At 41.6% G+C, this 57,671-nt stretch carries 49 protein-coding genes and 1 pseudogene (2 of these 50 only partly in view); 21 read left to right on the forward strand and 29 right to left on the reverse strand.

Features of this window, described 5'->3' with window-relative positions:
• Together glgX and dxs are read right to left on the reverse strand one after the other, a co-directional pair.
• Positions 1 to 176, reverse strand: partial view of a glycogen debranching protein GlgX gene (gene glgX, locus TAO_RS05945; RefSeq protein ID WP_096527058.1) — the 5' end (the start) only. Its footprint begins 1,960 nt before the window's first position; only the first 176 of its 2,136 coding nucleotides appear in the window; the start codon lies at positions 174 to 176; its stop codon lies beyond the left edge, outside the window.
• A gap of 324 nt (positions 177 to 500) precedes the next feature.
• Complete coding sequence (gene dxs / locus TAO_RS05950; protein WP_096527059.1) at positions 501 to 2,423, reverse strand: 1-deoxy-D-xylulose-5-phosphate synthase; 1,923 nt, start codon at positions 2,421 to 2,423, stop codon at positions 501 to 503.
• Positions 2,424 to 2,749: 326 nt separating this feature from the next.
• Here dxs and ispH point away from each other — a divergent pair, with 326 nt between their 5' ends.
• The 8 genes from ispH to lpxA all read left to right on the forward strand — a co-directional run bounded on the left by ispH (position 2,750) and on the right by lpxA (position 12,062).
• A complete protein-coding gene (gene ispH / locus TAO_RS05955; RefSeq protein ID WP_096527060.1) occupies positions 2,750 to 3,712 on the forward strand; it encodes a 4-hydroxy-3-methylbut-2-enyl diphosphate reductase in 963 nt (320 codons plus the stop codon).
• A gap of 33 nt (positions 3,713 to 3,745) precedes the next feature.
• On the forward strand, positions 3,746 to 4,870 hold the full coding sequence (gene hpnH, locus TAO_RS05960; RefSeq protein ID WP_231910604.1) for an adenosyl-hopene transferase HpnH: 1,125 nt from the start codon (positions 3,746 to 3,748) through the stop codon (positions 4,868 to 4,870).
• A 297-nt stretch (positions 4,871 to 5,167) separates the two neighbouring features.
• Positions 5,168 to 5,809, forward strand: coding sequence for an HpnM family protein (locus tag TAO_RS05965; RefSeq protein ID WP_096527061.1), 642 nt, complete (start codon positions 5,168 to 5,170; stop codon positions 5,807 to 5,809).
• 43 nt (positions 5,810 to 5,852) lie between these two features.
• Entirely contained in the window at positions 5,853 to 8,507 is a 2,655-nt protein-coding gene (locus tag TAO_RS05970) for an MMPL family transporter (protein ID WP_096527062.1), read from the forward strand.
• 62 nt (positions 8,508 to 8,569) lie between these two features.
• Complete coding sequence (gene ispG / locus TAO_RS05975) at positions 8,570 to 9,718, forward strand: (E)-4-hydroxy-3-methylbut-2-enyl-diphosphate synthase (RefSeq protein ID WP_096527063.1); 1,149 nt, start codon at positions 8,570 to 8,572, stop codon at positions 9,716 to 9,718.
• A gap of 20 nt (positions 9,719 to 9,738) precedes the next feature.
• Positions 9,739 to 10,530 carry a hydroxyacylglutathione hydrolase gene (locus tag TAO_RS05980; RefSeq protein WP_096527064.1) on the forward strand — a complete coding sequence of 264 codons (792 nt, stop codon included), beginning with the start codon at positions 9,739 to 9,741 and terminating at the stop codon, positions 10,528 to 10,530.
• A gap of 321 nt (positions 10,531 to 10,851) precedes the next feature.
• Positions 10,852 to 11,202 carry a small metal-binding protein SmbP gene (smbP, locus tag TAO_RS05985; RefSeq protein ID WP_096527065.1) on the forward strand — a complete coding sequence of 117 codons (351 nt, stop codon included), beginning with the start codon at positions 10,852 to 10,854 and terminating at the stop codon, positions 11,200 to 11,202.
• Positions 11,203 to 11,291: 89 nt separating this feature from the next.
• Positions 11,292 to 12,062 carry an acyl-ACP--UDP-N-acetylglucosamine O-acyltransferase gene (lpxA, locus tag TAO_RS05990; RefSeq protein ID WP_096527066.1) on the forward strand — a complete coding sequence of 257 codons (771 nt, stop codon included), beginning with the start codon at positions 11,292 to 11,294 and terminating at the stop codon, positions 12,060 to 12,062.
• 15 nt (positions 12,063 to 12,077) lie between these two features.
• Here the strand turns inward: lpxA and lpxB are convergent, their stop codons facing one another.
• The 7 genes from lpxB to prpB form a co-directional block, all read right to left on the reverse strand.
• On the reverse strand, positions 12,078 to 13,223 hold the full coding sequence (lpxB, locus tag TAO_RS05995; protein ID WP_096527067.1) for a lipid-A-disaccharide synthase: 1,146 nt from the start codon (positions 13,221 to 13,223) through the stop codon (positions 12,078 to 12,080).
• A complete protein-coding gene (locus TAO_RS06000) occupies positions 13,210 to 14,316 on the reverse strand; it encodes a DegT/DnrJ/EryC1/StrS family aminotransferase (RefSeq protein WP_096527068.1) in 1,107 nt (368 codons plus the stop codon). Before TAO_RS06000 ends, lpxB begins: the two co-directional genes overlap by 14 nt.
• 9 nt (positions 14,317 to 14,325) lie before the next feature.
• Positions 14,326 to 15,288 (reverse strand): Gfo/Idh/MocA family protein, encoded by a 963-nt coding sequence (locus tag TAO_RS06005; protein ID WP_096527069.1) that lies wholly within the window; start codon positions 15,286 to 15,288, stop codon positions 14,326 to 14,328.
• A gap of 89 nt (positions 15,289 to 15,377) precedes the next feature.
• Positions 15,378 to 16,139 (reverse strand): alpha/beta fold hydrolase, encoded by a 762-nt coding sequence (locus tag TAO_RS06010; RefSeq protein WP_096527070.1) that lies wholly within the window; start codon positions 16,137 to 16,139, stop codon positions 15,378 to 15,380.
• 19 nt (positions 16,140 to 16,158) lie between these two features.
• Positions 16,159 to 17,604: a bifunctional 2-methylcitrate dehydratase/aconitate hydratase gene (locus TAO_RS06015; RefSeq protein WP_096527071.1), complete on the reverse strand. Its 1,446-nt coding sequence runs from the start codon at positions 17,602 to 17,604 to the stop codon at positions 16,159 to 16,161.
• A gap of 11 nt (positions 17,605 to 17,615) precedes the next feature.
• Positions 17,616 to 18,737: a bifunctional 2-methylcitrate synthase/citrate synthase gene (gene prpC / locus TAO_RS06020; RefSeq protein WP_096527072.1), complete on the reverse strand. Its 1,122-nt coding sequence runs from the start codon at positions 18,735 to 18,737 to the stop codon at positions 17,616 to 17,618.
• Positions 18,734 to 19,624, reverse strand: coding sequence for a methylisocitrate lyase (gene prpB / locus TAO_RS06025; RefSeq protein WP_096527073.1), 891 nt, complete (start codon positions 19,622 to 19,624; stop codon positions 18,734 to 18,736). The genes prpC and prpB overlap by 4 nt, the downstream gene beginning before the upstream one ends.
• A 346-nt stretch (positions 19,625 to 19,970) precedes the next feature.
• On the opposite strand from prpB, the gene TAO_RS06030 reads away from it, so the two are divergent.
• From TAO_RS06030 to TAO_RS06045, 4 genes are read left to right on the forward strand one after another with little or no spacing between them, the layout of a single operon-like run.
• Complete coding sequence (locus TAO_RS06030; protein ID WP_096527074.1) at positions 19,971 to 21,197, forward strand: efflux RND transporter periplasmic adaptor subunit; 1,227 nt, start codon at positions 19,971 to 19,973, stop codon at positions 21,195 to 21,197.
• Positions 21,198 to 21,212: 15 nt separating this feature from the next.
• Positions 21,213 to 21,890: an ABC transporter ATP-binding protein gene (locus tag TAO_RS06035; RefSeq protein WP_096527075.1), complete on the forward strand. Its 678-nt coding sequence runs from the start codon at positions 21,213 to 21,215 to the stop codon at positions 21,888 to 21,890.
• Between the two features lie 6 nt (positions 21,891 to 21,896).
• The gene (locus tag TAO_RS06040) at positions 21,897 to 23,057 is read left to right on the forward strand and encodes an ABC transporter permease (RefSeq protein ID WP_096527076.1); all 1,161 of its coding nucleotides are present in this window, start codon (positions 21,897 to 21,899) and stop codon (positions 23,055 to 23,057) included.
• 1 nt (position 23,058) lies between these two features.
• Complete coding sequence (locus TAO_RS06045) at positions 23,059 to 24,225, forward strand: ABC transporter permease (RefSeq protein WP_096527077.1); 1,167 nt, start codon at positions 23,059 to 23,061, stop codon at positions 24,223 to 24,225.
• Positions 24,226 to 24,238: 13 nt separating this feature from the next.
• Here the strand turns inward: TAO_RS06045 and TAO_RS06050 are convergent, their stop codons facing one another.
• On the reverse strand, positions 24,239 to 24,772 hold the full coding sequence (locus TAO_RS06050; RefSeq protein ID WP_096527078.1) for a hypothetical protein: 534 nt from the start codon (positions 24,770 to 24,772) through the stop codon (positions 24,239 to 24,241).
• Positions 24,773 to 24,810: 38 nt separating this feature from the next.
• Here TAO_RS06050 and TAO_RS06055 point away from each other — a divergent pair, with 38 nt between their 5' ends.
• Positions 24,811 to 29,838: a DEAD/DEAH box helicase gene (locus TAO_RS06055; protein ID WP_197702526.1), complete on the forward strand. Its 5,028-nt coding sequence runs from the start codon at positions 24,811 to 24,813 to the stop codon at positions 29,836 to 29,838.
• A 19-nt stretch (positions 29,839 to 29,857) separates the two neighbouring features.
• Here the strand turns inward: TAO_RS06055 and TAO_RS06060 are convergent, their stop codons facing one another.
• Positions 29,858 to 30,709, reverse strand: a complete 852-nt coding sequence (locus tag TAO_RS06060) for a DUF4743 domain-containing protein (protein ID WP_096527079.1) — start codon at positions 30,707 to 30,709, stop codon at positions 29,858 to 29,860.
• A 34-nt stretch (positions 30,710 to 30,743) separates the two neighbouring features.
• Entirely contained in the window at positions 30,744 to 30,950 is a 207-nt protein-coding gene (locus tag TAO_RS06065; protein ID WP_096527080.1) for a hypothetical protein, read from the reverse strand.
• A gap of 63 nt (positions 30,951 to 31,013) precedes the next feature.
• Here TAO_RS06065 and TAO_RS06070 point away from each other — a divergent pair, with 63 nt between their 5' ends.
• On the forward strand, positions 31,014 to 31,862 hold the full coding sequence (locus TAO_RS06070; RefSeq protein WP_096527081.1) for a RibD family protein: 849 nt from the start codon (positions 31,014 to 31,016) through the stop codon (positions 31,860 to 31,862).
• Between the two features lie 31 nt (positions 31,863 to 31,893).
• Here TAO_RS06070 and TAO_RS06075 read toward each other — a convergent pair whose 3' ends face one another.
• The 3 genes from TAO_RS06075 to TAO_RS06085 form a co-directional block, all read right to left on the reverse strand.
• Complete coding sequence (locus TAO_RS06075) at positions 31,894 to 32,544, reverse strand: hypothetical protein (RefSeq protein WP_096527082.1); 651 nt, start codon at positions 32,542 to 32,544, stop codon at positions 31,894 to 31,896.
• 33 nt (positions 32,545 to 32,577) lie between these two features.
• Positions 32,578 to 34,497, reverse strand: coding sequence for a DCC1-like thiol-disulfide oxidoreductase family protein (locus TAO_RS06080; RefSeq protein WP_096527083.1), 1,920 nt, complete (start codon positions 34,495 to 34,497; stop codon positions 32,578 to 32,580).
• A gap of 99 nt (positions 34,498 to 34,596) precedes the next feature.
• On the reverse strand, positions 34,597 to 34,971 hold the full coding sequence (locus tag TAO_RS06085) for a hypothetical protein (RefSeq protein ID WP_197702527.1): 375 nt from the start codon (positions 34,969 to 34,971) through the stop codon (positions 34,597 to 34,599).
• 206 nt (positions 34,972 to 35,177) lie between these two features.
• On the opposite strand from TAO_RS06085, the gene TAO_RS06090 reads away from it, so the two are divergent.
• Positions 35,178 to 38,054, forward strand: coding sequence for a valine--tRNA ligase (locus tag TAO_RS06090; protein WP_096527084.1), 2,877 nt, complete (start codon positions 35,178 to 35,180; stop codon positions 38,052 to 38,054).
• A gap of 53 nt (positions 38,055 to 38,107) precedes the next feature.
• On the opposite strand, the gene TAO_RS06095 is transcribed toward TAO_RS06090, so the two are convergent.
• A complete protein-coding gene (locus TAO_RS06095) occupies positions 38,108 to 38,524 on the reverse strand; it encodes a nitrosocyanin (protein WP_096527085.1) in 417 nt (138 codons plus the stop codon).
• A gap of 291 nt (positions 38,525 to 38,815) precedes the next feature.
• On the opposite strand from TAO_RS06095, the gene TAO_RS06100 reads away from it, so the two are divergent.
• Positions 38,816 to 39,421, forward strand: coding sequence for a MarR family winged helix-turn-helix transcriptional regulator (locus tag TAO_RS06100; RefSeq protein WP_096527086.1), 606 nt, complete (start codon positions 38,816 to 38,818; stop codon positions 39,419 to 39,421).
• Between the two features lie 255 nt (positions 39,422 to 39,676).
• Here TAO_RS06100 and TAO_RS06105 read toward each other — a convergent pair whose 3' ends face one another.
• From TAO_RS06105 to TAO_RS06120, 4 genes are all read right to left on the reverse strand, one after another.
• Positions 39,677 to 40,138, reverse strand: a complete 462-nt coding sequence (locus TAO_RS06105) for a hypothetical protein (RefSeq protein ID WP_096527087.1) — start codon at positions 40,136 to 40,138, stop codon at positions 39,677 to 39,679.
• 437 nt (positions 40,139 to 40,575) lie between these two features.
• Positions 40,576 to 41,421: an S-formylglutathione hydrolase gene (fghA, locus tag TAO_RS06110; protein WP_096527088.1), complete on the reverse strand. Its 846-nt coding sequence runs from the start codon at positions 41,419 to 41,421 to the stop codon at positions 40,576 to 40,578.
• A 14-nt stretch (positions 41,422 to 41,435) separates the two neighbouring features.
• Positions 41,436 to 42,542, reverse strand: a complete 1,107-nt coding sequence (locus TAO_RS06115; protein WP_096527089.1) for an S-(hydroxymethyl)glutathione dehydrogenase/class III alcohol dehydrogenase — start codon at positions 42,540 to 42,542, stop codon at positions 41,436 to 41,438.
• Between the two features lie 562 nt (positions 42,543 to 43,104).
• A complete protein-coding gene (locus tag TAO_RS06120) occupies positions 43,105 to 45,501 on the reverse strand; it encodes a hypothetical protein (RefSeq protein WP_096527090.1) in 2,397 nt (798 codons plus the stop codon).
• Positions 45,502 to 45,980: 479 nt separating this feature from the next.
• Here TAO_RS06120 and TAO_RS06125 point away from each other — a divergent pair, with 479 nt between their 5' ends.
• Together TAO_RS06125 and metA are read left to right on the forward strand one after the other, a co-directional pair.
• Complete coding sequence (locus tag TAO_RS06125) at positions 45,981 to 46,826, forward strand: ATPase (protein WP_096527091.1); 846 nt, start codon at positions 45,981 to 45,983, stop codon at positions 46,824 to 46,826.
• A 26-nt stretch (positions 46,827 to 46,852) separates the two neighbouring features.
• Positions 46,853 to 47,923, forward strand: coding sequence for a homoserine O-succinyltransferase MetA (metA, locus tag TAO_RS06130; RefSeq protein ID WP_096527092.1), 1,071 nt, complete (start codon positions 46,853 to 46,855; stop codon positions 47,921 to 47,923).
• Positions 47,924 to 47,968: 45 nt separating this feature from the next.
• Here metA and TAO_RS06135 read toward each other — a convergent pair whose 3' ends face one another.
• The gene (locus TAO_RS06135) at positions 47,969 to 48,760 is read right to left on the reverse strand and encodes a tetratricopeptide repeat protein (protein ID WP_231910606.1); all 792 of its coding nucleotides are present in this window, start codon (positions 48,758 to 48,760) and stop codon (positions 47,969 to 47,971) included.
• Between the two features lie 378 nt (positions 48,761 to 49,138).
• Here TAO_RS06135 and TAO_RS06140 point away from each other — a divergent pair, with 378 nt between their 5' ends.
• A complete protein-coding gene (locus tag TAO_RS06140) occupies positions 49,139 to 49,558 on the forward strand; it encodes a hypothetical protein (protein ID WP_096527093.1) in 420 nt (139 codons plus the stop codon).
• 229 nt (positions 49,559 to 49,787) lie between these two features.
• Here the strand turns inward: TAO_RS06140 and TAO_RS06145 are convergent, their stop codons facing one another.
• Positions 49,788 to 50,009, reverse strand: coding sequence for a hypothetical protein (locus TAO_RS06145; protein ID WP_096527094.1), 222 nt, complete (start codon positions 50,007 to 50,009; stop codon positions 49,788 to 49,790).
• Between the two features lie 781 nt (positions 50,010 to 50,790).
• Between TAO_RS06145 and TAO_RS06150 the strand changes: the two genes are divergently transcribed.
• A complete protein-coding gene (locus tag TAO_RS06150) occupies positions 50,791 to 51,168 on the forward strand; it encodes a DUF1523 family protein (protein ID WP_096527095.1) in 378 nt (125 codons plus the stop codon).
• 64 nt (positions 51,169 to 51,232) lie between these two features.
• Here the strand turns inward: TAO_RS06150 and TAO_RS10150 are convergent.
• The 5 genes and pseudogenes from TAO_RS10150 to TAO_RS06175 form a co-directional block, all read right to left on the reverse strand.
• A pseudogene (locus TAO_RS10150) lies at positions 51,233 to 51,726 on the reverse strand (class I SAM-dependent methyltransferase); the annotation flags it as partial.
• 197 nt (positions 51,727 to 51,923) lie between these two features.
• On the reverse strand, positions 51,924 to 52,895 hold the full coding sequence (locus TAO_RS06160) for a ChuX/HutX family heme-like substrate-binding protein (protein ID WP_096527096.1): 972 nt from the start codon (positions 52,893 to 52,895) through the stop codon (positions 51,924 to 51,926).
• Between the two features lie 114 nt (positions 52,896 to 53,009).
• Positions 53,010 to 53,816: an ABC transporter permease gene (locus TAO_RS06165; protein WP_172419068.1), complete on the reverse strand. Its 807-nt coding sequence runs from the start codon at positions 53,814 to 53,816 to the stop codon at positions 53,010 to 53,012.
• Positions 53,813 to 54,412, reverse strand: a complete 600-nt coding sequence (locus TAO_RS06170) for an ABC transporter ATP-binding protein (RefSeq protein ID WP_096527097.1) — start codon at positions 54,410 to 54,412, stop codon at positions 53,813 to 53,815. Before TAO_RS06170 ends, TAO_RS06165 begins: the two co-directional genes overlap by 4 nt.
• Positions 54,413 to 54,415: 3 nt before the next feature.
• Positions 54,416 to 55,423 carry a PepSY-associated TM helix domain-containing protein gene (locus TAO_RS06175; RefSeq protein WP_096527098.1) on the reverse strand — a complete coding sequence of 336 codons (1,008 nt, stop codon included), beginning with the start codon at positions 55,421 to 55,423 and terminating at the stop codon, positions 54,416 to 54,418.
• Positions 55,424 to 55,667: 244 nt separating this feature from the next.
• Between TAO_RS06175 and rpoH the strand changes: the two genes are divergently transcribed.
• On the forward strand, positions 55,668 to 56,537 hold the full coding sequence (gene rpoH / locus TAO_RS06180; RefSeq protein WP_096527099.1) for an RNA polymerase sigma factor RpoH: 870 nt from the start codon (positions 55,668 to 55,670) through the stop codon (positions 56,535 to 56,537).
• Positions 56,538 to 56,596: 59 nt separating this feature from the next.
• Here rpoH and TAO_RS06185 read toward each other — a convergent pair whose 3' ends face one another.
• Positions 56,597 to 57,397, reverse strand: a complete 801-nt coding sequence (locus TAO_RS06185; RefSeq protein ID WP_231910607.1) for a S1 family peptidase — start codon at positions 57,395 to 57,397, stop codon at positions 56,597 to 56,599.
• Between the two features lie 82 nt (positions 57,398 to 57,479).
• Positions 57,480 to 57,671 carry the 3' end of a VanZ family protein gene (locus TAO_RS06190; protein WP_096527783.1) on the reverse strand. 1,029 nt of this gene lie beyond the right edge of the window, so 192 of the gene's 1,221 nt are visible here — the last part of the coding sequence; the start codon falls outside the window, past its right edge — the gene reads right to left on this strand; the stop codon is at positions 57,480 to 57,482.

Below are 57,671 nucleotides of genomic sequence, written 5' to 3' on the forward strand. Positions count from 1 at the left end.
AAATACCCATGCCATGAAAAATCAGAGACTTCGGGTAATTTAATCCGTGTCTCTTCTAAACCATTGAAAAGACAGAGCTCAACTTCAGTGGCATTTTCCGAGAACAAAGCAAAATTAGTTCCTGCTCCATCCCAATTTGCTCCTAACGGATACGCTTTTCCAGGCCATATTTTCATAAATTTATGCTTACCTTTCTTAAATGCTTAAAAATTACTTAATAAAACAAAAAGTAGCCTAAATTAAAACTAACACTACCCACCGCTCCAATTTCATATCTCATATGGAAATGGGGTAATAGTACTATCGACCGTAAAAATTAAATAATGAAGAAATTACCAAATAAAGGCGGTGTTAGTCGGAAGAAAAATCATGCTAAAAGCCAAAAAAGCTAAAATTATGATTAAGGATCACTCTAGAGGAGATAGTTTGCAATTTATGTGTTGTAATTATATCGTGATAAAAATAACCGTCATCCGTTAAGAACGCTTAGCCGATAAATCCTAACCATGCGAGCCTATTGTAGAAGAAATTACTCCAGATCTAGATTGAATTAATTGCCATCGGTATCTTTCTATGCTTCGAAAAATACCTTCGCTATCTAAATGACAATAAGCCAGTAACTCTTCTCGGGATCCATGCTCTAAGAAGTAATCGGGTAGCCCATGTAAAAATAACGGTACTAAAATTCTATGCTTTGCTAGGCACTCACTCACCGCGCTACCTGCCCCACCTGCTATGGTATTATCCTCCACAGTCACCAATAATTCATGATTTTTGGCTATCGCTAAAACCATTTCTTCATCTAAAGGTTTAACAAAACGCATATTAACTACAGTAGCATTCATTTTCTCTGCAGCATCCAAAGCGGGGGACAACATAGCTCCAAAAGCAAAGATAGCAACGCCCTGTCCAGATCGTTTAAGCTCCGCCTTACCTAGTGGTAGTGCTGTCATTTTAGACTGAATTGCTACCCCAATCCCCTTACCGCGTGGATAGCGAACTGCCGCAGGTCGACCCAGCATAAATCCCGTATAGAGCATCTGTCGGCACTCATTTTCATCTGCTGGAGTCATCACTACCATATTGGGAATACAACGAAGGTAAGATAAATCAAAGCTACCGGTATGAGTTGGGCCATCTGGTCCCACCACTCCAGCCCGATCTATTGCAAATAGCACGGGTAAATTTTGAAGCGCAACATCATGGATTAGTTGATCATAAGCACGCTGGAGAAAAGTAGAGTAAATGGCAACAACTGGCTTTAGACCATCACAAGCCATACCCGCCGCTAAAGTAACGCTATGTTGTTCAGCAATACCCACATCAAAATAACGCCCTGGAAATCGTTCAGAAAACTCTACTAATCCAGATCCTTCTCGCATAGCAGGTGTAATCCCAACTAAATGCGGATCCTGCACGGCCATATCACATAACCACTGACTAAAAACTTGTGTATATGTTACCGATGATGGGGTTTTCTTTGAGCTTTGCTGCATCCCAACCTTAGGATCAAAAGGGACTACAGCATGGTAGGTTACCGGATTTTCTTCGGCTAACGTATAACCTTTACCCTTCTGGGTTACTATATGTAGTAGTCGAGGGCCACTTAGTTTATACAAGTTATGCAACGTACTCACTAAGGAAGTGAGACTATGCCCGCTAATAGGGCCAAAATAATTAAACCCCATTTCTTCAAATAGGGTTCCTGGCACTACCATACCTTTAACATGCTCCTCTGTTCGCCGCGCTAACTCCCACATTGGCGGCGGCATATGCTCTAGTACTTTCTTACTTCCTTCACGAACTGTAGAGTAAAAACGCCCCGTCAGCAGTCGAGTAAGATAACTAGATATTGCGCCAACATTAGGAGAAATAGACATCTCATTATCATTGAGGATAACCAGCAAATCAGCTCCAGATGCTCCAGCGTGATCGAGTGCCTCATAAGCCATTCCTGCCGTCATCCCCCCATCACCAATAATAGCTACTGCCTTACGATGGCTTCCCACCTGCTTAGCAGCAATCGCCATGCCAAGAGCGGCACCAATTGAGGTGCTTGAATGGCCAACACCAAAGGTGTCATAGGGGCTTTCTGCGCGGGAAGGAAAGGGAGCTAAACCACCCAATTGGCGGATAGTATTCAGCCGCTGTCGCCGCCCTGTAATAATTTTATGAGGATAAGCTTGATGCCCTACATCCCATACCAATCTATCCTCTGGAGTATTAAAAACATAGTGCAACGCAACAGTGAGCTCTATAGCTCCTAAGCCTGCTGCAAAGTGCCCTCCACTACAAGCAACAGAATGAAGAAGAAAGGCGCGCAGCTCCTCAGCTAGCACTGCCAGCTCAGCCTCAGTTAAACAGCGTATATCCTCCGGAGAGTCAATACGATCTAATAATGGATAATTAGTTGTAGAGGTCATAATCTATCAATTAAGATAGTAACAAAATTTTAATTATGTAAGGCAGCATCCTAGGATACAAGGATTTTTTTTAATTTACCGAAATACTTGATATACAGTTAAAACGTTCATTAGGAATAATTAATCTTCACTACTTTAGCAAGGCAATTAAATTAGCCTAGAATAAATCTAGAAACAATCTCTAACTATAAGAATTTTACCAATTTTACTTGCAAAGAATATGTGCAGTCTGTATTTTTTTAAGTTCATTGAAGCCATAACTTATTTAATATTATAATCTAAAATACATTAATTTATGCATTACTAGAAACAGTAGGATTAAATTCATGAAAGTTACCCTCTCTCAACCCCGGGGTTTTTGCGCTGGAGTGGTTCGTGCTATCGAGATAGTCGAGCAAGCGCTAGAAATTTATGGTGCCCCTATTTATGTACTGCATGAAATTGTTCATAATCAGCATGTTGTTCAAGATCTCAAGCAACGAGGAGTAATATTTACTGAGGATTTAGGATCTATACCCTCAGGATCAGTCACTATCTTCAGTGCCCATGGGGTCTCTACTACTATTGTAGAGTCAGCTAAAAATACTAGCTTACATATAATTGACGCTACCTGCCCTTTGGTTACAAAAGTGCATCTACAAGCGCAAAAATACCATCGCCAAGGGGATGAATTAATTATTATCGGCCATGCAGGTCATCCAGAAGTGGAAGGCACTCGCGGGCGAGTAAATGGAATGGTTCACGTTATTGAATCAATAGAAGAGGCCGAAACAATAGCGGTTAAAGATCCAGAACGGCTGGCTTACGTTACTCAAACAACTCTGAGTATCGATGATACCCGTGGCGTAGTAGATGCACTTAAGAGACGTTTCCCAAAGATCCATGGGCCGGAACTCGATGATATCTGTTATGCTACTCAAAATCGCCAAAACGCAGTACGAGAGATGAGTAAAGAGATAGACATCCTCTTAGTAGTGGGTGCGCGTAATAGTTCTAATTCTAACCGACTGCGGGAAGTAGGCGAGCAAAATGGTGTTACTGCCTATCTTATCCAAGATAGCCAAGATTTAGATTCAATCTGGTTTACCCCTCAATCACGGGTAGGCATTACTGCTGGAGCTTCAACACCAGAGGTACTCGTGCAAGAAGTCCTAAATAAATTGCGTAGCTATGGAGTAGACGAAGTTCGAGATTTAGATGGCGTTCAAGAGTCTATTAATTTTCGCCTACCCGCAACACTACTTCGCGCTAAGCTAAAGCAACAAGCAATAGATTCTGCTAATAAGTAAGAGTCAGGTTATTAAACAAAGGAAATGCAAAACATGGGTGTATTGGGTATATCTTTGCTCCAGCAATATCGTATCGGCCGCTACATTTTAGAGAAAAAACTCAGTGGCGAAAAACGTTATCCTCTAGTGTTAATGCTTGAACCTCTTTTTCGTTGTAACTTAGCCTGCGCAGGTTGTGGCAAGATCGACTATCCTGATGAGATTTTAGATAAACGCTTAAGCGTCCAAGAATGCTTGGGTGCAGTAGATGAGTGCGGCGCGCCCGTAATTTCTATTCCAGGAGGAGAACCTCTCCTTCACAAAGAAATGCCGGAAATTGTTGCTGGTATCATTAAACGTAAAAAATTTATATATCTTTGCACCAATGCGCTTCTTCTTTCCAAAAGAATCAAGGACTACACGCCTTCCCCTTATTTTGCTTTTTCCATCCATTTAGACGGTAACCGAGAGCATCATGATGCCTCTGTCTGCCAAGAGGGGGTGTTTGATCGAGCTGTAGCCGCTATTAAACTATGCCGTGAGCGAGGTTTTCGTGTTACGGTAAATTGTACTTTATTTCAAGGAGCAAAGCCGGAAGATGTCGCCAAATTCTTTGACTACTGCATGGAACTCGATATAGAAGGAATCACTATTTCACCGGGCTATAGTTATGAGCGAGCACCACGCCAAGATATCTTTCTTCAACGAGCTACCAGTAAGCGTTTATTCCGAGATATTTTTCGTTTAGGTAAAGGCCATAAATGGCGCTTTAACCAATCTAGTTTGTTCTTAGATTTCTTAGCCGGAAATCAAACCTACCAGTGCACACCTTGGGGTAATCCCACACGCAATATTTTTGGGTGGCAGCGCCCGTGCTACCTATTTTCAGAAGGCAATTATGCTCCCACTTTTAGGTCTCTGATGGAAGAGACTGATTGGGCTAAATACGGCACAGGAAATCACCCTAAATGCGCTAACTGCATGGCTCATTGCGGCTATGAGGCAACTGCTGTTAATGATACTTTAGATAATCCTCTAAAAGCATTTAAAGTCTTCCTTCAGGGGCCACGCCTTGAAGGCCCGTTAGCAGCTGAACTTCCAGTAAATTATCCAGAAAAGCCAGCTAGTGTTTCAATACCCATTGATGACCTGCATCACAAAAGCGGAGAAGCTTCGTGAAATAGATCCAAGACTTCCGCTATTTTATAGATGATAGATGTTCTGTAAGTAGCATCATAAGTGCTTTATTTATATTTTTAATCTTATCCAGATAATTTAATTATAGTCGTCTGGAGCATTCATAAACGCTCAAGCGTAAGATGAAAATAAAAGACCAACCTCAGCAGCAGCTCTCTATTCTCCATATGTATAAATGGAAAACCCAGCTTTCATTATTTGGAGAGATAAATCAACCAGCACAATACACTGTAGTGTAACCTAAGCATACAGATCCCTAGGGCCAGGACATAAAGCTTTATGAAACAAATATTAATTAAAGCCATACTCATAGTATCCATAGGCATTATATCTATAATCCCTTCCTTATCTTTAGCAGTAAAATGCCAATCTAAGAATTGCAGCGAGGAAATGAGATCAGCTTCTTCAGCGATCGAGAGCCTAAATACGGCTCTTTTATCAGTCATGAAAAAATCTAAGGAACTTGGATTTGAAGGCCGCTATCAACAGCTACTACCTGTGATTACCCAAGAATTTGATCTACCTTTCATTGCCCGTTATACCCTCAGCTCCTCTTGGAAGAATCTTAATCATGAACAACGTGAGCAATTTATAAAAACCTTTCAAGAATTATCTATTACTGACTATGCCAGCCACTTTAGTGACTATAGCGGCCAGCGTTTTTCTATTGAAGAAGAATCTCCCTTGCTTCGGGGAGGTATGCGAGTTCAAAGCAAGCTTATCGATTCTAGCGGCTCAAGTGTAATTTTTAATTACACTTTACGTAAATCTAATAACCAATGGCGAATCGTTAATGTTGTAGCTGATGGAGTGAGCGATCTAGCGGTGAAACGGGCTGAGTATCATCAGCTCATAAAAGCAGAAGGATTTGATGGCTTACTAGCTAAGCTTAAAGAGAAAATCGCACGCCACCAAAATTAAAACAGCTACTATTTAACTGTTGCCAAATTTTAAAGCAGTAATAATGCTATCTTCCAGTAAAACTACAAATAGATTTTTAGCAAACTATGTAAGTTCAGTCTATCGTTTAGCTCCTTGGATCATTACCATAATCCTATTAATTACGGGAGGAGCATTTTTTTATACCGCAGAAACCCTTACTGTTGATACTGACAGCGAAAATATTCTCTCACCTAACCTCCCCTTTCGACAAAGTGATAAGCGCTATATTCAGTTATTTCCTCAATACGAAAATACCCTTGTAGTTGTCATTGAAGGGGAGATTCCTGAGTATGCGTTAAATGGGGCCAAACGACTTGCGCATAAATTAGAGCAAAATCAAACTTTATTTAAAAGCGTTTATTTACCCGAGACAAACGATTTCTTTAATCGTAATGGTTTAATGTACCTAGATCTCCCTCATCTTGAGGAAATTGCGGATAACTTAGCCCAAGCACAACCGTTTTTAGGTCGATTAGCCCAAGATCCTACTCTTAGTAGTTTGCTGGAAATGCTTAATGATATCATTAAAGCAAAGCAAAGTGGGGAAACAACGCTTACTTTACAGCCTATCTTTAGCCCCATTAGTAAAGCTATAGAAAGTGTTCTCAATGGACGACCTCAGCCTCTATCTTGGCAAGAACTAATAGATAGAGATTCAACATCATCAATAAGAAAGCGCCAGCTTTTAATCGTTCAACCCCAAATGGATTTTAGCCGAATTCTCCCAGCAGGATCCGCCATTGAAGCCATTCGTACTCTGGCGAAAGAACTCCAGCTCGACTCTGCCCATGGAATAAAAGTACAAATCACAGGGGATGTTGCGCTTTCCCATGAGGAACTAGAAAGTGCCCTTAAAGGAAATGGTATTGCGGGTATACTGGCATTAGCGATGATTAGCGCTATACTTTTTATCGGATTACGTTCTATTTCCTTAATAGTAGCTATTTTATTAGGCCTCATTACTGGACTTATCCTGACAACCGGCTTTGCAACACTGGGAGTAGGCCACCTTAATGTAATCTCAACTGCCTTTGCTGTACTCTATATTGGGCTAGGGACTGAGTATGATATCCAATTTTGTATGCGCTATCATCAACTCATTCGTAATGGAATCAAAAAGCTGGATGCACTGCGTATAGCAGCCTCTGAGATAGGGATGGCGCTCGTATTATGCTCTCTAACCACTGTTGTTGCTTTTTATTCGTTTATCCCTACTGATTTCTCTGGAGTATCAGAACTAGGCTTGATTGCCGGCACTGGAATAATTATTAACTTAATCCTAACTCTAACACTTCTTCCCGCCTTATTACGTTTCTTGCCCATATCCACAACCTCTGCTCACTCCAAAGAAAAACAGGGAAAATTTGATTTTTTACTCAACTGGCCTCTATATTATAGGCGTAGTATTCTTTGGGGAAGTCTAATTTTAGGATTAGGAACATTACTCTTACTACCTCAGATCCGTTTTGATTATAATCCCCTTAATTTACGTAATCCTCATTCTGAGTCCGTATTAACCCTACAAAAACTTATTAATACTGAAGCTATTCCACCATGGAGCGCCGTTGCACTAGCCCCAGATAGCAACACGGCGGAGCGGCTTGCAGATCAATTTCGGCAACTTGATACTGTAGGTACAGTAATAACTGTACAAGATTTAATCCCAGATCAGCAAAACAAGAAACTCAATATTATTGACGATTTAGCATTGCTTTTAGGGTCGTTATTACAGTCACAAATAATAAACACTCCTCATCCAGAAGGATATGAGCAGTATCAAACAACACTAGATCAGTTTCTTCATACCCTAAATACCTATCTAGCTAATTCTGCAGTGCATCCTTCATTATCAGCCTATCAGCTAGCAGCAGATCTCCAGCAACTGAATGATCAACTTAAACAAACCGATCTTAGCGTGCAGCATCAGCTATTACTTACCTTACAAAGTAGCTTATTTTCCACCTTACCTACTAGCCTGACGCAGCTACAAAATTCGTTGCAAGCAGAGCCTATTACATTAAATAGTTTACCTGCTGAACTTCGAGATCGTTGGATAGCTTCAAATGGTGTTTATCGAGTTGAAATTTTTCCCAAAAAGGGATTTGATGCTAATGATACTGAAACCTTACGCCGCTTCGTGAATGAAATTCATAGTATCACCCCAGAGGCTACAGGGTCTCTAGTCATTAACCTAAAGGCAGGTGAGGCGATAGTGACCTCTCTCCAAAAGGCTTTTACCTATTCGCTAATTGTAATTATTATTATTTTACTATTCCTACTGCGTAGTCTAAAAGATATGGTATTAGTATTAATTCCTTTACTATTAGCTGGGATATTGCTAGGGGCGACTATGGTTATGTTCAATATCTCTTTTAATTTTGCTAATGTGATTGCTTTACCCCTACTGCTCGGGGTAGGCGTAGATAGCGGTATTTATATGGTCCACAGAATACGCAAAGCTCCCCCTGAAACGGGTAACCCCCTCAAAACCAGCACCGCTAGCGCTTTAGCCCTTAATACACTAATTACCGCCATTAGCTTTGGCAATCTAATATTTACCTCTCACCCAGGTATGGTCAGTATGGGGTTGGTGCTTGCTATTGGTATTATTTTAACTTTAATCTGTACCCTGCTCATTTTACCGGGATTACTTGTAACTAATCCTAAGAGGCTATAGATCGAACTAGCTAGAATTATTAAAATATCCACGCAATATAGTAAGTATAAGGAGAAAAACCATTGAGACTTCCGCGTAATCCAACCCGTCCTGTCTCCATCGGAAATATCACTATTGGTAATGGAAATCCAATAGCAGTACAGAGCATGTGCGCTACCCACACACAAGATATTGTAGCCACCGTAAAACAGGTCAATGATTTAGTAGAAGCGGGGGCTGATATCATCCGTATCGCTGTAGATACTAAACGAGACGTAGAAGCACTCGCTGATATTCGACAGCAAACCCAAGCTAATCTATCCGTGGATCTACAGGAAAGCTATCGGCTTGCCAAAACAGTCGCCCCTCATGTTGATAAGATTCGTTATAATCCCGGGCACCTCTACCATCATGAGAAACAAAAACCTTGGCAGGATAAGGTAAAATTCCTCGTAGACGTAGCAGGCGAAAATGATTGCGCTATCAGGGTTGGAGTCAATGGAGGATCAGTGGATCCTAGCAAAACGTCTAAATTCGCAGTAGATGATTCTATATCACCTATGCTCGCTAGTGCTTTTGAGCACTGTGAATTACTTGATAGTCTTAGCTTCACCCGATATTGTGTTTCTCTTAAAGACTCAGATCCGAGTAAAGTTATCGAGATTAATAAACGCTTTGCTGCTGATCGCCCAGATATTCCACTCCATCTTGGTGTTACCGAAGCCGGTATGCCTCCAGAAGGAATCATAAAAACCCGGATTGCCTTCGAGCAGCTTATTAGCCGAGGCATTGGTGATACTATTCGCGTTTCACTTACCTTACCCCTTAATCAAAAAGGAGAGGAAATCAAAGCTGGCCGCCAAATCCTTGCCGATATTGCCGCCGGACGCGTACGCAGTGTTGTCGACTATGGCTTAAAATCCCTTAATATTATTAGCTGCCCTAGCTGCTCTCGGGTAGAAAACGAAGCATTTATTGAGCTAGCACAACAAGTAAAAGCCATGACAGAGTATGCTGCCGATTATGCTATTACCATTGCTGTAATGGGTTGCCGCGTAAATGGGCCTGGAGAGACTGACGATGCAGATTTAGGTCTTTGGTGCGGACCTAAAGCGGTTAATCTTAAGCGGGGGAGCGAAACCCTAGGTAGCTATGGGTATAGTGAAATTTTACCTCGCCTGAAACAAGAGCTTGATCTTATTATTGCCGAGCGATCCAGAGTCTTAGTTTAATAATAATCCCTCACTAGCCTATGCTCATTGAGCAAATTTGGACTGATAACTGTTACCGTAATTTTAATTATTTGATTGCGTGCCCGCAAACAGGTGAGGCACTGGCTATTGATCCCCTTGATCACAGCAAATGTCTCACGATAGCCAAGTATCACGGCTGGGAAATTACCCAGATACTTAATACTCATGAGCATAGCGACCATACGGGGGGCAACCACGAGATGATGACCCAAACCCAAGCAAAGCTACTGGCTCATAAAAATGCGAAAAATAAGATACCCGCCATTGATCAAGGCTTAAGCGCTGGGGATATTATTAGAATAGGTAAAACAGTTGAGCTAGAAGTATTAGATACGCCTGGCCACACTATGAGTCATGTATGCTTATTTGCCCATCATGATCTCCCTGCTCTTTTTTGTGGTGATACTTTATTTAATGCCGGCGCAGGAAATTGTCACCATGGCGGTGATCCAACTGTCTTATATCATACGTTCACCCATCAACTTGCAAAGCTTCCTGAGACGACCCAAATTTATCCTGGCCATGAGTATATAGTTAACAATCTGCATTTTACCTTAGATCGTGAACCGGATAACACAGAGGCCGCATTACTACTACAAAAAATTATAGCCCAAGATCCAAACCACGCTTTCATCTCAACTCTTGCTCTAGAAAAAAAAATCAATACTTTCTTGCGCCTATACAGTCCAACAATAATTGCTAAATTGAATGAAAGTTTTCCTAAGCCACGCCATGATATAGATTCTAAATGGGTATTTCTTAAACTAAGGGAGCTTAGAAACAAATGGTAATAAGTATTTTTTTACAGCGCTCTATCTATTTAGCTAAAATTTTGAATAAGGATTGAAGGAATACTTTTACTTAGCATATATTCCTGATAGGATAAAACGGATATCCTATTACATCACAAATCTGCAATGCGTAGGTAGAATGGAAAGTAAAATACGCTGGCGTTATAAAGATCCCTACCGATACAACAGAGCACGGTATTAATATGGATTTACCGTCACCACCTCCAGCTAAAGAAAAAGAAATAGCTTTAAAAATGAAAGAACTTACCTTGCTTCACTTTAGCTGGCTATTCTACATAACCTAATAAACGGAGAAAAAAAATGAAACATAACTTAACTGCAGCATTAGTCATCAGCGCATTAACCTTTGCTGGAGGCAGCATGGTTGCTTACGCTGGGGGACATATAGATGAGGCCATTAAGCATGCTGAGGATGCTGCTACTCACGGAAAAGCAGGGCACGCAAAAGTTTTAGTGGAACATGACAAAGCAGCTTTAAAGCATGCTGAAGCAGCTGATAAAAAGGCCAAAGGCACAGAAAAACAACATTTAGATGAAGCTATCACTCACCTTAAAGAAGGAGTTAAGCAGGGTGAAGCAGGACACGCAGATGTTGCTACCCAACATACGAATGAAGGAATAACCCATTTAAAAGCGGCTGAAGATAAGTAAAATCATAAACAAATAGCAACTGACGGCTGGCTGGGTAGGGATATAAAATCTCTCTGCCCAGCCTTCCTAGTTATAATGCCGTGGTAAAGATGCGGATACACCCCACCGCAATTATTGCCCCTGAGGCAGAGTTAGGGGAAAACGTTACGGTTGGGCCTTATACAATTATCCATTCCCCGGTTAGCATTGGGGCAGAGACTACTATTGGGCCTCATGTCGTTATCCACCCTTTTGTACGATTAGGATATCAAAATAAAATTCACGCCCATGTTGTTATTGGGGATACCCCTCAAGATCTCTCCTTTAACAATATCGAAACTTGGGTCTACATCGGTAATAATAATATCTTGCGAGAAGGTGTTACTATTCATCGCTCAACGAAACTAAATCACCCTACCGAAATAAGCTGTAACTGCTATTTTATGGCCTACGCCCATGTGGCTCATGATTGTATTATCGGCCATCACGTTATTCTCACCAATAACGTTCTACTTGGAGGACACGTAGAAGTAGGTGATAAAGCGATCCTAGGTGGATCAGCAGTAGTACATCAGCACTGTCGAATCGGTGCTTATGCCATGGTTCAAGGAAACGGATCTGTAGGACAAGATGTACTACCCTATACCATTGTTGGCGGGCACCCTGTCCGCCATTATCGTCTAAATACCATAGGATTACGTCGAGCGGGAATTAATGGGGAACGCTACCGAACTTTAGAGCAAGCTTTCTGGTATCTTCGTAACGGCTCAGATTTAAGTAGCTTAGCCGAAACCCCCGAGATCTCCTACCTTAAAAACTGGCTTGCAGTAAAATCAAAACGCGGACTCCATCGCTTTGCTACTGAAAAATTAGGTAAATAAAACATACATTGGTTTTTACTGAGCCAACATAGCTATAGTAAGCTCAGCTATGGTCATTTCAGCACTCGCCCCTAATTTATCCTTGATCACCTGAAATTTTTGCCGTACCCTCTGGGCTTGCTTTTTATCTCGCAACAAGCTTAGAGCCTCTTGAGTTATCCGTTCTGGCGAGGCATCCTGCTGGATAAGCTCTGGAGCAATACCCTCATTTGCAATAATATTACAGAGCGCAATATGGTTAACTTTAACTAATAAACGTCCTACCCAATAGCTGAGAAATTTCAGCTTATAAACCACGACTAAGGGCACTTCCATTAAGGCTGCTTCCAAGGTGACGGTACCTGATGCCGCTATCATCACATCACAGGCTGCCATCACGTCATAAGAGCAACCAGAAATCACCTTTAAAGGAAGCTTACGACCTACTAAAAAAGGGACTATATCCGCTTCAGTTAACATAGGGGCTACTGGCAGTAAGTATTGAATTTCAGGCTCCTGCAAATAAATCTTTTCTGCAGTATCAAGCAGTATAGGTAGCAATCGTTTTATTTCGCTACGGCGACTTCCCGGTAATAAGCCCAATGATTTACAACCCGGATTAAAACCAAACTTAATCAACGCTTCATCACGGCTAAGCTTACTTTTAACCCCATGCTGTAATGGATGGCCTACAAAACGAACCGGAACACCAGCCTTTTCATAAAATGACACCTCAAATGGCAAGATAACTGCCATCATATCTACTAATCGACTAATTTTATGTATCCGATACTGTCGCCAAGCCCATACTTGAGGGCTAATGTAATACAACACTTTAATTCCAAGCCCTTTCGCTGTTTTAGCTAACCTAAGATTAAACTCTGGGTAATCCACTAAAATTAGCAGATCAGGCCGTCTTTCCTGAAGAAAACGACGCATTTTTTCTAATGCACTATATATCGTTTTAAAATGTGCTATTACCTCTACTAACCCCATCACCGCAAGCTGAGAGGAATCAAATAATACCTCTGTTACTCCGGCTGCCCGCATATTAGGCCCTGCAATACCACAAAAGCGCACATTAGGAGCAAGCTTATTAACCTCACGAATCAAATAAGCTCCATGCTGATCCCCTGAAGCCTCACCCGCTACAATAGCGACTAAGGGCTCACACCTTACCAAGTAAGGTACTCCGAATAACCTCAAGCACTCGATCTACCTGCTGATCGCTCATCTCAGGAAAAATAGGTAGTGAAAAACATTGAGCGGCTACCTGCTCACTTACTGGGAGGTTTACGCCAGCACATTCTTGCTGAAAAACAACTTGTCTATGGAGCGGAATTGGGTAATAAATCGCAGAGGCAATCTTGTTTGCGGCTAAAGCTGATATGATCTCATCTCGGTAGGGGGATAATACAGTATATTGATGGTAGACGTGCGTTCTATCTTTCTCTTCGTAGGGAGGGATACAATTGGGTAATTCTGCAAGCGCTGCGCTATAGCGCTGGGCAATACGCTGCCGTGCCCGATTATATTTATCAATATATTTAAGTTTTATTCGTAAAATAACCGCCTGTAACTCATCTAAGCGGCTATTAAAGCCAAGCTCCGAATGATGATAACGTTTCCAGCTTCCATGATCACGCAATACTCGAAGGTGAGCGGCTGCTTGATCAGAGGAGGTAGCAATCAATCCACCATCACCATAGCAGCCTAAGTTTTTACTAGGAAAAAAACTAAAGCAACCGGCAAATCCTAGCGCACCTGCCTTACGGTCAGAAATTTCCGCCCCGAAAGATTGAGCGCAATCTTCAATAATCAACAGATTATGCTTAGCTGCAATAGCCTCTAAATCAGACATATCAGCCCCCTGGCCAAACAGGTGCACTGGGAGAATAGCGCGAGTTTTTGGGGTAATAGCTGCCTCTACTTGCCTAGTATCAATATTAAATGTTTTTTCATCAATATCGACAAACACAGGATGAGCACCCACGTAGCAAATAGCCTCAGCTGTTGCAATGAAAGTAAACGGCGTAGTGATTACTTCATCCCCCTCTCCAATCCCAGCCGCAATTAAAGCCAGATGAAGCGCATCGGTCCCCGAGGCAACACCCACAGTGTGAGTTACCCCTAGATAGGTGGCAACCTCTTCTTCAAATGCTTTTACATTAGGGCCAAGAATAAATTGACTCTCTATCAGTGCCTGCGCTAAAGCCTCATCTATCTCCGCTTTGAGCGTTTGATACTGCACCTTCAAGTCCACCATTGGCAGCATAATATTGTCCTAATTTTTAAGCTGAATTTTTAGCATTTGGCCAATTTGGAGCGCAACGGCTAAAGCTTGCCGCCCCTCCTCTCCACTCACTGATGGCTTGGTACCATTTTTAACCGCCTTTAGAAAGGAATCAATTTCAGCCATCATCGCATCGCTTTGATCAAAATTACGCTCCTCACCAGTAATCTCTGGAATACCAGGAAACATCTCTTGCGTACCTTTACGAAGAATATTTAACTTTTTATCCTGAAAATCAACAGAAATATAAGCATCTTGCTGAAATATTCGCATTTTACGTTGCGCTTTCATACTGACACGGCTAGCAGTTACATTAGCCACACAGCCATTAGTAAATTGGATGCGAGCATTTGCTATATCTATATCACCTGTTAATACTGATACCCCATTAGCGTGAATGGTACTAATTGGAGATTTCACCACGCTGAGTATAATATCAATATCGTGAATCATTAGATCCAGTACGACGCTAACGTCGATCCCTCTAGGATTAAAAGAGGCAAGGCGATGGGACTCAATAAACTGAGGACTCTTAACTATCTTCTGTAGTGCTATGGTGGTAGCATTAAACCGCTCCAAATGCCCAATCTGAAGAATGAGTCGGTAACGATTAGCCAACGCTATTAGCTCGTTAGCCTCAGCAAGGGTGGCAGTCATAGGTTTTTCCAGTAAAATATGAATCCCCTCACGCAAGCAATCCCTAGCCACTTGATAATGAGAGTGGGTAGGAACAACAATACTCACTGCTTCTACCTTACCAAATAAATCTCGATAATCCGTTAATGCAGCTATTCCATACTCCCCAGCAACTTGGCTAGCAATTTCTGGATTTAAATCTACCACTGCAACTAATGTAGAATGAGTTAATGCTGCATATTTTTGGGCATGAAAACGCCCTAAGTATCCAGCACCAATGACTGCTGTCTTAATCTTATTTTCGCTACTAAAATTCACGTATAGTTTCCATGACTAAGTAACAAAAAAAATGAAGCAAAGACTAAATCATTAATCCAGCAGTTACCTTTAACAAAGGGAGATAACACTCATTTACCCAAAAAAGTGAGTACTATTGTTGCAAATACCTCAGGCGCTTCAGCATGAAGCCAATGCCCAGATTTAGGAATAGACACCATCTCCGCCTTTGGAAACCATTTCCTAATTCCTATCTTATCACCGCCACGGATATAGCCTGAATCTTCTCCTTTGATAAATAAGCTAGGGCCTAGATATACATTTTTTCCTACCACTGCTGCACAAATCGCCTGATAATTTTGCTGTAAGTTATTTAAATTGATACGCCAGCTATAACCCCCTTTGTTTTTCTCTAAATTCATCAATAAAAACTGCCGAGTCTCCAAATTTGGAATCTGACGGGATAGCGCTTCATCAATTTCTAAGCGGTTTTTATAAGCGGTAAGGTTTAGCTCACTTAAGGCGTTAAAAATCAAAAGATGTTCTGGCGCATAAGCACGTGGGGCAATATCTGCAACTAGCAGGTGGGTAATCCGGTTAGGGAAGTCCAAAGCACACTGCATTGCAATCTTTCCTCCCAAAGAATGTCCCAATAAAGCAGCTGTATCTATACTCTGCTCATCCATAAAATCGATTAAATCTTGCGCTAACGAAGGGTAATTAAAAATTGCTTTAGGAGGTGAATGACCATGATTAGGTAAATCTATCGTAATTACTTGGAATTGACGGGAAAATGCTGTTGCTAAGCTGCGCCAATTGCTGATAGAGCCAAATAAACCATGTAGAATAATAAGCGGTGTCCCTTTCCCTTGAACCTGGTGATGGAGTTGCATAAAAGGGTTTTTCTCTAGCTCAGGTTGCCCTTACAAGGAGTCCCATAAAATCATCTACGGACATTGTCAGCAATCGATCACGATTAGTATAAAGATCCAAAATAGCTTGGCATCGATCGAGGGGGAAACAGGCGTGGAGACTATTTTGAAATTTTTCTAGTAACAAAGATAGCGCTTCCGTGCGGCGCAATGGATGCCCTAAAGGATAAGCTACCTCTATCCGGGGGGTGGCGCTCCCATCGCTAAAAAATATCTGAATGGCATTAGCAATCGAACGCTTATCAGAATCCAAATAGTTTTGGGTAAATTCTCGCTTCTCAATCACCTTCATCTTATTTCGCAAAACATCAATACGCGGATCGCCAGCTCGCTCATTCTCGTAATCACTCATAGTAAGTTTACCATCCAACAAGGCTACTGCTACCATATACTGTAAACAATGATCCCGATCTGCTGAGTTATGGAGAGGGCCAGTCTTATCTATAATCCGCAATGCGGGCTCTTGGGTTTCAATCACAATCTGCTCAATCTCCTCTAATCGGGGTATTGCTTGAGGATGTAATGAAATTGCAGCCTCAATAGCAGTCTGCGCATGAAACTCAGCTGGATAAGCTACCTTAAACAGAATATTTTCAACTACATAGCTATTAAAGCCTCGTGACAATGTAAATGCTTTTCCTTTAAATAACACTTCATAAAAACCCCAACCCGGGGCAGTGAGTGCGGAAGGATATCCCATTTCCCCCTGCAAAACCATCAGTGCCAGACGTAAACCCCGGCTGGTGGCATCACCTGCAGCCCAACTTTTGCGAGATCCCGTATTGGGCGCTTGGCGATAAACCCGCAAAGTGCCTCCATCAACCCAAGCATTGGAAAGCGCATTAATCACCTGATCACGAGATCCGCCTAATAGAAAAGCGGCTACCCCCGCACTAGCGACCCGAACTAGCAATACATGATCTAACCCTACTCGATTAAAAGAATTTTCCAAAGCAAGTACGCCTTGAATTTCATAAGCCTTAATCAAGGCTGTTAGCACTTGACCCATCTGTAGCGGTGTTTCCCTTCGCTCTTGTCTACGGCGACTCAGATAATCTGCGCTCGCTAAGATAGCTCCCAGATTATCAGAAGGATGACCCCATTCAGCGGCTAGCCAAGTATCATTGAAGTCTAACCAACGAATCATACAGCCGATATTAAAAGCGGCTTGAACTGGATCAAGCTCATAGGATGTTCCTGGGACTCTAGCGCCATCAGGTAAAACAGCCCCAGGAACAACAGGGCCTAGTAACCGCCAGCAAGCCTCATTTCTAAGGGCAAGAAAACTGCAGGCTAAGCTGTCCAATAAACAGTAATGAGCAGACTCATAAGCCGTTGGGCTAGTAATTACCCCATCAATAATATAATCAGCGATGGTCGTTAGTATCGTATCTACGGGTTGTTGAGTTGAGGGAAGGGTATTCATATAGACTCCAATCAACGTTGCTCAATAGGCACAAAATCCCGATTCTCTGGGCCAATATATTCCGCCATAGGGCGAATCAGCTTACTATCGCTTCGCTGCTCCATAATATGGGCAGCCCAGCCCGCTATTCGAGCACATACAAAGACAGGGGTATAAAGCTCAATAGGAATACCCAGAAAACGGTAAGCAGGTGCCATATAAAAATCCAGATTAGGAAACAGGTTTTTCTCTCGCCTCATTACCATCTCGATCCGCTCCGCAATGGGAAATAAGCGATTATCTCCAATCTTATCCGCTAACTGCTGGCACCAGCGCTTAATGACTGCATTTCTAGGATCAGATTCTTTATAGATCCGATGGCCAAAACCCATGATTTTTTCTTTTTCTACTAACATTGCCATGATCTCATTCTCAGCGTCATCAGGATTGCTAAAACGATCAATTAATACCATAGCTGCCTCATTAGCTCCCCCATGCAAAGAGCCACGTAAAGCCCCAATCGCTGCAGTAACCGCAGAATAAAAATCAGAGGCTGTTGAGGTGACTACCCGAGCAGTAAAAGTAGAAGCCGCAAATTCATGCTCAGCATAAAGGGTTAGGGAAATATCTAATACTCGCCGAGAGATCTCATCAGGAGGCGTATTATGGAGCAACTGTAAAAAATGCCCAGCTATTGAATCCTCAGCCGTTCGTGTCTCAATACGCACCCCTTGATGATGAAATTGATACCAATACAGCAGCATGGAAGGAAATAGCGCTATCAACCGATTAGCAATATCCTGCTGCGGAGTTATATCAGTTTCAGGTTCCAGACAACCTAAAGCTGAACAACCGGTACGTATCACATCCATAGGATGGCTTTCTCTAGGCAATGCTTCTAGTACCAGTTTTAATTCTTTAGGTAAGCCACGTAAGGATTGTAGCTGCCTCCGATACTGCGTAAGCTGGTTGTAGGTAGGGAGTTGACCATAAAGTAGTAAATAAGCTACTTCCTCAAAACTAGCCTGCTCAGCTAACACTTCAAGCGGATAACCTCGATAAGTCAATCCCCTAGATTCTTTTCCTACAGTACTGATTTTAGTTTTGCCAGCAATAATTCCAGCTAAACCGCTGCTGGTTTTTCCTGTACTCATATTTTCTCCTTTAACGGGAACGCATCCCGCTGGCGTTCATCGTCATAATAACCTAGAATTTCGTAGAGTTCTTCGCGGGTTTGCATACTAGCTATCAAGCGCTTCTGAGTGCCCTCCTGACGCAAAATCTGGTAGGTTTTTAAGGCCGCTGCCGCCATAACACGGAAAGCCGTGAGTGGATAGAGGACGATCTTGACTCCAGCGCCTTGAAGCTCCTTCACTGTAAATAAAGGCGTACGCCCAAATTCAGTGATATTAGCCAGTACAGGCACTTTAACGGCTTGGGTAAAATATTGATATTCATTAAGAGATTGTAGTGCCTCGGCAAAAATCATATCAGCTCCTGCTGCTACATAACGTTGCGCCCGATCTGCCGCTGCCTCCAAACCTTCTACCGAGTAAGCATCAGTACGGGCCATAATCACAAACTGATCATCTATACGCCCGTTTACCGCTGCCGCTATCCGAGTCACCATTTCATCAATACTGATTAAAACCTTACCTGGTCGATGGCCGCAACGTTTACCGAACACTTGATCTTCTAAATGCAGTCCCGCCGCTCCAGCCCGTGCTAAGGAACGCACAGTATGGGCAATCATCAATCTATCCCCCCAGCCCGTATCTGCATCCACTAAGAGGGGTAAATCTGTTACTGCCACAATACGGCAAACTTCATTGACCACTTCTGTTAAGGTGGTCAACCCCAGATCGGGTAAGCCAAAGGCAGCGTTAGCAACTCCAGCGCCTGAAAGATAAATAGCCCTAAAGCCCGCCTGCTCAGCAAGTAATGCCGTATAAGCATTAATTACCCCTACTAATTGCAAAGGACATTCCGCCGTAATAGCAGCACGTAAAACGGTACCAGGACTATTATTTTCAGCAACCATGATTATCCTGATCTCTTATCAAAAATTGTAATAAGATTATACAAAACTCAGTGTACAATAAAATCCGTTAGTTAATCAGATTCTAATTAGCTAAAAATCAATTTTTTAAAATATAATATGATGGTCGTTGGAAGCTTTGCTGAATAAAATATCAATACCCAACCTCAACCGCTTAAGCTAAACCCATTCAGATTATTTTCCCCCAGATCTTAAAAATTATCGTTATTTACCTGCTAACTCACACTAACAAGTGTGTTTTTCAGGAAAATAAAATCTAATGGGTAAAATCTAAAACTATAACTTCATTAGATTTTTCCCCCATTAAATTAAGGTAATCAACATTTCTATGGAGGCACTGGAAAAGCTAAAAATTCATCGTGTCCCCAAAACTACACCCCAGCAAGTGCCGAAACCCAATCGTAGATGGATTAGGGTATTCATCAGTCTACTGATTGGAGTCATCACCCTCTACTTTATTTATACCAAAATCCTACGATCGGGCACCCAGATAATAGTGGGGACAATCTCCCTAGCCTATCCTGCTCAAGAATATACTTTATTTAATGCGACCGGTTATGTAGTCCCCCAAACCAAAGCAGATATTGCCTCTAAGGCTACCGGCCAATTAGAAGCGCTGGAAGTTGAAGAAGGTGATTATGTCAAAAAAGGCGATGTCATTGCTCGTCTAGAAAATCGAGATGTCTTAGCCACTATGGCAAAAGCTAAAGCCAATATTGCGATTACCCAAGCAGGACTGCTTGAAGCTAAAGCTGAATTAGAAAATGCGGCTATTACGCTAAAGCGCCTTAAAAGCCTTGTTAATCGAAATTTAGCTACTCAAGCAGATTATGATATAGCAAAAGCCCGTTATGATACTGCTGAGGCAAAAGTACAAAGTGCCAGAGCCAACATCTTAGTGGCTGAAGCGGGCTATCAAGAAGCTAAAGTTGCGGTAGAATACACCCTCATTCGCGCCCCTTTTGATGGAGTTATCTTAAAAAAACATGCTGATCTAGGCGATGTGGTAGCGCCTTTCTCCTCAGCCATGCAATCTAAAGGCACAGTAGTCTCCATGGCCGATATGAACACGCTACAGGTCGAGGTAGATGTTTCAGAGTCAAATCTCATGCAGGTTAAAATTAATCAACCTTGCCAGATCCAGCTCGACGCTTTCCCCGATAATCGCATCCGGGGCCGGGTACATATGATTATCCCTACCGTAGATAGAGCCAAGGCAACGATATTAGTGAAGGTTCGCTTTATTGATCGAGATGATCGCATCTTACCCGATATGAGCGCCCGAGTTGCATTTCTCTCCCAAGAACTCTCATCCCAAGATCTACAACCCTATATTGTTGCCCCAATCTCAGCTATTTTTCTCAATAATAATCAAGCCTATGCCTTCCGCATCCGCAATAATATTGCTTACCAAACACCCGTCATTATTGGAGAACAATGGAGAGATTTAGTGGTTATAAAATCGGGGCTTGCTAATGGCGATAAAGTGGCTATTCATCTATCCACTAAGCTGAGAGATGGTACCCAAGTGATATTCAGCAGCACGAATAATTAACTCGGCTCATTCGATGTGATCAAAATAGAAAAAATCAGCAAATCCTACCAACGGGGTAGCCAAATTATCCCAGTGCTTGAAGATATTAATCTCACCATCGCTGAAGGGGAATTTATTGCCCTTATGGGACCCTCAGGATCGGGTAAAAGCACCCTGCTTAACTTAATCGCGGGTATTGATACCCCTGATAGGGGCAATTTGTATGTCAATAATATTGATATCGCCACATTATCTGAACGGGATCTGGCTCAATGGCGATCTGAACACGTAGGCTTTATCTTTCAGTTTTATAACTTAATGCCGGTGCTCACCGCCTTTGAAAACGTAGAGCTCCCTTTACTGCTCACCCCGTTATCTCGGAATGAACGAAAAGAACACGTAACATTGGCGCTGACCGTGGTCAGTCTTCAAGATCGAATGGATCATTATCCTTCCCAGCTTTCAGGGGGCCAACAACAACGGGTAGCCATTGCCCGAGCTTTAGTCACCGATCCCACCCTGATTGTGGCTGATGAGCCTACTGGAGATTTGGATCGTGAGTCTGCGCAGGAAGTTCTAAACTTACTACAGCACCTTAACCGAGAATTACGAAAAACCATTATCATGGTCACTCATGATCAAGCGGCTGCTAATCGAGCGCATATTATTAAACATCTGGATAAAGGCATCCTCATAGATGAACTGCCCCTATAAAATCCCATGCAGTATTTATTGCTATTAATCACCCGAAACGCTTTCCGTCAAAAACTTCGTACCCTCCTCACCATTCTTGGAATTGTAATTTCCACAGTGGCTTTTGGCCTGCTCCGTACGGTAGTGGATGCTTGGTATGGAAAGGCCGAATCAGCTTCATCCGCCCACCTGATTACTCGCAACGCTATCTCACTCGTTTTTCCTCTCCCCCTCAGCTATAAAAATAAAATTCAACAAATCAGAGGCGTTGCTGCCATCAGCTATTCCAATTGGTTTGGTGGTATTTATAAAAGTGAGAAAAATTTTTTCCCCCAATTTGCTGTTGAGCCACACAGCTATCTAAACCTTTATCCCGAATATTTGCTCTCCTCTGAGGAAAAGAAAAATTTTTTTCGCGATCGCCAAGGGGCTATTGCGGGTAAAAGATTAGCCCAAAAATATGGCTGGAAAGTGGGCGATATTATTCCTATTCGCGGCACCCTCTATTCAGGTGACTGGAATTTTATGCTACGGGGTATTTACCAAGGCGCTCATAAAACCACTGACGAAACTTTATTTCTTTTTCAATGGGAATACTTAAATGAAAAACTCAAAGAAGTAGCAGAAAAACGCACCGATCACGTGGGTATCTATATTATTGGCTTAGAAAATGCTAGCCAAGCTGCTGAAGTATCACAGGCAGTTGACGATTTATTTAAAAATTCACCGGCAGAGACTCTTACAGAAACAGAAAAAGTTTTTCAACTGGGCTTTGTAGCCATGACTGAAGCCATTGTCACGGTAATTAAAATAGTTTCCTTTGTGATTGTTGCGATTATCATGGCCATCATGGCCAACACTATGGCTATGAGCGCCCGGGAACGAAAACGAGAGTACGCGACTTTAAAAGCACTCGGGTTTCCTGGCAGATTTATTGCGCTATTGGTTTATGGAGAATCCATTATTATTGCCATGACCGGCGGTCTCATTGGGCTTGGCTTACTTTATCCTACAGCCACAATCTTTGTCAGTAAAATGGGTACTTTCTTTCCGGTCTTCAAGGTGGCTACTAAAACCGCATGGTTATCCCTAGGCACCGCATTTATGGTAGGGGTTAGCGCAGCAATTGTTCCCGCCTGGCAAGGCGCTCATACCCCTATCTTGAGTGGTTTTCGAGAGGTGGGTTAACATGAGCGTACCCTATACCTATATCTTTCGTAATCTTTGGGCGCGCAAGCTAACCACATTACTCACCGCTATAGGTATGGCGTTAGTTGTCTTTGTTTTTGCCACGGTACTGATGCTTTCAGCGGGGCTAGAAGAAACCTTAGTGGCAACAGGTAGTCCCAATAATGTAATTGTGATTCGACACTCAGCGGAAACAGAAGTACAAAGCACAATTGATCGAGCGCAAGCGGGAATAATAGCCACGTTACCCAATATTGCTTATGGCTCCTTGGGAGAAACGCTAGTTTCCAAAGAATTAATCGTGCTTAACGTGTTACCTAAGCGCCATAGCGGTAAGCCTTCTAATGTCACTATTCGAGGCATTTCTAGCACTGGCTTAACCCTTCGCCCCCAAATTCATTTACACCAAGGGCGCTTATTTCATTCCGGTACCAGAGAAATCATGATTGGCAATAATCTAGTCCAAAGTTTTGTCGGTACCCACATAGGAGAAAAACTTTATCTCGGGCTAAACCCATGGACTATTGTGGGCATTTTCGATGCGGGTAAGACAGCATTTAGTTCTGAGATCTGGGGGGATGTCAATCAGCTCATGCAAGCCTTTAGACGGGATGCCTACTCCTCCGTTATCTTTAAATTAGCCGATCCAGAGGCTTTTGAGCAGACTAAACAGCTGTTAGAAAATGATCAGCGCCTCACCATAGAAGCCAAACGTGAAACTCAATTCTATGCCGAACAATCGGAAATGATGTCGAGATTTCTTAAAGTGTTAAGATTAGCTTTAAGTATTATTTTTTCAATGGGTGCCACTATCGGCGCTATGATTACCATGTATGCTTCCGTGGCTAATCGTACCATTGAAATTGGCACCTTACGGGCTATTGGCTTTCCTCGGCGAAACATTTTACAAGCTTTCTTGTTAGAATCTCTCACTCTAAGCCTTATGGGCGGCATTCCCGGCCTGATCATGGCTTCATTTATGCAGCTATTGACTATTTCCACCATGAATTGGAAAACATTCTCTGAACTCGCGTTTAGTTTTACTTTAACTAAAACAATTGTATGGCAATCCCTATTATTTTCACTGTTCATGGGCCTAGTAGGAGGATTTTTGCCCGCAGCTCGGGCGGCACGAATGAACATCATTGAGGCGCTACGGGCAGCGTAGCGTATTGTTAGGATTACTTAGATGGTAATAATTTTCGATAAGTATTCAAAAATTCCTCAAACTTGGCTTTTTTAAAGAAAAGCTTAGATCGTTTCTCTAGCTTACCGCACCTTTCAAATGAGATTCTGGGCTGAGTATTGATAATATTTACCCAATCTTGTGCAGAAATATGCACAATATCCGTATAAACCGAATAGGTATATTGCGCTTTCTTCCATCCTGACATGTAATCTACCACTAATTTTTCCTTAGTCACTTCTTTAAATCTATTTTCACCGACACCCTTCACTGGTCTGTCATTTAAGAAAAAGCGATGATGTCCATTACCACAAAACTTTTTTATCGTATCCACGGAATTAAACAACATCACATCAGGCTTTCCCGCGTCTCGAAGCTTAATCATCACGCCATATCGACCATAATCAGATTTAGCGCTATAGGAAATTACCCGTTCTTGAGATTCAGAATCAATTTCTTGCTCTATTTTTGCAGCAAACACATCGCTGCTAAAGATTAGCAAATAAAAAATCATCATATATTTATTCATCTTAATACTCGCTTAGCTTAATTTTTAAAAAGAAAACCATGATTAGCGCCCTTTCTGCTTTATTAACTCAATTTCGTGAGCAAACCCTCAGCGTACGAGATCAAGGCACTAGCTTTGAAAAGCTTATGCTTCAATATTTTAAGACGGAACCTTTTTACCAATCCCAGTATCGAGAAATTTTCCGCTATGGAGATTGGGTTACCCGGTATGGTGAACCGTTGGGGATTACCAGCAAACAGGATACAGGCATTGATTTAGTCGCCGTCACCCCTGAGGGTCAGCACCACGCGATCCAGTGTAAAAACTACGGGGCGGATAAAACCATTAACAAAACCGATATTGATAGTTTTTTCACCGCCTCGGGTAAAACCTACTTTAGCCAGCGTATTATCGTAACCACTACTAATCACTGGACGGAAAACGCCCAACGCTCACTAGAAAATCAACAGCCCCCAGTGAGTACACTAGATCTCCATGCCCTTGAAAATAGCATCATTGACTGGTCAGCGTATCAAGTCGATACCACTCAGCCCGTACTTAAAGCACAAAAGCAACTACGGGATCATCAACAGCAAGCCTTAAATCATACCCTTGATCGCTTTAAAACCGCTGATCGAGGCAAGTTGATCATGGCCTGTGGCACAGGTAAAACCTTTACTTCATTAAAAATTGCTGAGGCCATTGCTGGCAAAGGCAAGCGCGTGTTGTTTTTAGTACCCAGCCTTTCGTTGTTAAGTCAAACTATCACTGAATGGACACAAGAAAGCGCTCTGCCGTTAACAAGCTTTGCCGTGTGTTCCGACAGTGACGTAGGCAAGCGCCAAACCAAAGCCGATGACGATCGAGTTATCACTGGATTAAGTGACCTGCAATATCCGGCCACCACCCATGCAGAAACCTTAAACAGGGTAATGAACACCCGCCCTAATGATGACAGCATGACAGTGGTGTTCTCGACCTATCATTCCATTGCGGTATTGAATGAGGCTCAACAACAAGGTTTACCCGCCTTTGATTTAATTATTTGTGATGAAGCCCACCGCACCACCGGGGCTACCTTTGACGGCGAAGAAGAAAGCGCCTTTGTGCGTGTACATGATAATAGCTTTATCCAAGGCCATAAACGCCTTTATATGACTGCTACCCCGCGTATTTATGGCGATGATGCCAAAAAGACCGAAGGCGTGACCTTGTGCTCCATGGACGATGAAAGTATTTACGGCAAAGATCTCTACGTGATTACTTTCTCTGAAGCCGTCGCCCGCAAATTGCTGGTGGACTACAAGGTAATCGTATTAGCCATTGAAGAAGCCCACATTAACCGCCGTTTACAAACCCTACTCACCAACCAAAGCAACAGCTTAAAAGTCGATGATGCCGCCAAGATTGTGGGGTGTTGGAAAGCCCTGTCTAAACAAGATTTATTGGAAGGTAACGCCAAACTGGCTGAACCGATGAAACGTGCCGTCGCCTTCTGCCAAGTCATTGAAAAACAATACCAAGGCAAAAAGCACAAGGTCAGTTCGAAGCAAATTGCAGAAATGTTTGGCGCTGTGGTAGCGCAATACCAAGACTTTGAGAAAAATGAATTACTGAACAAGGACTCCACTGCTCCCCTTGATCCAGCCCTTTTGATGCGCTGTGAGGCTCAGCACGTGGACGGCACCATGAACGCCAGTGAAAAAGAAGCTAAATTAAGCTGGCTCAAAGCCACCACGGAAGAGAACACCTGCCGTATTTTATCTAACGTGCGCTGTTTAGCTGAAGGGGTGGATATCCCCGCCCTCGATGCGGTATTGTTTTTAACCCCCCGTCATTCCCAAGTGGAGGTGGTGCAATCCGTGGGTCGGGTGATGCGTACCGTGAAAGATGAAAACGGCAACGACCTGAAAAAAATGGGCTACGTGATTTTGCCGGTGGTGATTCCCGCCGGTGTAGAACCAGAGGTTGCCCTAAACAATAACGAAACTTATCGGGTGGTATGGCAGGTGCTCAACGCCCTGAGAGCGCACGATGACCGCTTTGATGCCATGATTAACAAGCTAGAATTTAACGGAACGATGCCCGCTAAAATGGAAGTCATCGCCATCGCCGATAAAGTAACACGCAAGGGGGAGCGGGTTAACAAACAGCAGCGCCAAGCCGGCCAAGCCCGTGGTGGCAATGCTATCGGCAACGTGGCAGAAGATTACCCCGCATATCAGTATGGAATGCAATTTGAAGTAGGCGAAATCGAACGCGCCCTCTATGCCAAGATCGTGAAGAAATGCGGCAACCGACACCACTGGGAAGATTGGGCAACCGATATTGCCAAAATCGCCAATACCCATATCGACCGCATTAAAGCCATCTTAGAAAACCAAGCCAACAGCGCTGAAATTGCCGCCTTCAATACCTTTGCCGCTGAGCTTAGGGACGATCTCAACAACAGCATTAGCGATGCAGAAATCATTGAAATGCTGGCGCAACACCTCATTACCCAGCCAGTCTTTGAGGCATTATTTGCTCAATATCATTTTGCCCAACACAATCCCATGTCCCAAGCGCTACAGCGAGTGCTTGATACTCTCCACGCCCAGCAGCTAGACAAAGAACGGGATACCTTGGAATCTTTCTATGAATCGGTGAAAATGCGCGCCGAGGGCATTCACAGCGCCGAAGGGAAACAGCGCATTGTGATCGAACTCTACGATAAGTTTTTCCGCAACGCTTTCCCCCGCATGACCGAACGTTTAGGCATTGTGTACACGCCTATTGAAGTGGTGGATTTTATTATCCATTCCGTGGAGCATGTGCTAAACAGCGAATTTAACAGCAGCCTGGCCGAAAAGAATGTTCACATTCTCGACCCCTTCACCGGCACCGGCACCTTTATCACCCGATTATTACAAAGCGGTATTATCCCCCTTGAGAAACTGCCGAATAAATACCAGCAGGAAATCCACGCTAATGAAATCGTGTTACTGGCCTATTACATCGCCGCCATTAACATTGAGGCTACTTATCACGGGATTTTAAACGGCAATATTACAGGTCAAGAAAACTCCGATAATACCCTCACCACAAAAACCGACTATCAGCCCTTTAACGGTATTTGCCTCACCGATACTTTCCAGATGACAGAAACCCCCGACTGGGTTGATAAACAACTCGAAGAAAACAGCGCCCGCCGTAAACGCCAACAAAGCCTAGATATTCGGGTGATTATGGGCAACCCGCCCTATTCCGCTGGGCAAGAAAGCGCCAACGATAATAATGCCAATGTGGCTTATCCCAAACTCGATGAGCGCATCCGCCGCACCTATGCTGAGCACTCAACCGCCACTCTAAAGAATGCTTTATATGACAGCTATATTCGCGCCATTCGCTGGTCATCTGATCGGATTAAAGATCGTGGGGTGATTGGTTTTGTTACCAATGGCGGCTTTTTAGAAGCCAACACCGCCGATGGCTTGCGTAAATGCTTAGCCGAAGAATTCAGTAATCTGTATATATTTCATTTACGCGGTAATCAACGCACCTCTGGTGAACGCTCGCGCAAAGAAGGCGGCAAGATATTTGGCTCAGGTAGCCGCGCTCCTATCGCTATTTCTATTCTCGTAAAAAATCCCGATAGCTCAGCGCAAGGGCAAATTTACTTTTACGATATAGGCGATTACCTAAGCCAAAAAGAAAAACTAGAAATTATTGCTGAGCTAGGCAGTATTCAAGCCATTACCGCCCAACACGGCTGGCAACCCATTACCCCCGATCGCTTTGGCGACTGGCTGAATCAGCGCGACCCGAATTTTGATAGCTACATCAGCTTGGGGGATAAAAAAGATAAAAACGCTAAGGTGGTGTTTGAGAATTATTCTAGGGGCATAGCAACTAGTAGGGATGCATGGTGTTATAACGCTTCAAAAATAAAACTGCAAAAGCATATTCAGAAATCTATTAATTTTTATAACTCTGAGGTACAGCGCTATCTGGATGAAAAAAGCCAGCTAAAAGCTGAAGATTTTGCGAAATTTGATTCAACTTCATTTACTTGGGATAGTGCAAATAAATGGGATTTAGAAAAAGGTAAATTTTACCCGTTTGATAGTCATGCGCTCTATAAGGCGATTTATAGACCCTTTACAGGCTCTAATTTATATTTTCATCGATTGATGAATAATAGGGTTTATCAAATGCCCCAAATCTTCCCCACCCCAGAGAGCGAAAACTGGGTGATTTCGGTAACAGGGCTTGGTACACCGAAAGAGTTTTCATGTGTTATTACCAATGTTATTCCTGATATTCAGTTACACGCCAATGGCCAATGCTTCCCCCTTTATCTCTACGAAAAAGCCGAGCCTAATATGGGTTTGTTCGCCCAAGCAGGGATTGAAGCCCAATACCAGCGCCGTGAGGCCATTACCAATGAAGCCTTGGCGCACTTTCAAGCGGCTTACCCAGAACTTAGCATCAGCAAAGAGGACATTTTCTACACCCTCTATGGTTTGCTCCACAGCGAGGATTACCGCGAGCAATACGCCGATAACCTCAGCAAACAGCTCCCACGGATACCACGGGTTAAAACCGCTCAAGTCTTTAGCGCCTTTACTCAAGCAGGCCGTGATTTGGCCGCGCTGCACTTAAATTATGAAACCGTGGTACTTAATACCACTGCCAAGCTGACGGGGAAAACCAAAGGCTTAACTATCACGGCTAATGGGGTTATTGGTGGCCAAGATAGTGATTTTTATGTCACTCAAATGAAGTTTGGCAAAACCAAAGACTCCGAAACCGGCAAGAGTGTAGAGGACAAAACCACCGTGATTTATAACCCCGGCATTACCATTGAACATATTCCCCTTGAATCTTACGACTACATTGTTAACGGCAAACCCGCCTTAGAATGGGTGATGGAGCGCCAAAGTGTGACTACTGATAAAAAATCCGGCATTACCAACGACGCGAACGACTGGGCGCTTGAAACCATGGGCAACGCCAAATACCCACTAGAGCTATTCTTGCGCGTGATTACCGTGAGTCTGAAAACCCAAGCCATTGTGGGGAAATTGCCTAAATTAGAGATTTAAATAGGAGTATATTTTTATGCTAGAGCGGTACTCTAAGGCCAGCGACCATCTCAAGATAATCAGGATGATCCGGAGGAATAAAGCCCCGTCGGATTAAAAAATCAATAATGACTAAATTACAATTTTTCTTAAATTCTTCGGTATCTTGAACTAAGGCGGCCACCTTCTCCACCGGCCACAGATAAAATTCCTCTACTTCCCCATCTTGGCACTGAGGGATAACATCAGCCGGTAGTTCTAAATCATAGCAGTACATGATATCCGGTTTAAGGCCCAAGGGCGTTTCCATACAATAGGAAATATAACCCACGGGTATGGCTTGGGCGCAAAGATCAGGGGGAATAGCGGCCTCTTCCCAGCCCTCCTTTATCAAGTTCTCCGAAAGGGAAATCCCATAGGGCAAGCCACCGGCTATCATGTTATCCAGCTTTCCTGAATCACTCCATTTGCTACGGGATCGCCGCCCGATCCACATTTTTAGCTGGCCGTTGTCATTGACAACACCATTTAAGTGCTGGCCAAAAGCCCGAACCCCAAAATAAGAGGCAGCCCCCCGATCAAGGGTAAATAGCACCTGCGCTTTTGATGTTCCGGTGACGGGATAAGATTCTCCATGCCAATGGGGAATGACTCCCTGTTCCACTAAAATTTCTACAACGGTTCTCATGGCTTGGGTTCGAGCGGCAAGCGAACAAAGATGAGGATCTAGCCGGACAGCTTGGGGGGAAACTTGGAAAACCGTGGGCCACGATTTTAATCTTTCTGCAAAATCATGCTTAAGGTGCCCTACTCTTATCCCATCTACGTAAAAAGGGCGAAAATTTGCTAACTGACAATTATTGCAGTCTTTAATGTGGCTAAGGTAACTCATCACTGGGAGTTAAAGATATATCCTTCCCCTGTTTTTATTTTGCAATACTATCCCGCTTTGAGTATGAATAGGTAGTGCTTGTAACCTTATTTTCCTTTTGATCCTCCATATCCTCCATGAGTTTATTTTTTATGGTTTTTTTGTAGTCGGCTGTTGCTATTGTAATTACTTTATCTAATTCTATTTTTAATCGCTGTAATTCATCAGAAAGATTCTTTAAAATATCTCTATTTGTGGTCATCTTTCCCTCTAATCCCTGAATGAAGCCTCTATAAGTCTAGAAAAGATTTATTAAAAATCAACTATGAACATTGATAATCAAGATAATCGACTGCTAAAGCTCTTCCCAGCGCCATCAGAGACCGTAGCGCTTAAAGGGCTTTACTTACATCAAGAGCTACAAAGACTAGGCACAAACACAAGACCCTTTGTCTATACTAATTTTATCACCAGCTTAGATGGCCGAATCTCCCTAGCTCACCCAGAAAAAAAGACTCCTATTGTTCCAAGGGCTATTGCTAACCCCCGTGACTGGCGTTTATTTCAAGAACTCGCCGCTCAAGCAGATGTGATTATTACCAGTGGCCGCTATATCCGCCAGCTCGCCGATGATGAAGCTCAAGATATCCTTCCCATCAGTGAAAAACCAGAATATGCCGATCTCATAGCATGGCGACGATTACAAGGCTTATCACCGCAACCGGCTATCGTTATTGTCAGCAATAGCCTAGATATCCCTATTCCAAATGCATTGTTGGACTCCAAACGTATCATTTATGTGGCGACAAGCGCTAGCGCTCATCCCTTGAAAATAAAAGAAATTGAAGCCAAAGGGATACGCCTCCTCTTTGCCGGTAACGAAGTAGTACAAGGTCGCGAATTAATTATCGCGCTGGGGCAAGCAGGACTCACCACTATCTATATGGTCGCTGGCCCCAAGATTTTAAATACTTTGCTCATGGATAAGATGCTGAACCGCCTTTATTTAACCCACGCGCTTAAAATTTTAGGCGGTGAATCTTTTGATACTTTATTTACGGGAAAACAGCTAGGATCGCCTGTAAATTTTAGTCTGAATTCGCTTTACTACGATATAGTCGCTGAGGAAAAAATAAACCAATGTTTTGCTGTTTATGATGTTGTCGGATGTTAATTAATTTATAGCTAAAAATTCTATTAGCATTCTATATTGATTTTGCTTTTTCATTTTCATTTTCAGGAGGTAGCGCTTGCCGTAAAACATTGAATAAATCATCTAACTCTTTAGTGATACCCTTAAGGCGATCTTGGATACTAGGTATTTGGGTTTTGAGCTTTTCTTTAATTTCTTTTAGGCGATCCTCAACCATAGGTAATGACTGCTGCAACATACCCGCAGATTCACCAAGTTTTTTTGAAAAAGCTCTATTAAGTTCCTGAAGACTATGTAAAATACCGGTTACTTCACCTGCTTGAGCAATCGTTTCAACCGTCTCTTCATAAAGTACCTTCCATTGATTCTCTTCATTGATAAGCAATGTCTCTGCAGAAATGGTCATTGGGCTATCATTTTGCCCCATTAAGACAACATCGGTTTTTACCTTAGCTTGCTCACTTTCAATAATCGTTCTACCTATTTTAAACTCAGATATGGGTAAGGAAGGGTTTGCTAAATCATCCTCTGTTAAAGATTTACCAGCAATATATTGGCGAATAGTCGCTATATCATTTGTTTTTTTTGCCTCCCAAAACTTTGCAGCCACTTCAGAAGGCAATAGTTTCTCAGTACCTGAACTTATCGTCGTCTTTAAACATAGCATTAACGACAACAGTATTAAAATAATTATTTGCTTCATGCTAGGATCTCCTAGTTAATAAACCGTTCATCTTTATAACGATAACGATTCAATATTCACTCCTGGCGCCAACTCTATATGCATTACTTTATCCGCCCAAATGACTTTTCCAATATCCACCCAAGGCTGATTGATATTTCTATGACGCAAATCCTTTTCCCAGTGATCTAGGGGAACTTCTATTCTCTTGGCTTTAATTATAAAAACAGCCTCCTGTAAATTAAGCCCTACTTTCGTTCCCCAAAAGGCGGTAATTTTTTTGACAAATTTATAGAGTCGAGGTTTATCTATCTGGGGAGTCACCGCCACATTAGCCCACATGGATTGAACTCTGCCCCAATTGGGCGCAATAAGCCGCCCTTCTTGATTGATAAACGGTAGCCATTGCTCTTGCCCTTTTTTATCTCTATAGGTTATCCCCAGAATATGATTATAGCCCTGAAAATGATCATGCAAATAAAGCGCATGGGGCACTATGCCTAAAAATACATCCGATAAAGACAATATCCCATCACTTATTTGGTATAAGAGCTGGCTAAGCTCCCCCTTTGGATGGATATTCAGGCGATAAAGTATCCCATAGTGAATGGTGCTATTTAGCTGCAGCACTAAGATCAATATTATAAATTTAGCAATACGATTAGCACGCTGCTGGGGAGTCCCTGCCCAGTGCTGACAGAGGGTTATAACGCTATATTTCTCGTCTTGATCTTTTTCCAATGGCATAGCGCAATGATCATCACAGGCTATTCGAGCACGTTGATCGGCTATCTTGCGGTAAATTCTTTTTCCCCAATGGTATATCCCTGGCGTTTTCAGTATTAATCCCAATAAAGCGGTATATTTTATTTTTAGCAGGATCTGGATATAAGTATCGATGCCAAAATATAGCTGGCCTTGCCCATCAAGCGCATAGAGATCCTTTAATAATTGTTCATCGGAGAGATGATTAACTTCAGGGTATTTTCTTGCATACGTTTGTAAGCCTTTAAAGCTAATGGCTTTAAGCAGATCAAAGTGCTCTATGATAATTACCATACGATTACATAAAGGGCATTGTTCATCATATAGCACAGTTAACAAGGGTGCTTTAAGCTGAAAGCCTTCCTTGAGCTTTCTCCACCAAGAGAAAGGAACCAGCAAAAAATAATGCACTAACATGGCAAAGCCAAAGGGATAAATATTAAGGAATAAAATAATCCCTAGATGAAGTAAGCATCCATAAATCAGCAGCGGAATGCGAAAGAAGCGGAAATAAAACGTAAAAATAAAAATAAATTCAAAAATAATGACTGAGTAGCCCATTATTTTTTGTAAGATTTCATCATTTAAAACCCAGCTCATATCTATCGCCGAAATATAATAGGGCATGGTAGCGGGTAGCCATGATCCCAAACCATTTTGCCACTGCTCAGCAAACAGCTTATGCGCATCTGAATCCAAGTACATTAACCCTAACGAGATAGCTAGCGGCAGATAATAACTCAGCACGGAGGTAGTACTAGGAGGGTTGTAGTGTTGCCCTAATCTTAAAAATTTAAGTTTTAGTTTAAGACTATCCAAAGATAAGGATCTTTCTATAGGTAAAAAGATCAAAAGCAACCCTGATCCGATCATAAGTTGATCGAAACCCCCATCAAAATCCCGCCACAGGGGGGTAAATATGGTAAAAATAAGCCAAAAAAAATAATTTATAACAGCAGCAAGGCGCGTGTTATAACCTACAATGAAAAAAAGAGTATTAATGACCCATAGGATAAGGACAAAATGAATAGTGGGAGAGGCAGTATCGATTGTAGGCGTAGGATCAAAAATCAGGGCACGAAAGTAATAAAGAAAAATAATTTCCTGAAAAATAACTAAACCAAAGAAAATACGAAAGATACCTAGCCCTATTGTTGGAACTTGTTTATCAAGACCTCTTTGAACAAGATTTAAAATTTGCTGATACATAAACGCATATTAACGCCGGTGAGCTTTATTAGGGGAAATAAAAAATAATTTTAGAATAAATTCTTTGCTCAAAAAGCAAATAAATTGTTAATTCAATCCCTAAGAATTTAGATATAAATAATAATAAACGAGTATCAATATACCTACAGAAAAAGGTACGATAGCTAGATCCTTATAGGTGATGGAATAAACGATGATCTGAGTATCCACTCCAAGAAATTCCACTACCATCCAATAAGAATCAGCACTAATCCATAACACGATAGCCACATTGTGGCACAGCTCTGAAACTATCTTTCTAGTATGAAAAGCGATCACAATAGCTATGATCAATGTCGGAAAAATTACGGCAACCCCTAGAGGTTTCCAGATAAAACACCAGCTAATATCTTTAAGTAACCAAAATAAAATATGAAGATTTTCCAACTTCCTAAAGCTTAGAGGAATGGTATAAACGGGTGATTGATTTTCCATAGCACTATAGATTTTATAGAGGTTCTTTCTAGAGTAATTTAAATTTTACATTGATGATTATTACTTGGTACTAACGATTGAATAAGCCTAGAAACCTAAACTTAAGTTCATCGCTGATTTATCCAGTGCCTGGTCTATATTTACGCAAGTATAATAAAGTATTATTTCCCCTGATTTTTTGACAATTAAACGACTTTACAACTTTCATGGATAAAAACTATAACCCACAAACCATTGAGCAACACTGGTATCAGATCTGGGAGCAACGAGGTTATTTCGCCCCCCGAGGAGATCACTCCCCTTACTGTATTATGATTCCTCCGCCTAACGTAACGGGTCACCTTCATATGGGGCATGCCTTTCAAGATACTATTATGGATGCTCTCATTCGGTATCATCGAATGTGCGGGGATAAAACCCTATGGCAGGTAGGAACCGATCATGCTGGAATTGCGACACAAATGGTAGTAGAGCGGCAACTCAATGCTCAAAATAAAAACCGCCATGATTTAGGTCGCGAATCTTTTATCCAAAAAATCTGGGAATGGAAAGAACATTCAGGAGGCACCATTACCCATCAGCTTCGCCGTATGGGTGCCTCTGTGGATTGGACTCAGGAGCGCTTTACCATGGATGAAGAGTTATCCCAAGCTGTCACTGAGGTTTTTATTCGTCTATTTGATGAAGAACTGATCTACAGGGGTCAGCGTCTGGTGAACTGGGACCCCATACTGCATACTGCTATTTCAGATCTAGAGGTTATCTCGGAAGAAGAAAATAGCTACCTTTGGCATCTACGCTACCCTCTGACCGATGGTAGTGGATATCTGGTAGTGGCCACTACTCGGCCGGAAACTATGCTAGGAGACGCTGCGGTAGCAGTTCATCCAGAAGATTCTCGCTACCAACAGCTTATTGGTAAAGAGGTAGAACTTCCATTAACAGATAGAACTATTCCTATCATTGCCGATACTTATGTAGATCCCGCGTTTGGCAGCGGTTGTGTAAAAATTACCCCTGCCCATGATTTCAATGATTACGAAGTTTGGCAGCAGCATAAACAAAAATTAGCTTCTCAGCCACATAGTGGCTTAATCAATATTTTTACTCTCGATGCCCGGATAAAATCCTGCGCATCTGAAGATATAACTCTTAGTGACTTTAGCAAAAAAGAGCATTTAGCTGTCTATAAACTTATTCCTGAAAAATACCGAGGTCTAGATCGCTTTAAAGCTCGGGAGAGAATAATAGCTGATCTAGAACAAGCCAATTTACTGGAAAAAAAAGAAACCCATAAACTCATGGTGCCACGGGGAGATCGCTCTCGGGCCGTGATTGAACCTTATCTAACTAATCAATGGTTTGTGAAAACTAATCTCCTCGCCAAATCAGCTATTAAAGCAGTAGAAAATGGTGAGATTCGCTTTGTTCCAGAGAATTGGAACAAGATTTATTTTGACTGGATGCATAACATTCAGGATTGGTGTATCTCTCGCCAGATTTGGTGGGGGCATCGAATTCCGGCTTGGTATGATGCTAAAGGAAAAATTTATGTAGCCCCTACAGAAGATCAAGCTCGCCAAAAATATAACTTACCCAGCAATCTCCAATTAGAACAAGATGCAGATGTTCTGGACACTTGGTTTTCTTCTGCGCTATGGCCTTTTTCTACCTTAGGATGGCCAAAAAATACCCCCCAGCTGCAAACTTTCTATCCTACCAGTGTACTGGTTACCGGATTTGACATTATCTTCTTCTGGGTGGCTCGAATGATTATGATGAGCCTTAAATTTACTGGAAAGATACCCTTTCACGAAGTCTATATTCATGGCCTCATTCGGGATTCAGAAGGACAGAAAATGTCTAAATCCAAAGGCAATGTACTTGATCCGTTGGATTTGATTGATGGTATTGATTTGGAATCTTTAGTCACTAAACGAACCGCTGGGTTAATGCAACCCGCCTTAGCCAAGCGTATTGAGAAAGCCACTCGTAAGGAATTTCCCCAAGGAATTTCTGCCTTTGGTTGCGATGCTTTACGTTTTACTTTTGCTATTCTCGCCACTGGCGGGCGAGATATTCGTTTTGATCTAGGACGTATTGAGGGCTATCGTAATTTTTGCAATAAACTTTGGAACGCAGCCCGCTATGTGATGATGAATGTTTCTCCAGAAATGCAACAAAGTAATGATGAGGAAGAAAATCTAAGCCAAGTAGGGAAAATTATAATTTTAGGCACTCCAGAACGCTGGATACTTTCTCGTCTTCAGGAAACTATTCGCCAAGTTACCGAAGGTATTAAGAGTTACCGCTTTGATCGAGCTGCCCAAGTGCTTTATAGTTTTACTTGGAACGAATATTGCGATTGGTATCTAGAATTTTCAAAACCGATACTTAACAATCCAGCTATTTCCATAGCTGCTAAGAGAGGTACCAGTCATACCCTGATACAAGTATTAGAAACTTTATTGCGTCTTGCCCACCCTATTATCCCCTTTATTACAGAAGAAATTTGGCAGCAGATAGCACCTCTTGCAGGCCGAGAGGGAAAAACTATCATGTTACAGCCTTACCCTCTTTTTGAAATCGAAAACATAGACCAAACGGCTATTAACGAAATAGAATGGATTATTGCTTTTGTCAGCGGAGTGCGCTCTATCCGCTCTCAAATGAATATTCCACCAAATAAGCCAGTTCCCCTGTTATTACAAGCAGGCACAAGCGATGATCAAAAGCGATTAGAAGCTAACCGTGAGTTTTTAGCTACACTGGCTAAAATCGACTCTATTCATTGGCTTAATAACGAGCAACCCCCTCCAGCAGCAACAGCTCTAGTAGGCAAACTTGAAATCCTTATCCCTTTAGCTGGGCTTATTGATACCGAAGCAGAACTTAAACGTCTAGATCGGGAGATACAAAAACTGCGTAAGGATTTAGAACGGCTACAAAATAAACTCGCCAATCCTGATTATACAGAGCGTGCACCAACCGAAATTGTGGAAAAAGAGCAGTTAAAAGCCCAAGAAGTAGCTACTGCGCTAAGTGTAATGCAGCAACAGCGAGCCAAAATAGCAGTTTTGTAAATAAAAAAAGAGAGCAGCAAGAAAATCCTCGCTGCTCCCATACATATAATATCTTAGTTAGCATCAATTACTACGTTTAAGCTTCCAGGAAGGTGGATATTTTTTGGATGAAGCTGGCACCAAATAGTAAAAGCCCCCGCTTTGTTAGCATTAAAGCTAACAGTTTTGGTTTCTCCGGCTTTAATCACTTGTTGAATTCCATAGGCATCAATAGAGAATCCTTCACTAATAGGGGATTTATTCTCTATGGTAATCTTTACCGCAGTCCCTTGCTCAACAACTAGATCATTAGGCTCATTTAGGACATTAAAAGCACGGATATTCTTAACAGTTACCCCTTCAACATTAAGTTCTGGGATATTGGTATCAATCGCTTCAATAACTATCGTAAAACTTTGTTCTTTTGCTTGAGCCGTACCTATTAATAACATCCCAAGAAGACCAATAAATACCGCTTTGGTTATTTTCATGCTTAATTTTCCTTTACGCATTATTAATGGAATAACACCGCCGTTATTTTATATAACGGCATGCAAGATACTTAGAGCAAAAACCCACACCTATAAGAAACTCACTATGAGCAGCCCCATTTACAACTAATATTTTATATCTAGTTTCGAGTCGATACTTTAAATAGGAAGATAACCAATGTCAATATTTCTACTCTCCGTAAATCAAGTAGTATGGTCACTCACTTATTTTAATTAGGCACTAGGCGCTGAAAGTATCGATTCTAGAAAAGCTTTTAAGTATGATTAATTATGGACAAACAAAAGCTATTTAATTTAATAGAACGGGTTGGAGCATTAATTCGAGTAGAGGAACGAAAAGCGGCAGCTGCGCTTAGCTTACATCCCGCCCATCTCCAAGTCCTACGTTATCTAGCCCAATGTAACCGATATAGCAATACTCCCGTAGCAGTATCAGATTATTTTGGTACTACAAAAGGCAGCATTTCCCAATCGTTGCTGATATTACAACAGCATGGTTATCTTCAAAAAGAACCAGACCCTAAGGATCAACGCCTTGTTCACTTAGTGCTTACTCCAAAAGGTAAAGCTTTAGCAAGGAATATGGATCTTACCTCATTACCTAATAAAGAAGAAATTTTCAAAGGTTTAGACACCGCAGATCTACAAGCTATGCAGCATGTAGCCGAACAATTACTGTATAATATCCAAAGAGTGAATCAATACCAAACCTTTGGGCAGTGTCATACTTGCCAATATCTTAGGATAGTTGGTAGAAATAACTTCCGCTGTGGATTAACTCAAGAATTATTAGAATCTGACGAAACCCTAAAAATCTGCCGAGACCATGCCTTTCCTCCTATTTCTCGCAGCTCGAATCTCACAATAAATCAGTAACTTTCTATCCACTTAATCTATTCCTATTTCAGCAGCTAACATTATAATATCTTCAAAAAAATCACCCTCCATAAATGAGGGACTATTAGTTATTCTAACAATAGATTCTTAATTTAGCGCTAGCTATACTGATTGAAAAAGATTAAAAGAGGCTCCCGCTATAACTATGATAGAGTGTACTAGTGCTACTACAGCAGCAGTATATATATGATTATAGCGGGGAGCACCCTTTTAGTAGCCTACAAACGATGAAAATTATTTAGCAAAATTAGCGTGATCATGGTGATCGGGGTGATCATGGTGAAAAAATGAGCTAATTCGCTTCCCAAAAGAATTAATTCGTTCCCCAAGATTATCAAATACTGTTAAAATTCCTGCACGAAAGTCCTCATCCCACCACGACTCGGCGTGAACTAATTTAACTCTTCTAAGCCGCTCCTCAATATACAATCGGCGTAGTTTAATATCTTCTACATGAGGATGAAATTCTTTTTTGAGTGCTTTATGCCCATTAGCTAAAACTTCTTCTAGTTCAGTAAGTTTCTCCATAAACCCAGGCAGACTTCTCTCTAAACTAGCGATTCCTGCTTCTATATTTACACTTCGATCTGATCCAATCTGGATTCCACTATTTATATGCGTCTCTAATTGAGTGATATGTTGATTAATTTCAGCTAGTTCTCTGCCTAAATTCACAACTTTTTCTTCCATATTCATATCCCGCCCTCCTATAATTTATTCGAGCCTAGTCATGAGCATAGAGTACTCATGGATAATAGTAGCTCATATCTTCTAAATGTCTACAAATAATTGACATACTCCCACCACTCACCTAAGTGGTGGAGTCTTTGCAACCTGTACAAACTTACCGCTTGTACCTTTCAACACCGACAACTATCCCAATGCAGGAACTCTTTATACACTACTGTGTCCCACTATATCGGCTAACATAAAAATAGCATCAACCAATTTGGTTTCCCTGACTTGATAGAGTCAGTTGTCACCAATATCAGCAAGCTCACCGCTTACTACTGTGCTATCCATCTCCATCTAAACTTCGTTATACATGGAGAATTCCGCAATTTAGTTAAAAATTTTTAATAACACTAACACTAAGATTCAAAATATCAGTTATGGTTCAAAAAATTTGTGACTCACTTAGATAATAGATCTCGATGATAAGCCAGATGATCAGCTATAAAAGTACTCACAAAGTAATATCCATGATCATAGCCCTTATGGTAACGCAGTATCACTGATTGCCCCGCTGCTTTACAGGCTATTTCAAAACGATCTAAGTGTAATTCAGTAAAAAACTCATCATTTAACCCTTGATCAATCAGTGGTGTAGGCAGACGGTAGCCATCCTCAATTAAAGCGATAGCATCATAGCCTCGCCAGCTTTCACGATTCTTTTCTCCTAAATAATGGCTAAATGCTCTCTCTCCCCACGGACTCCGTATAGGGTTAGCAATGGGTGCAAATACAGATACGGACTGATAAAGTCCAGGGTTGCGTAACGCAAGCGTCAGTGCACCATGCCCGCCCATAGAGTGGCCAAAAATACCCACATGGCCTTTGTCCGCTGGAAATTGCGCTAAAATAATATCGTGCAATTCTTGGGTAATATAGCTCTCCATACGAAAATATTTTGACCAAGGCTGTTGAGTTGCATCGAGATAAAATCCAGCACCTATGCCAAAATCCCAACTATCAGCCTCACCCGGAATGCCGGTTTGGCGTGGACTGGTATCCATTGTAACTAACATCAATCCATACTCAGCGGCTAAACGTTGAGCGCCTGCTTTAATCATAAAGGTTTCTTCTGTACAGGTAAGTCCTGCCAAAAAAAACAACACCGGTACTAAGCTATGCTGTGCTTGAGGGGGTTGATATACCGAAAAACCCATAGGTAGGCCAATAATTCTCGAATCATGCTGATAATAACCTTGAATGCCGTCAAAACAGGTGTGTGTACTACGAGTTACTAACGATTCCATATTGCTGTGCTCCGTTAATAAATAACTACAGAACGTATCGACTCACCGGCTTTCATCAGCCGAAATCCTTCATTGATATCTTCTAATTTCAAGGTATGGGTAATGAGCGAATCGATATTAATCTTTCCTTCCATATACCAATCGACAATCTTAGGCACATCAGTACGGCCTCGGGCACCACCAAAGGCCGATCCTTCCCATTTTCGGCCAGTGACTAACTGGAAAGGACGAGTACTAATTTCAGCACCAGCTTCTGCAACCCCAATAATAATGCTACGCCCCCAGCCTTTGTGGGTGCACTCTAATGCTTGGCGCATGACTTTAGTGTTACCTGTACATTCAAAGCTATAGTCAACACCTCCATCTGTAAGCTGCACAATCGCATCTACAACATTTTCAACCTCACTTGCATTAATAAAATCTGTTATGCCAAATTGGCGAGCCATCGCTTCGCGGCTGGGGTTGATATCAATACCTATAATTTTATCAGCCCCTACCATTTTCGCGCCCTGAATGACATTTAAGCCAATGCCTCCTAAACCAAATACAGCCACATTAGCGCCTGCTTCTACTTTAGCGGTAAATAATACAGCGCCAATACCGGTAGTAACCCCACAACCGATATAGCAAACCTTATCAAAAGGGGCATCTTCACGGATTTTTGCAAGGGCGATCTCCGGCACCACGATATAATTGGAAAAGGTAGAGGTACCCATATAGTGCAATAAAGGCTTATTACTCAATGAAAAACGTGAAGTACCATCAGGCATCAGCCCACGTCCTTGAGTACTACGAATAGCTTGGCAGAGATTAGTTTTTTGAGATAAACAGAATTTGCATTCACGACACTCAGGCGTATAAAGCGGAATGACATGATCACCTTTACGTAACGATTTAACCCCAGATCCAATATCAACCACTATACCTGCACCTTCATGACCAAGGATAGCAGGAAATAAGCCCTCTGGGTCAGCGCCTGATAGGGTGTAATAATCAGTATGGCAGATTCCTGTTGCTTTAATCTCAACTAAGACCTCACCTGCCTTAGGGCCAGTAAGATCAATATTTTCGATTGTAAGCAATTGATCAGATTCCCAAGCCACAGCAGCGCGTGTTTTCATGTCAAATAACCTCCTTCTATAGAATATGAATCCACAGTAGCAAACTCAAATTCTAATCATTTAATAATCCGTCAAAATAATTAATAATCTATCATTCCCAATGTAATATTAGATCGAAACAATAGATCAATGAATGTGCTTAAGAAGGAGCGCAAGGGTGTGCGACAGCCCCCTAGCGGGATTACGTATTTACTTCAGCATCGAGCGCAAGGGCACAATAAAACATATTGACTACGGTGTTTTTCTATTATGGAATAGACTTTCCATCTAAGACTACCGCGAGGAGCGCGGAAAGTAAAAGCCTGTGGAGAAGCGCAGACACCTAAAAATAACTTGGTATCAAGTGAAGACAAAGGCTTCGATGAGGCGAGAAAAACGCAGTGAACAACTGGGTAGGATATTCGGTCGGCGAATGCAAATAAGCTGATAATTGCGGCACATAATCAGTTAACTCCAAACAAACAAATTACCCAGCGGCCGAAATTATATAACCGCTGGATAATTAGCTTAATATTAGTTAAATTACTGCTCTCATATTGTTTAAAAACCCTTAGGCAGCCACCTAATTATTCGGTATATTTTCCCCCGTACCCTCAAACTGTCTTAAATCCACCAGCCCAATATGAGTCATCGGATGTAAATAATCACAACCGGCATCCCCCACACAGCCAAAGAGCACCATCCAACCCGAGCTATGCCAAGTCATGGTGTTACCTTTAATCTTATCGGTTAACGTCGTCGCGGGATCATCCCACACCACCTTTTGGTAAGTATCTTTAGCGGCATCATAGACGTACACTGAAGAGGGATACGTAAACTGGTTTATCTTGCCTGATACGCCATTATTCATCTGCTTATACATGGCTATCTTATCGCCTAAGGCCGCCATGTACACTCTTCCCCAATCATCCCCATTCCCATCGCGCAAGTCATCAGGCAGCAATCCCATTTCCTCAAAGGTATGGGTATCAATATTCCAGCGCCATAAACTATAGACATCTCCAAAGCCTTTCATGATGCTGCTGGCCTCATTGGTAATATAGATATAGCGGCCTACCTGCGCTACCGTGCCATCGGCAAACAAGCCAAAGGTATGGGGATAGGTGGCCCATGTTTGGGTATCGGGGTCAAAGTAGTAGGCGCTACGGTCATCTAGGAAAATCAGTTTATCCGTTTGAGCATCATAAATCCCATGGGCAGAGGGTCTTGGTCGAGCTTGCATGGTCTTCATCGGCTCTGCCGGTAAGCCTTCCGGCTGTACCCATTGACGGCTGATAAAGTCAAAGTAAGAGAGAATACCAAAGCCCCCCCCTTGATTACAGGTGTCATTGTAGGGATACCAAATCCCAGGCCCTAGCCACATCCGTTGTCGTTTCGTATCCCATAGCTGGCCCACTTCATCGGGATGCCTAGGATAGTTGCCCGTCGAGTTACCACAGTAATGGGCTTCTATTTTCCAAGTGTTCGCAAGGACATCATAGCTGTGTAAATCTTGTCGGCCATCTTGGGCAACGACGCTATCTCCAAAAGGAAACGGGGTATAATCTCCTCCACCCCAGTCACCGGCCACCACATACAGCTTGCCATCTCCCAGTTCTGTTAAGCGCATATGCTTAGCGGCTCCATAGGGGCTTAGGCTGCTTTTTAACGGCGGTAGCGCTTGCGGGACGGCAGTCACTTTAATCTCTCCAGAAATAATCTGGGCCGGTGCACCAGAGGAACTTGGGGGGGGAGTTACCGGCGGACTTACCGGCGGAGTCACAGGGGGCGGGGGAGGATCTGGATTTACCGGCGGTGAGGTAGGCGGTACAGAACCACTACTGCCCCCCGATACATTACCAGCCAACTGTAAGCACCAAGTATTACTACTACTATAGCCTCCAGAGATAATATTTCCATTGCTATCAAAATAGGCCCCCCCCCGATAACAGTGCTTCTCTGTCGTCGGATCATAGGCCCCAAACGGCATCCGTACCGCCGGCATATTGGCTTGGGCGGTAATGTCTACCCAAGCAGGCCCCTGGTTATGAATATTCCAAGTAAACACACTATTGGTGCCCGTCCAGTTGGCATTGGATCCCAGTGTGGTAGGATTGCCCCCATAGACAACAATGTCTCCTGTGCCTTGATCATAGGTGACTTGGGGATAGGAACGGCTAACCGGTAGATTAGGAAGACTCACATCCCATTGCCGGGTTACTAAATTAAATCTTCTAAACTTTTTGCTATCAACCAATACGCCTCCCTCATTACACACCCCGCCCACAATGTACACCCACTGTCCCGCCGCTACCGCGCTATTACGCATGTTTTCACAGGCATCGGTGTTGGCCACTCCATTTACAGGCTCCAAGCTATAAGTTCCATCAGACTGGGGATGAATCAGCGTAATAAATTTACTCGGGCTACCGTTGAACGCTCCACCATAGACAAAGCCCATGTTTTGATCTTCACTCCAGACCATCGCTGGATTAAAGGCAGACCAGTTAAATCCGGCAGGCGCTTTAAACAACCCGCCCATCACCGTATTAATATCAACCCACTGGAGGCTAGCGTAATCAAAGAAACCATTCTGGTTAGGTTTGCCATTTAAATAAGCGCCTCCCAAAATCACCAGCCCTCTACCAGGGATACTTAGACTTAAGTGGTTGTCTCGATCGTTAATTCCATTTCCCGTTATCGCAAAGGTGGGCCCTGAACCTTCGTTATCTTGTTGTAGATAAGTAAAGGTATCGGTAGCTGAATCAAAGCAGCGAACAGAATTATTTGGATCTCCTGAGGTGGCGTTACCAAATAAGAAAATAATACAGTTACGGCCATCGCCTACCTTAGCATAAGCCCCTGAGGTCCATCCCGCTGTATAATTCGACGGATCATGATACGGGCCTGTACTTATTGGATCAGCGTAAGCAGGGCTTATTGCTAACCCAATTGAAATAAATAGTAATTTCTTCAGCATAACTTATTAACCTCAACATCATTAATTAGGGGTTATCTGTTAGCCGTTCTTCTAAAGTTTTCTTAAAACAAAGAAATAACTTGAATGAATGCAGCTACATGAATGTAGCGGGCATAAAATAAGTAGATTTAGGATATTTTATGAGACGGAGTGCACAAAACTCACTATTTATAGCGAAGTGCTATAAATATTTCTTAGATCTTATGTTGTCATCTCTTAATTTTTATTTAATTTCTAATAGGCATTCATCCTGCTCTTTTATCTACCTTACAAAAAATAAAACACTAGCGTATATTTATTGCTATAAAAAAATACTAAAAACCCCCTCTATTGTTGATCTTATATAAATTCAATTAGTTTACTTAAAAAACATTAATAAACGTTATCCCACTAGGTTTTCTATAAGAGACTACTAGTTAGTTTTAACGTCCTTACTTTATTTAACCGTACGATAAAAATTATTGCCCCTAAGGCTTTATATGAAATTTAGTATTAAAGAATTTAGAGACTGGGAAAATAAATGCATTACTCTTTTAGGCATGTCAGGCGTGGGTAAGACACGCCTAGCCTATATGCTACGCAAACATAATTGGTTTCATTATTCTGGAGACTACCGTATTGGTACTCGTTACTTAGATGAGTCTATCCTTGATAACATCAAGCAGCAGACCATGCAAATTCCTTTCTTACGGGACATGCTACGGTCGGATTCAATTTATATCCGCAATAACATTACGTTCAATAACTTAAAGCCAGTATCTAGTTTTTTAGGTAAACTGGGAAATCCAGAGCAAGGAGGATTAGGATTAAAAGAATTTAAGCGCCGTCAAGAATTACATCGACAAGCAGAAATTGCAGCGATGAAAGATATACCTGCGTTTATTTATAAAGCACAAAAAATCTATGGCTACCCCCATTTCGTTAATGATGCCGGTGGAAGCATTTCTGAGTTAGATGATCCAGATGTACTGAATATGCTGGCGCAGCATACTTTGATCCTTTATCTGAAAGCTACTGAAAAAGATGAACAAGAGCTGATTCGGAGGGCAGAAGAAGATCCTAAACCATTATATTACCGTGAAGATTTTTTGGATGAGCAGCTTGCACTTTATAGTCAGGAGAAAAAGCTGCCCTATATTGCTTTAATCGATCCTGATGAGTTTGTCCGCTGGGTATTTCCTCGACTCTTCTATTCTCGCCTGCCACGTTATCAAACCATTGCTGATAAGAACGGGTATATTATTACCACCGATGAGCTTAGGCAGGTAAAAAATGAGGCTGATTTTCTTCATTTGCTAGAATCAGCTATAGATAGACAGTCCTAGTAACACATTACATCATATAACAACCCATGCCTTTAGTTGCCAATTCTGATTTGCCTACCTTTGAACGGCTAAAACAAGAAGGTGAAGTCATCATCCCTAAGGATGTGGCGGTACATCAAGATATTCGAGAAATGCATATTGGGTTACTTAATATGATGCCTGATGCAGCACTTGCAGCAACTGAACGGCAGTTTTTCCGGCTGATCGGTGAAAGTAATCAAATCGCTCAGTTTTACCTCCACCCATTCACACTTAAGAAAATTAAACGCGGTCCGGAAGCTATTGCCTATATAGAGCAGTACTATCAGTCCTTTGAGCAAATTCAAGCTGAAGGATTAGATGCGCTTATTATTACTGGAGCTAATATAACTCAGCCTTATCTCTCCTTAGAGCCTTTTTGGGAACCGCTGATTAAAGTAATTGATTGGGCTTATGAAAATGTGACCTCCACCCTTTGCTCTTGCCTTGCTACCCATGCTGCCCTTGAATTTCGCTATGGTCAGCAACGCCGGCAATTATCCACTAAACGCTGGGGCGTTTATTCCCATCGAGTACTAGATCGATCTCACCCTTTAGTAAGAGGGGTAAACACGCGCTTTGATGTACCCCACTCGCGTTTCAATGAGATTAGCCATGAGCAGTTTAAAGCAGCAGGTGTTCATGTTTTAGCAGAAAGCACAAAAGGCGGCGTTCATCTGGCTGTGAGCGAAGATTTATTTCGTATTGTATTTCTTCAAGGACACCCTGAATACGATAGCATTAGTCTATTGAAAGAATATAAGCGAGAAGTTTTACGTTTTGCGTATAAGCAACGAAACGATTATCCTCCTTTCCCTGACAACTATTTTACTCTGAAGACTCAAGCTATACTGGAAGAATACAAAGATCAAATTATCCATGCTCAAAGCAAAGGCTGTCCAATCCCTGAATTGCCTGAGTCGCTGATTATAGGTTACTTAGATAATACTTGGCACGATACCGCTGAGTCCATACTGAACAACTGGATTGGTAACGTCTATCAAATTACCAATAATGATCGTCGACTGCCCTTTATGGAAGATATTGATCCAAATAACCCGCTAGGGCTCCGGTATTAACTCCACTAACACATTACTGCTGTTATCTAAAAATTACCTACTATATTATTTATTACTATTATTACCTTTATTCCACCCCGCTCTCATACCTACTCCTAATGGATGCCACTCATGGGTAAGCCGTATAGCCTCTGCAACCTGCGATTTATCCATATTTTCAGCAAGAATATCCCTCGTATGAGCAGCCCCCTTATCCCCCCGCTCTGCCGCAAGATTAAACCATAAGTAAGCTTGGACATAATTTTTTGCTATCCCATCCCCTTCGCTATATATTTCTCCAAGTCTATTTTGTGCTTTTAAAATCCCCTGGTTAGCTGCCTTAAGATACCATTTAATAGCTTCTTTTCGATCCTCAGAAACCCCATAATCATCATTATCATAGAAAAAACCAAGATTAAATTGAGCTTCGGGATCCCCGTCCTCTGCTGCTTTTTTAAACCAATTAATTGCTATCTTATAATCTTGTGGCACCCCCTTTCCTTGATGATACATCACCCCTAAATTAAACTCAGCATCCACACCAAATTGCTTACTAAACTTATCAAACCATCTCTTAGCCTCTGTTGGATCTCGGGGTAAACCGTACCCATTAGCATACATAAGCCCTACGTAGTACTCAGCAGTCATATTTCCCTCTTCAGCAAGAGGCATGAACTCCTTAAAAGCTACGTCATAATCTTGATCCCTATAAGCTTTTTTTCCCGATTCTATATCGGCTTGAGCTACTTGCAATAAACTTAAGCTTAGTATAGCTACTATATATTTCCATATACCTACTATATTCAGCCAATAAACCCTAGAGCCTTGTTTCATCAAAGGATTAACCTCTTTACTCATATCATTTATTTATCAATTTACTATAAGCTATATTTCTGTAATCTTCTATCAGTTTCTCATAAACATCAGCCAGGTCGGTTATAAAGTATTTAATTTAACTATTTATCCCTCAACGAGGGCTCATTATATAAGGTGATTATAAATAAATAACAAACAATAACAGTCTACTAATTTAGTGTTGAATTTAGATTCAAGCACAACTTATTAATAACTCTAAATGCTATAACAACATACTCCCTAATTTAATAAAAATTAGGTACATTTATTATCTCTTCTTTTCATAATCCTAAAGAAGAGCTTGGAGTTTGCACCAAAGCTTCAAAATTTCTATTAGCGGCCGAAAACTACTTAAAATACTAAGGAGAAATCTAAGAAAGTATGAAAAAAGAAACACTCTGGTATGGTTATCTGAATGCAGGCCAGAAGAGTACCCCTATTCTGCTCGACCATGAGCTTCCCACAAACAGTAATGAAACAATCTACTTGTTTAATCTTATGCGGGGAGAAATTCTAGAATATCAACGTCAAGTGGTTGAAGCAAAGCTACAAGAGCTAAATGTTGATGGGCAAACAGAGATTATTAACCAGCTTAAAGAAGCCTATACAAAAGCTCGGCGTAATTTTAAACCACGGGGAACACATGGGCCACAATCATCCGACGGCCATGATCCATTGAGTAAAAATGAATCAACGGGAAAAACGCTAGAAGATCTGACTGGGTTTATAGAGACAGATGATGATGGAGGGTTTATTGAAGAAGAAGATGAGGAGGAGGATTGGTTTGATAAAAGCTCATAACCACCTATAGTAACTAATTTTCGTTTTAAGTTAAGGCGTTGTTATGGTTTTTTATAAAATTGTAAATATAAACTAAAGCGACGCCTTAGTTATCCTATATTTTGTAACACCATGTCTTAGGTATTACCTAGAATAATAGAGTAAAAGTATATGATAAATAGGGTCACCTTGAAGATATAGATTGATGACCCAAAGTACAGTATAGCTTAAATAATACAGGCTAGATAACTTAGAACGAAGAATATCCTAACATGATTGCAACTAGATAAACCCCGCTTACTACCGCTAAAGATCCCCCCGTAACAATGGCCCAAAGTATATGAACCCGCTTCCCCACAATACAGACGATAATACCTGCTATGAGGGCAAAGAGCGCTGTTGCAGCTAATATTCCCTCGTCAGCTACTGGAGCTCCTACTCCACCTGTTATAACATCTTCTTTATAACGCATGCGCCCTCCTTCATTTTTCTTAAAATATACTTATTAAATAATTCTCTATTTAATTATAGTCAGCCTAGAGCTATTATGCCATGACAATCTTAGAGTAATAGATAATTAACCATGGTCGAGCTTTATCTAATTCAATTTCCTTAACAGAGTATAAGGATAAATCCTTCCTTAATCGCTAGCAGTGCTCCCAAATACCTCCTAGGATGGCCAACTCACTTATCCAAGTATCCGTAGGCTGTTGATACAGAAATAACACAGTATCAGCAACATTTCACCATATATTTTCAAGAATTTTCATATTAAGCCCATCATTTTCCTAAATTTTAAGCTACTACTGTAATATATATTTATCGTGCTCAAGCGCTTTATCGAATAATGATAATCTTTATTTAACCTATTCTGGGTATTAAAAAAACCAGATGAAAAACCTATAGTGCTATTTTTATAAAAAGAGTATTATATTAAATTGGATTTATTAAAATACCACAATGGTCATTGTTCTATATCCTTCCTAACAAACGTAGCCTTACTATTATTTAGCAAGGTATTTTCTTTTTTAAAGTACTCAGCTAATAATAAAGATTTAATAAGGATCTTGCCGTGAAAGCACTCAGAACAATCGTTATTATTGCGGCACTAGCTGTAGTTATTATACTTAGTTATCAATGGCCTAGACCTAGTATTTTTAAAGAAATTGAACATATTATTTTTAGAATAACCCCATTGTGTTGAGCGTATTATTTTCAAAATATTGAAAATTTAAACGGAGTAAATAGAATTAGTGAAGGCACTCAAAACAATTGTTATTATCATAGCAGTAAGTGTAGTTATTATATTCTTTAGTTACCAATGGCCCAGAACGGCGATTTTTAAAGAAATTGTAAGCACTGAAGTTAAACGTATCGGTACTAGGGATCAATATCGTATTACGGCTATTGAGCAGAAAAATAACAAGCCTATGGTATTTCGTAATGAAGATTCGTGGTACCGGCTTAAATTCAATAGCGCAGATATTCAAGGAGATGCAGCTCACGCTGCACGGCAAAATATCCCTGTAGAGATTACCTACTATGGTTGGCGTAGTAATCTACTCTCATGGTTTTGGAATGTTACTAAGATTAAGCTTTTGCAAAAAGAAGAGGTACCTGCTAAACCATAGTAGCCAGTCTTCTTCTATTACTACAATTTCTTGTAATTGGCTTTACTCTAGGCTCAATTAATATTCATTTTCGGGCAGACCAAAACGTCAGTAAGTTAAACCACCGACCAACCGATTCTACTTGCTTAAAACCTGCTTGATACAAATAGTTCGGTATCTCACCTCGGATATTAACAACAAGAGTAGGCATTAATATCTGAGGCCATAAAATTAGCCACCATAAGAAATTCCTAGGTCGATCTAAATCGACCGCTAGCAAGTGACCACCTGGCTTGAGTACACGATAAATTTCAGCCAACCCTTCAGTCTTTAGCTCTGAAGGCAAATGGTGCAACATTAAACTAGATAATACGACATCAAAATATCCATGCTCAAAGGGAAGTTTTTCAATAACCCCAGCTTAAACTGGGCTTGGCTTCGGCAGTGGGAAGCATTCTTTCTTGCTAAAGCAATCATTTGGATAGAAGGATCCACTCCTATAACCTTCCCTGTTAAGCCTACTGCCTTCGTCGCTAATTGGGTTAGTACGCCGGTACCACACCCAATATCCAGCACTCGATCCCCAAGGTTTAGCTGAGCATGATAAATCGTTTTCTGCCTAAATTTTTCCCTTAAGCCTACTAAAGCACATTCGATATCATAGACCACTTTAGTACAGATCCACGGGTTTTGAGTGCTTTCTCTTGCTCTAAATCATGATGCATAATATTCGCTTTAATCCCACTTTAGGCTAAGACTCCCATTTTTCAACGCAGCTAGTAAATGCCTTTTTGATCTGGTAAACCTTGGCTAATTATTTGTAAAATATTTTCACCAGCCCCATTATACAGCTCAAGGGAAATTACTGTATTTTTAGCTATTGATTTACGGACGATCCAAGCACTGGTTACATGCATTCTTTCTATCTGAAGGGTAAAATCAACATCCAAAAGAGTATAGCTAAATCTCGTAGAAAATAAATACTTAATTACACCTACATACGTTTGAACTGCCCCAAGATTACCTACACAAAAAGTTACTCGCTGCGCTATATCCCGCAACGCTTCTATCAATAACCATACATCCGATAATGCTATCGGTGTAGCAAGATCAGATCCCACTAAACCTAGTCCTTGGATTCGAGTAATTCCAAAATTCTTAAAAAGAGCAGACAAGTCACGAATATCTTGGAAGTCTAACCATGACTGGCGAAGAAGATCTACATCAATTTCTTTATCGGCGCGCTGAGGTAATCTTGGCACTGGAGCTATCGATCGCCGAAGTTCCTGATCAACACTACGATAACAGTTAACTAAGCGCTCATAAGCTTCTCGGTTGCTATCGGCAGTTAAATAAATTTTATGTACACTAGAGCCGTCTCGATTAAAAAACTGTAAGCCATAATAAAATCCGTCATCCAAGCTTTCCTGAACAGCAAAACCATAATGCCAATGATTAAGAAACAGCTTCAGATTAAGCCTATCACCCTGTATCAGTCCCTCATGATTCCATAATTTTATGGTTTGACATTGACCTATATTCTCTTGTGCCACACAACCATTGTCAGTCACTACTTTTACGCGACCCAACTGCGGTAATTCCTTGATCAGATCCTGTAGGCCACATAATCGAATTACTATTTTATTACAAGATGCTGCTAACAGTGGTGTTTCATTGATATTTTTAGGGATATCCGCCTTTAAGAAACCCCTAGCTCCTTCATGATATTGTGTTAACGCTGCTAACATCCTAATTTATCCGTAATAATTCTATTAGTGATAATGATAATCATTTAAATATAAAAAATCAATGATATTATCATTTATAAAATAATATCTTTACTATTTTGTTGGGAAGTTAAATTAAATATTTTTAGACCAGATCAGCCGATCTAATCTCAGTCTATGCCTAGTGTCTGTCAGCCAATAAACCCCTCCCAAAACAGCGCCTACTGATCCAAATGCTGTGCTACCTGAAATTAGAAACATAATTAACATTTGGTATTTTACTGCTTCTATAGGGTCAACACCGGCCAGAATTTGGCCAGTCATCATGCCAGGTAGCGAGACTAAACCCGAAGCTGCCATAGCATTGATAATAGGTATTAGTGCGCTATATAAAGCATTACGAGTAACTGGAAGGACGGCTTTCCAGCGGGTAGCCCCTAAAGCCAGCTGAGCTTCTATAGCACGCTGCTCTCTTACCAACCCCGCAAAAAGATTATCTAAACCTAAGCTAATTCCCGTCATTGTGTTCCCTAAGATCATTCCTAACAAAGGTAACGTATAACGAGGAGCGTACCAAGGATCTGGTCGTATCTGGATCGTTAAAGCAAGGACAGTAATTAATCCTGTCGCCAATAACATACACCCTGTGCCCAGACCATAAAACCAAAACCCAGCTATGCGGCGCTTCTGACGGGCTACAACTTCTCCACCTGCAAATAAAATCATGGCCAAGGCGGCAAAACCCGTCCACTGGGGAGAATTTAAAGTAAAAAGTATCTTTAACACCAAACCTACTAAGGTCAGTTGCACCATCATGCGAATAGCTGCAATTAAAAGTTGCCGTTCTAATTTGAGCCCAAGAGAAAAGGACAAAGCGCCGTTGAGAACGACTAACATTGCAGCCATAGCTAAATCAAAAGTATTCAACGAAATGTAATTCAAAATATCCCCTCATGAATAGTGCCCTTTTCCACTAACAAGAACCGCCTTGCAATCCGGCGCGCTTGTTCTGGATCATGAGTAACCCAGAGGATACTTAGGCCCATGTTTAAATGTTCCTTAAGAATATGTTCAACTCTATCAGTAGCTTTAGGATCAAGCCCTGAAGTAGGTTCATCCAATAGTAAAACCTGCGGACCTAAAACTAGCGCCCGAGCTAATGCAAGGCGCTGGCGCTCACCCGTAGATAAACTTGATACGGGTCGATCTAGAATAATTACAGGCAACCCCAAAGCTACTATCCAAGGATTTGCTTCAATCACTGAGGGAAAGTGATCAATTACCCTATCACCCCACCAACCAGATTCAGCGGGTAAATAAATTACCTGCCGTCGCCATTGAGGTGCAGGAATAGTCTCCCGTAACTGGCCATCCAGTGTGATTTCACCTTGATTAGGATCTAGATCAGCAATAGCACGTAGTAACAGGCTTTTCCCCGATCCTGAAGAACCTTGTACTGCTAAGCACTCTCCATTTTTTAACCCAAAAGAGGTAGAAAATAGACCCGTCCGGCGTAAACTACGCACAGTGAGTGCCATAAACTAATGAAAGCGCTTGCGCCAATACGTTAAAAACCCACTACCTACCAATAACAACAAAGTAGCGCCTAAAACTGCTATCACCCAAGATCTTCCCGTTTCTAAAAAACGCCACGTATGGAAAGAATATAACCAATTAGTCCAATGAGAAGATATCGAATCGATTTTAATTACCCTACCATCAACCCCGTGGAGATAAACATAAGCTCCATCCTTAAAATGTAACTGTAGTAAATAATTATCTGGAGTAGGAAAATAAATACGATCTAAATGCACTCCAGGATAAGCCACAGATCCTTGGGCTATCGCACGTTCTAAATCAAAAGATTGTTGCGTATCTATTTCTCTTATTTTTATATGCGGTGGTGGATTCAGCCATTGTTTTAGGGGTTTATCAAAATTAAGTAAAGCCCCAAGGATAGCCAATAGCGCAAGTATCCCCCCCAGAATTAAACCTAACCAGCGGTGGACACTACGTAGCTTTATCCGCCAAGATTTACCCTGCCAAGCGTAAATACGGGAGGAATGCCGCCACCATAAAATTAAACCCACCAGCCATAAAATAAGTAATGAAATACCGCTAATACTGGCAATTATTCTTCCAACTAAACCAAAAGGCTTGCCATGATGCAAAGAATGAATAAAGCTCAATCCATCTTGATAATCTAATCTCTGATAGGCAAAAATCACACCAGTGCCCGGATTCACAAACACCAATTGGTTATCATTATGGTTCCCCTCAAGTTTAGCAACTGCTGCTCTATCAGGCGCAGTGGATAAAGAGAGTTGTATTAGCTGATGTTTAGGGTAGGCACTACGGATTTTCTCTACCAAAATTGTAGGAGCCAAGCTGTGATCCACAGGAGTAGTTAATTTATAAGGAGGGTAACTATAGCGCAGCTGATCATAAAAACCCAGCACAATACCTGTACTAGCAATAATCAGTAAAAATACCGCACATACCGTTCCTACATAGACATGAATTTTAAAAAAAACTTTTGTACTGCTCATAAAAACCCAGAATAAATCTTAATTTAACTATACACAAAATTTTCGCCTGCTTTCAGCCCTTACTCCTAAAGTAGACAAATAGGACACGGTTCAATCTAGGTGATGAATATATCTTTACGATTTTAAATACCAGCCCCTTAGCTAATAGTTTATGAGAACAAGAAAATATGTTATTTATCTAATAAATTAGCACTATGATAATTAGAGTGCTAATATAACGATTGAACTTCCAAGGGAGAATAGTATGGAATTAGGTTTATATCATAGTAGCAAAACCTTAGTACCCGTTGCTGTTGGTGATCTCAATGCTTATTACCGCAGCATCCGTAGCATCCCTATGCTAAGTGCTGATGAAGAACGCCACCTAGCCCTCCAGCTCAGAGATCATAATGATCTGGATGCCGCCCGACGGCTAGTGATTTCCAATCTTCGTTTCGTTGCTCGAATTGCACGAGGATATAGTGGTTATAAGCTTCCTCTTGCCGATCTCATCCAAGAAGGTAATATCGGCCTGATGAAAGCGGTTAAGCGTTTTAATCCGGATCATGGAGTACGTTTAGTGTCTTTTGCTGTACATTGGATTCGAGCTGAAATCCATGAACACATTCTTCGTAATTGGCGGATCGTAAAAATAGCAACGACTAAGTCTCAGCGTAAGCTATTCTTTAATTTACGAAGGGCTAAAAAACGGTTGAGCTGGTTAAATCAAAAAGAAATAGATGAAGTTGCTAGTGATCTAGGTGTAAGCCCTAAGCAAGTAATGGAAATGGAGACTCGTTTAAGCTCTCAAGACATCTCCTATGACTATATTAAGGCCGAAGATAACGAAGACCATGCCCCCCCCCCACCAGCTGCCTATCTTGCTGCTGATCCAGCCTCAGATCCAGCTCAGCAGATAGAGCAGATCAACCATGATCATCATTACGATCAACAGTTACAGCAAGCGCTGGCTGAATTGGACTCTCGGAGCCGGAACATTGTTAGCCGCCGCTGGCTACAAGAAAATAAAAGCACTTTACACGAATTAGCGGCTGAATACCAAGTTTCCGCTGAACGTATCCGTCAGTTGGAAAATAATGCTATCAAGAAGTTACGTGCGGTTATGACAGGATAATTACCTGTTATAAAGTCTATAGTGGGGTGCCGATAGTCACCCCTATTTTTTTATTATTACTATGGCTTCAACCCAGAACTCTTAAGTAAATCTTGGATATAATTTACTGGGATAGCATAGGTAATTCCGCTTGGATCTTTGAGTATATTTTCTTTGCTGCCTTTCACAAACACCATATTGACTACGCCTAGTACATCTCCAGTCACTGGGTCATAAACTGGGCTACCGCTGTTACCTGGATAGGCTGTAGCATCAAGCTGAAATACTTTAAAAGGATGGGAGCTGAGCTGTTGAATACGTTGCGGGTTAAGGTCACGGCTACTTCTCCCAGCCGTAGCAATTGGTACGATAGCCGATACAATACCTCGATGAGTAACCGGATACAGCCCTAATACAGGCCCAATAGGGAAACCTGTAAAAGCTATAGGGTTACCCTCGCGGACTTTCAAAACATCTCCTAGAGAAACATGAGGCAGAATAGATCCCTCTATTTTTAATAATGCAAGATCATGCATAGAGTCTATAGTCACTTCCTCCGCTCGACGCAGCTGACCCCTAATACCGATAAAAATAGCTATATACTCCTTACGCTCAGCGTTTAGTGCAGTTGGTAAAACATGCGCATTAGTGATAATGTGTCGTCCGTCAGCTACGACAAATCCTGTTCCTCGATAATTTGCTTGAATCCCTCGAACAGGCGCGTAAGTACCTACCCCTACGACTGCTTGTTTAATGTGTTCAATTGTCTCAGGTAGGCCAATCGCCAGTACATTCATCGGTGCTAGAAGAAAAAAACCTACACTCAGTAGCTCCCATAGTTTTTGTAGCACCCAGCCAGGCAGAAGAAAAAACTCTTTCACTTGCAGTAACCTAAACTAATCATTGTTCTTTTACACTACTCTACTGCAAGGAAACACATAATTTTGGGCAAAGAGATACACTTTAATTATCGCAATAAGCCGCGTATATTTCTTGACGTAATGGCCTATACATCCACGGAAACCACCACATGAATAAAGAAGATACAGTATTAATAATATCAAGATATTGGTTTACCCTATATTGTTGTTTCCATTCTAAAGCGATCATCCCAACTGCTATACCTATCCCTCCCCATATAAATACCCTACCTGG

The sequence above is a fragment of the Candidatus Nitrosoglobus terrae genome, from assembly GCF_002356115.1.
Lineage (GTDB): Bacteria > Pseudomonadota > Gammaproteobacteria > Nitrosococcales > Nitrosococcaceae > Nitrosoglobus > Nitrosoglobus terrae.

Bases quoted from the DNA above. Each gene is read 5' to 3' on its own strand.
- prpB (WP_096527073.1), bottom strand. From the start codon at position 19,624: ATGGTTGCTGAAAATAATAGTCCTGGTACCGTTTTACGTGCTGCTATT.
- TAO_RS06050 (WP_096527078.1), bottom strand. From the start codon at position 24,772: ATGAATAAATATATGATGATTTTTTATTTGCTAATCTTTAGCAGCGAT.
- TAO_RS06060 (WP_096527079.1), bottom strand. From the start codon at position 30,709: ATGAGTTACCTTAGCCACATTAAAGACTGCAATAATTGTCAGTTAGCA.
- TAO_RS06105 (WP_096527087.1), bottom strand. From the start codon at position 40,138: ATGAATATGGAAGAAAAAGTTGTGAATTTAGGCAGAGAACTAGCTGAA.
- TAO_RS05980 (WP_096527064.1), top strand. From the start codon at position 9,739: ATGCTCATTGAGCAAATTTGGACTGATAACTGTTACCGTAATTTTAAT.
- TAO_RS06010 (WP_096527070.1), bottom strand. From the start codon at position 16,139: ATGCAACTCCATCACCAGGTTCAAGGGAAAGGGACACCGCTTATTATT.
- ispH (WP_096527060.1), top strand. From the start codon at position 2,750: ATGAAAGTTACCCTCTCTCAACCCCGGGGTTTTTGCGCTGGAGTGGTT.
- TAO_RS06125 (WP_096527091.1), top strand. From the start codon at position 45,981: ATGAAATTTAGTATTAAAGAATTTAGAGACTGGGAAAATAAATGCATT.
- TAO_RS06055 (WP_197702526.1), top strand. From the start codon at position 24,811: ATGATTAGCGCCCTTTCTGCTTTATTAACTCAATTTCGTGAGCAAACC.
- TAO_RS06065 (WP_096527080.1), bottom strand. From the start codon at position 30,950: ATGACCACAAATAGAGATATTTTAAAGAATCTTTCTGATGAATTACAG.
- metA (WP_096527092.1), top strand. From the start codon at position 46,853: ATGCCTTTAGTTGCCAATTCTGATTTGCCTACCTTTGAACGGCTAAAA.
- TAO_RS05965 (WP_096527061.1), top strand. From the start codon at position 5,168: ATGAAACAAATATTAATTAAAGCCATACTCATAGTATCCATAGGCATT.
- rpoH (WP_096527099.1), top strand. From the start codon at position 55,668: ATGGAATTAGGTTTATATCATAGTAGCAAAACCTTAGTACCCGTTGCT.
- TAO_RS06015 (WP_096527071.1), bottom strand. From the start codon at position 17,604: ATGAATACCCTTCCCTCAACTCAACAACCCGTAGATACGATACTAACG.
- TAO_RS06045 (WP_096527077.1), top strand. From the start codon at position 23,059: ATGAGCGTACCCTATACCTATATCTTTCGTAATCTTTGGGCGCGCAAG.
- TAO_RS06085 (WP_197702527.1), bottom strand. From the start codon at position 34,971: ATGGAAAATCAATCACCCGTTTATACCATTCCTCTAAGCTTTAGGAAG.
- TAO_RS06115 (WP_096527089.1), bottom strand. From the start codon at position 42,542: ATGAAAACACGCGCTGCTGTGGCTTGGGAATCTGATCAATTGCTTACA.
- hpnH (WP_231910604.1), top strand. From the start codon at position 3,746: ATGGGTGTATTGGGTATATCTTTGCTCCAGCAATATCGTATCGGCCGC.
- smbP (WP_096527065.1), top strand. From the start codon at position 10,852: ATGAAACATAACTTAACTGCAGCATTAGTCATCAGCGCATTAACCTTT.
- TAO_RS06040 (WP_096527076.1), top strand. From the start codon at position 21,897: ATGCAGTATTTATTGCTATTAATCACCCGAAACGCTTTCCGTCAAAAA.
- lpxA (WP_096527066.1), top strand. From the start codon at position 11,292: ATGCGGATACACCCCACCGCAATTATTGCCCCTGAGGCAGAGTTAGGG.
- TAO_RS06160 (WP_096527096.1), bottom strand. From the start codon at position 52,895: ATGTTAGCAGCGTTAACACAATATCATGAAGGAGCTAGGGGTTTCTTA.
- TAO_RS06070 (WP_096527081.1), top strand. From the start codon at position 31,014: ATGAACATTGATAATCAAGATAATCGACTGCTAAAGCTCTTCCCAGCG.
- TAO_RS06145 (WP_096527094.1), bottom strand. From the start codon at position 50,009: ATGCGTTATAAAGAAGATGTTATAACAGGTGGAGTAGGAGCTCCAGTA.
- TAO_RS06030 (WP_096527074.1), top strand. From the start codon at position 19,971: ATGGAGGCACTGGAAAAGCTAAAAATTCATCGTGTCCCCAAAACTACA.
- fghA (WP_096527088.1), bottom strand. From the start codon at position 41,421: ATGGAATCGTTAGTAACTCGTAGTACACACACCTGTTTTGACGGCATT.
- TAO_RS06100 (WP_096527086.1), top strand. From the start codon at position 38,816: ATGGACAAACAAAAGCTATTTAATTTAATAGAACGGGTTGGAGCATTA.
- TAO_RS06135 (WP_231910606.1), bottom strand. From the start codon at position 48,760: ATGAGTAAAGAGGTTAATCCTTTGATGAAACAAGGCTCTAGGGTTTAT.
- prpC (WP_096527072.1), bottom strand. From the start codon at position 18,737: ATGAGTACAGGAAAAACCAGCAGCGGTTTAGCTGGAATTATTGCTGGC.
- TAO_RS06095 (WP_096527085.1), bottom strand. From the start codon at position 38,524: ATGAAAATAACCAAAGCGGTATTTATTGGTCTTCTTGGGATGTTATTA.
- TAO_RS06120 (WP_096527090.1), bottom strand. From the start codon at position 45,501: ATGCTGAAGAAATTACTATTTATTTCAATTGGGTTAGCAATAAGCCCT.
- TAO_RS06000 (WP_096527068.1), bottom strand. From the start codon at position 14,316: ATGCTGCCAATGGTGGACTTGAAGGTGCAGTATCAAACGCTCAAAGCG.
- TAO_RS06080 (WP_096527083.1), bottom strand. From the start codon at position 34,497: ATGTATCAGCAAATTTTAAATCTTGTTCAAAGAGGTCTTGATAAACAA.
- TAO_RS06175 (WP_096527098.1), bottom strand. From the start codon at position 55,423: ATGAGCAGTACAAAAGTTTTTTTTAAAATTCATGTCTATGTAGGAACG.
- TAO_RS06140 (WP_096527093.1), top strand. From the start codon at position 49,139: ATGAAAAAAGAAACACTCTGGTATGGTTATCTGAATGCAGGCCAGAAG.
- TAO_RS06090 (WP_096527084.1), top strand. From the start codon at position 35,178: ATGGATAAAAACTATAACCCACAAACCATTGAGCAACACTGGTATCAG.
- TAO_RS05970 (WP_096527062.1), top strand. From the start codon at position 5,853: ATGCTATCTTCCAGTAAAACTACAAATAGATTTTTAGCAAACTATGTA.
- TAO_RS06170 (WP_096527097.1), bottom strand. From the start codon at position 54,412: ATGGCACTCACTGTGCGTAGTTTACGCCGGACGGGTCTATTTTCTACC.
- TAO_RS06075 (WP_096527082.1), bottom strand. From the start codon at position 32,544: ATGAAGCAAATAATTATTTTAATACTGTTGTCGTTAATGCTATGTTTA.
- dxs (WP_096527059.1), bottom strand. From the start codon at position 2,423: ATGACCTCTACAACTAATTATCCATTATTAGATCGTATTGACTCTCCG.